Annotated in this window: 55 protein-coding genes, 1 tRNA gene and 1 pseudogene (1 of these 57 running past the window's edge); 37 read left to right on the top strand and 20 right to left on the bottom strand. The window is 30.4% G+C overall.

Translation table 11 applies throughout. The features are described 5' to 3' along the window. Positions 1-71 precede the first annotated feature (71 nt). From V7P59_RS05755 to V7P59_RS05735, 5 genes are all read right to left on the bottom strand, one after another. Positions 72-479, bottom strand: coding sequence for a hypothetical protein (locus V7P59_RS05755; protein WP_333809200.1), 408 nt, complete (start codon positions 477-479; stop codon positions 72-74). 5 nt (positions 480-484) lie between these two features. Next, positions 485-943 (bottom strand): Panacea domain-containing protein, encoded by a 459-nt coding sequence (locus V7P59_RS05750; protein WP_333809199.1) that lies wholly within the window; start codon positions 941-943, stop codon positions 485-487. A 276-nt stretch (positions 944-1,219) separates the two neighbouring features. Next, positions 1,220-2,137: a site-specific tyrosine recombinase/integron integrase gene (xerA, locus tag V7P59_RS05745; protein WP_333809198.1), complete on the bottom strand. Its 918-nt coding sequence runs from the start codon at positions 2,135-2,137 to the stop codon at positions 1,220-1,222. 410 nt (positions 2,138-2,547) lie between these two features. Beyond that, a tRNA-Tyr gene (locus V7P59_RS05740) sits at positions 2,548-2,629 on the bottom strand. Between the two features lie 164 nt (positions 2,630-2,793). Then, on the bottom strand, positions 2,794-3,918 hold the full coding sequence (locus V7P59_RS05735; protein WP_333809197.1) for a TlpA disulfide reductase family protein: 1,125 nt from the start codon (positions 3,916-3,918) through the stop codon (positions 2,794-2,796). Positions 3,919-4,163: 245 nt separating this feature from the next. Here V7P59_RS05735 and rpsA point away from each other — a divergent pair, with 245 nt between their 5' ends. From rpsA to arsB, 6 genes are all read left to right on the top strand, one after another. Then, positions 4,164-5,927 carry a 30S ribosomal protein S1 gene (gene rpsA, locus V7P59_RS05730; protein ID WP_333809196.1) on the top strand — a complete coding sequence of 588 codons (1,764 nt, stop codon included), beginning with the start codon at positions 4,164-4,166 and terminating at the stop codon, positions 5,925-5,927. A 239-nt stretch (positions 5,928-6,166) separates the two neighbouring features. Beyond that, positions 6,167-6,490, top strand: a complete 324-nt coding sequence (locus V7P59_RS05725) for an ArsR/SmtB family transcription factor (protein WP_333809195.1) — start codon at positions 6,167-6,169, stop codon at positions 6,488-6,490. Between the two features lie 78 nt (positions 6,491-6,568). Next, positions 6,569-7,045, top strand: coding sequence for a DUF6428 family protein (locus V7P59_RS05720; protein ID WP_333809194.1), 477 nt, complete (start codon positions 6,569-6,571; stop codon positions 7,043-7,045). Between the two features lie 54 nt (positions 7,046-7,099). Then, positions 7,100-7,714: a class I SAM-dependent methyltransferase gene (locus tag V7P59_RS05715; RefSeq protein ID WP_333809193.1), complete on the top strand. Its 615-nt coding sequence runs from the start codon at positions 7,100-7,102 to the stop codon at positions 7,712-7,714. 3 nt (positions 7,715-7,717) lie between these two features. Next, the gene (locus tag V7P59_RS05710) at positions 7,718-8,326 is read left to right on the top strand and encodes an arsenate-mycothiol transferase ArsC (protein WP_333809192.1); all 609 of its coding nucleotides are present in this window, start codon (positions 7,718-7,720) and stop codon (positions 8,324-8,326) included. A 57-nt stretch (positions 8,327-8,383) separates the two neighbouring features. Then, positions 8,384-9,415 carry an ACR3 family arsenite efflux transporter gene (gene arsB, locus V7P59_RS05705; protein WP_333809191.1) on the top strand — a complete coding sequence of 344 codons (1,032 nt, stop codon included), beginning with the start codon at positions 8,384-8,386 and terminating at the stop codon, positions 9,413-9,415. Positions 9,416-9,447: 32 nt separating this feature from the next. Here the strand turns inward: arsB and V7P59_RS05700 are convergent, their stop codons facing one another. The 6 genes from V7P59_RS05700 to V7P59_RS05675 form a co-directional block, all read right to left on the bottom strand. Further along, positions 9,448-11,193 (bottom strand): alpha/beta fold hydrolase, encoded by a 1,746-nt coding sequence (locus tag V7P59_RS05700; protein WP_333809190.1) that lies wholly within the window; start codon positions 11,191-11,193, stop codon positions 9,448-9,450. A 149-nt stretch (positions 11,194-11,342) separates the two neighbouring features. Continuing rightward, the gene (locus tag V7P59_RS05695) at positions 11,343-11,600 is read right to left on the bottom strand and encodes a DUF6952 family protein (protein WP_333809189.1); all 258 of its coding nucleotides are present in this window, start codon (positions 11,598-11,600) and stop codon (positions 11,343-11,345) included. A 142-nt stretch (positions 11,601-11,742) separates the two neighbouring features. Further along, the gene (locus tag V7P59_RS05690; RefSeq protein WP_291106965.1) at positions 11,743-12,051 is read right to left on the bottom strand and encodes a thioredoxin family protein; all 309 of its coding nucleotides are present in this window, start codon (positions 12,049-12,051) and stop codon (positions 11,743-11,745) included. 89 nt (positions 12,052-12,140) lie between these two features. Further along, positions 12,141-12,776 carry a peroxiredoxin gene (locus V7P59_RS05685; protein WP_333809188.1) on the bottom strand — a complete coding sequence of 212 codons (636 nt, stop codon included), beginning with the start codon at positions 12,774-12,776 and terminating at the stop codon, positions 12,141-12,143. Positions 12,777-12,893: 117 nt separating this feature from the next. Next, on the bottom strand, positions 12,894-14,351 hold the full coding sequence (gene nhaC, locus V7P59_RS05680) for a Na+/H+ antiporter NhaC (protein WP_333809187.1): 1,458 nt from the start codon (positions 14,349-14,351) through the stop codon (positions 12,894-12,896). 114 nt (positions 14,352-14,465) lie between these two features. Beyond that, entirely contained in the window at positions 14,466-15,668 is a 1,203-nt protein-coding gene (locus tag V7P59_RS05675) for an aminotransferase class I/II-fold pyridoxal phosphate-dependent enzyme (protein ID WP_333809186.1), read from the bottom strand. A 175-nt stretch (positions 15,669-15,843) separates the two neighbouring features. Between V7P59_RS05675 and V7P59_RS05670 the strand changes: the two genes are divergently transcribed. Together V7P59_RS05670 and lpdA are read left to right on the top strand one after the other, a co-directional pair. After that, the gene (locus V7P59_RS05670) at positions 15,844-16,305 is read left to right on the top strand and encodes an Lrp/AsnC family transcriptional regulator (protein ID WP_333809202.1); all 462 of its coding nucleotides are present in this window, start codon (positions 15,844-15,846) and stop codon (positions 16,303-16,305) included. Between the two features lie 97 nt (positions 16,306-16,402). Next, a complete protein-coding gene (lpdA, locus tag V7P59_RS05665) occupies positions 16,403-17,806 on the top strand; it encodes a dihydrolipoyl dehydrogenase (RefSeq protein ID WP_333809185.1) in 1,404 nt (467 codons plus the stop codon). Positions 17,807-17,881: 75 nt separating this feature from the next. On the opposite strand, the gene V7P59_RS05660 is transcribed toward lpdA, so the two are convergent. From V7P59_RS05660 to V7P59_RS05650, 3 genes are read right to left on the bottom strand one after another with little or no spacing between them, the layout of a single operon-like run. Then, complete coding sequence (locus tag V7P59_RS05660) at positions 17,882-18,259, bottom strand: DoxX family membrane protein (protein ID WP_333809184.1); 378 nt, start codon at positions 18,257-18,259, stop codon at positions 17,882-17,884. A 46-nt stretch (positions 18,260-18,305) separates the two neighbouring features. Then, positions 18,306-19,172, bottom strand: a complete 867-nt coding sequence (locus V7P59_RS05655) for a tetratricopeptide repeat protein (RefSeq protein WP_333809183.1) — start codon at positions 19,170-19,172, stop codon at positions 18,306-18,308. Between the two features lie 59 nt (positions 19,173-19,231). Continuing rightward, positions 19,232-20,125 carry a DUF4349 domain-containing protein gene (locus V7P59_RS05650; RefSeq protein ID WP_333809182.1) on the bottom strand — a complete coding sequence of 298 codons (894 nt, stop codon included), beginning with the start codon at positions 20,123-20,125 and terminating at the stop codon, positions 19,232-19,234. A gap of 185 nt (positions 20,126-20,310) precedes the next feature. Between V7P59_RS05650 and V7P59_RS05645 the strand changes: the two genes are divergently transcribed. Genes V7P59_RS05645 through V7P59_RS05635 form a run of 3 tightly spaced genes read left to right on the top strand, consistent with a single transcriptional unit; the run spans position 20,311 to position 24,927 of the window. Next, complete coding sequence (locus tag V7P59_RS05645; RefSeq protein WP_333809181.1) at positions 20,311-21,600, top strand: anthranilate synthase component I family protein; 1,290 nt, start codon at positions 20,311-20,313, stop codon at positions 21,598-21,600. A gap of 16 nt (positions 21,601-21,616) precedes the next feature. After that, a complete protein-coding gene (gene tilS / locus V7P59_RS05640; RefSeq protein ID WP_333809180.1) occupies positions 21,617-22,924 on the top strand; it encodes a tRNA lysidine(34) synthetase TilS in 1,308 nt (435 codons plus the stop codon). Then, positions 22,921-24,927, top strand: a complete 2,007-nt coding sequence (locus V7P59_RS05635) for a protein-disulfide reductase DsbD family protein (RefSeq protein ID WP_333809179.1) — start codon at positions 22,921-22,923, stop codon at positions 24,925-24,927. The genes tilS and V7P59_RS05635 overlap by 4 nt, the downstream gene beginning before the upstream one ends. Before the next feature lie 70 nt (positions 24,928-24,997). Here the strand turns inward: V7P59_RS05635 and V7P59_RS05630 are convergent, their stop codons facing one another. Beyond that, on the bottom strand, positions 24,998-25,198 hold the full coding sequence (locus tag V7P59_RS05630; protein ID WP_333809178.1) for a helix-turn-helix transcriptional regulator: 201 nt from the start codon (positions 25,196-25,198) through the stop codon (positions 24,998-25,000). Continuing rightward, the gene (locus V7P59_RS05625; RefSeq protein ID WP_333809177.1) at positions 25,188-25,673 is read right to left on the bottom strand and encodes a hypothetical protein; all 486 of its coding nucleotides are present in this window, start codon (positions 25,671-25,673) and stop codon (positions 25,188-25,190) included. Before V7P59_RS05625 ends, V7P59_RS05630 begins: the two co-directional genes overlap by 11 nt. 155 nt (positions 25,674-25,828) lie before the next feature. Between V7P59_RS05625 and V7P59_RS05620 the strand changes: the two are divergent. The 7 genes and pseudogenes from V7P59_RS05620 to V7P59_RS05590 all read left to right on the top strand — a co-directional run. After that, positions 25,829-26,434, top strand: a pseudogene (locus tag V7P59_RS05620) (magnesium chelatase domain-containing protein); the annotation flags it as partial. 97 nt (positions 26,435-26,531) lie between these two features. Then, positions 26,532-26,840, top strand: coding sequence for a hypothetical protein (locus V7P59_RS05615; protein WP_333809176.1), 309 nt, complete (start codon positions 26,532-26,534; stop codon positions 26,838-26,840). A gap of 450 nt (positions 26,841-27,290) precedes the next feature. Continuing rightward, positions 27,291-27,788, top strand: a complete 498-nt coding sequence (locus V7P59_RS05610) for a hypothetical protein (protein WP_333809175.1) — start codon at positions 27,291-27,293, stop codon at positions 27,786-27,788. A 1-nt stretch (position 27,789) separates the two neighbouring features. Next, on the top strand, positions 27,790-28,137 hold the full coding sequence (locus V7P59_RS05605; protein WP_333809174.1) for a hypothetical protein: 348 nt from the start codon (positions 27,790-27,792) through the stop codon (positions 28,135-28,137). 225 nt (positions 28,138-28,362) lie between these two features. Next, complete coding sequence (locus V7P59_RS05600; protein ID WP_333809173.1) at positions 28,363-28,566, top strand: hypothetical protein; 204 nt, start codon at positions 28,363-28,365, stop codon at positions 28,564-28,566. Between the two features lie 492 nt (positions 28,567-29,058). After that, complete coding sequence (locus tag V7P59_RS05595) at positions 29,059-29,391, top strand: hypothetical protein (RefSeq protein ID WP_333809172.1); 333 nt, start codon at positions 29,059-29,061, stop codon at positions 29,389-29,391. Positions 29,392-29,409: 18 nt separating this feature from the next. Continuing rightward, the gene (locus V7P59_RS05590; RefSeq protein WP_333809171.1) at positions 29,410-30,615 is read left to right on the top strand and encodes a PBSX family phage terminase large subunit; all 1,206 of its coding nucleotides are present in this window, start codon (positions 29,410-29,412) and stop codon (positions 30,613-30,615) included. An 81-nt stretch (positions 30,616-30,696) separates the two neighbouring features. Here the strand turns inward: V7P59_RS05590 and V7P59_RS05585 are convergent, their stop codons facing one another. Both V7P59_RS05585 and V7P59_RS05580 read right to left on the bottom strand, forming a co-directional pair. Beyond that, positions 30,697-30,864 carry a hypothetical protein gene (locus V7P59_RS05585; protein ID WP_333809170.1) on the bottom strand — a complete coding sequence of 56 codons (168 nt, stop codon included), beginning with the start codon at positions 30,862-30,864 and terminating at the stop codon, positions 30,697-30,699. Position 30,865: 1 nt separating this feature from the next. Next, positions 30,866-31,498, bottom strand: a complete 633-nt coding sequence (locus V7P59_RS05580; RefSeq protein WP_333809169.1) for a hypothetical protein — start codon at positions 31,496-31,498, stop codon at positions 30,866-30,868. A gap of 715 nt (positions 31,499-32,213) precedes the next feature. Between V7P59_RS05580 and V7P59_RS05575 the strand changes: the two genes are divergently transcribed. The 11 genes from V7P59_RS05575 (at position 32,214) to V7P59_RS05525 (ending at position 38,764) form a co-directional block, all read left to right on the top strand. Further along, positions 32,214-32,537, top strand: coding sequence for a hypothetical protein (locus V7P59_RS05575; RefSeq protein WP_333809168.1), 324 nt, complete (start codon positions 32,214-32,216; stop codon positions 32,535-32,537). A gap of 48 nt (positions 32,538-32,585) precedes the next feature. Continuing rightward, positions 32,586-32,984, top strand: a complete 399-nt coding sequence (locus V7P59_RS05570; protein WP_333809167.1) for a hypothetical protein — start codon at positions 32,586-32,588, stop codon at positions 32,982-32,984. Positions 32,985-33,026: 42 nt separating this feature from the next. Further along, on the top strand, positions 33,027-33,209 hold the full coding sequence (locus V7P59_RS05565) for a hypothetical protein (RefSeq protein ID WP_333809166.1): 183 nt from the start codon (positions 33,027-33,029) through the stop codon (positions 33,207-33,209). Positions 33,210-33,222: 13 nt separating this feature from the next. After that, positions 33,223-33,447 (top strand): type II toxin-antitoxin system HicA family toxin, encoded by a 225-nt coding sequence (locus V7P59_RS05560; protein ID WP_333809165.1) that lies wholly within the window; start codon positions 33,223-33,225, stop codon positions 33,445-33,447. A gap of 41 nt (positions 33,448-33,488) precedes the next feature. After that, entirely contained in the window at positions 33,489-33,878 is a 390-nt protein-coding gene (locus tag V7P59_RS05555) for a type II toxin-antitoxin system HicB family antitoxin (RefSeq protein WP_333809164.1), read from the top strand. 139 nt (positions 33,879-34,017) lie between these two features. Next, entirely contained in the window at positions 34,018-34,701 is a 684-nt protein-coding gene (locus V7P59_RS05550) for a recombinase family protein (RefSeq protein WP_333809163.1), read from the top strand. A gap of 41 nt (positions 34,702-34,742) precedes the next feature. Beyond that, on the top strand, positions 34,743-35,474 hold the full coding sequence (locus tag V7P59_RS05545; protein ID WP_333809162.1) for a hypothetical protein: 732 nt from the start codon (positions 34,743-34,745) through the stop codon (positions 35,472-35,474). Positions 35,475-35,494: 20 nt separating this feature from the next. Next, complete coding sequence (locus V7P59_RS05540) at positions 35,495-36,007, top strand: hypothetical protein (RefSeq protein ID WP_333809161.1); 513 nt, start codon at positions 35,495-35,497, stop codon at positions 36,005-36,007. Between the two features lie 48 nt (positions 36,008-36,055). Then, positions 36,056-36,328 carry a hypothetical protein gene (locus tag V7P59_RS05535; RefSeq protein ID WP_333809160.1) on the top strand — a complete coding sequence of 91 codons (273 nt, stop codon included), beginning with the start codon at positions 36,056-36,058 and terminating at the stop codon, positions 36,326-36,328. Between the two features lie 760 nt (positions 36,329-37,088). Continuing rightward, positions 37,089-38,006, top strand: coding sequence for a hypothetical protein (locus V7P59_RS05530; RefSeq protein ID WP_333809159.1), 918 nt, complete (start codon positions 37,089-37,091; stop codon positions 38,004-38,006). Further along, positions 38,006-38,764 carry a hypothetical protein gene (locus V7P59_RS05525; protein WP_333809158.1) on the top strand — a complete coding sequence of 253 codons (759 nt, stop codon included), beginning with the start codon at positions 38,006-38,008 and terminating at the stop codon, positions 38,762-38,764. Before V7P59_RS05530 ends, V7P59_RS05525 begins: the two co-directional genes overlap by 1 nt. Here V7P59_RS05525 and dcm read toward each other — a convergent pair. Further along, positions 38,750-39,712 carry a DNA (cytosine-5-)-methyltransferase gene (dcm, locus tag V7P59_RS05520; RefSeq protein ID WP_333809157.1) on the bottom strand — a complete coding sequence of 321 codons (963 nt, stop codon included), beginning with the start codon at positions 39,710-39,712 and terminating at the stop codon, positions 38,750-38,752. The genes V7P59_RS05525 and dcm overlap by 15 nt on opposite strands. A gap of 127 nt (positions 39,713-39,839) precedes the next feature. Next, on the bottom strand, positions 39,840-40,868 hold the full coding sequence (locus V7P59_RS05515) for a hypothetical protein (protein WP_333809156.1): 1,029 nt from the start codon (positions 40,866-40,868) through the stop codon (positions 39,840-39,842). A 494-nt stretch (positions 40,869-41,362) separates the two neighbouring features. On the opposite strand from V7P59_RS05515, the gene V7P59_RS05510 reads away from it, so the two are divergent. From V7P59_RS05510 to V7P59_RS05475, 8 genes are all read left to right on the top strand, one after another. Next, a complete protein-coding gene (locus V7P59_RS05510; protein ID WP_333809155.1) occupies positions 41,363-42,019 on the top strand; it encodes a hypothetical protein in 657 nt (218 codons plus the stop codon). A 151-nt stretch (positions 42,020-42,170) separates the two neighbouring features. Then, complete coding sequence (locus V7P59_RS05505) at positions 42,171-43,490, top strand: collagen-like protein (RefSeq protein WP_333809154.1); 1,320 nt, start codon at positions 42,171-42,173, stop codon at positions 43,488-43,490. Between the two features lie 15 nt (positions 43,491-43,505). Beyond that, the gene (locus V7P59_RS05500; protein ID WP_333809153.1) at positions 43,506-43,634 is read left to right on the top strand and encodes a hypothetical protein; all 129 of its coding nucleotides are present in this window, start codon (positions 43,506-43,508) and stop codon (positions 43,632-43,634) included. A 21-nt stretch (positions 43,635-43,655) separates the two neighbouring features. After that, the gene (locus V7P59_RS05495; protein ID WP_333809152.1) at positions 43,656-44,171 is read left to right on the top strand and encodes a hypothetical protein; all 516 of its coding nucleotides are present in this window, start codon (positions 43,656-43,658) and stop codon (positions 44,169-44,171) included. Positions 44,172-44,187: 16 nt separating this feature from the next. Next, on the top strand, positions 44,188-46,074 hold the full coding sequence (locus tag V7P59_RS05490) for a hypothetical protein (protein ID WP_333809150.1): 1,887 nt from the start codon (positions 44,188-44,190) through the stop codon (positions 46,072-46,074). Continuing rightward, the gene (locus V7P59_RS05485; protein ID WP_333809148.1) at positions 46,074-48,701 is read left to right on the top strand and encodes a hypothetical protein; all 2,628 of its coding nucleotides are present in this window, start codon (positions 46,074-46,076) and stop codon (positions 48,699-48,701) included. Before V7P59_RS05490 ends, V7P59_RS05485 begins: the two co-directional genes overlap by 1 nt. Positions 48,702-48,755: 54 nt before the next feature. Beyond that, positions 48,756-48,905, top strand: coding sequence for a hypothetical protein (locus V7P59_RS05480; RefSeq protein WP_333809147.1), 150 nt, complete (start codon positions 48,756-48,758; stop codon positions 48,903-48,905). Then, positions 48,880-48,918, top strand: partial view of a hypothetical protein gene (locus tag V7P59_RS05475; protein ID WP_333809146.1) — the beginning only. The gene runs 2,139 nt beyond the window's last position; only the first 39 of its 2,178 coding nucleotides appear in the window; it begins with the start codon at positions 48,880-48,882; its stop codon lies beyond the right edge, outside the window. The genes V7P59_RS05480 and V7P59_RS05475 overlap by 26 nt, the downstream gene beginning before the upstream one ends.

The following is a 48,918-nucleotide window of genomic DNA, read 5'->3' as shown; positions in this document are numbered from 1 at the left end:
TTTTTATGTTTTTGTAAATTGTTTTGAGAAAATGGTAGTTGTGCAACAGTTACCGCTGTTGTAGGTAGTTGTTATTTGTCGGTAGTGTTTTTCTTTCCTTTTTCGGGAAATAAGTTTTTAAGAACAATTACAACCATTCCAATAACATTAGCTGTAGAAGTAACAAGTAAAGCAATTAAAACATTGTCAGAAAGTTTATAGCCACAAAGATTGTTATGTGTTAGTATGTGAATGACTTTATTAAGCCAAATAAATAATAACCAAGTATATACAATTGAAAATAAAATTCTCAATATAGTATTTGTTCTATACCTCTTATTCTTTAAAGTTAATTTTTCAACCTCTGTTCTTAGTAAGTCAACTTCTGTTTGAGTTCTTAAATCACTTTTATTTTCATAACTCTTTTCCTCTTCAAATGCTTTTGAATCTACATTTAAAGGTTTACCATTATCTTCAATATTATCAAGTATATTTTCCAATTGAATTATTTTTTTTGGATTTTCAATTGGTAATGCTCTTTAATAAGTTCATTTGGTATTGATAGAGAAAAGGTATTAAAATATTGTTTAGCTTTTTCCCATATTATTGACCAAGGAGTATTAGGCTCATGTGTTTTCGCACTTAATTGAATGCCTGTATATTTTGAGTATACATCCCAAATTTTATTCAAAAATTTTTCAGTATTTTCATCTAACTCTGGTTTTACAACTTCTTTTTCAATCTTTTGATTACCAAAAGATTTGAAATCGTCGTACAAAGAAGGAATAACAGGACCATATTTCCATGCTTGAGGAGATTCATTAATTAAAGGCTTATTAAATAAACCTAAATTCCAACCATGAGCTATATATACCAACTTTATAAGTTTCATTGGTGTCATAGTTGTGTCATCTTTTCCGATGTAAAGGAAGTAATCTGCGATTTGTCTTGGCGTGTAAGTCATAATTAGTTCTGTTTTAGTTATTTCAATTTTACTTTCTTTTCGCAAAGTTACTAAATATAAACTAATTACAAAAAATATTATGAGAATTATAACGTAAATCATTCTTCCTGTTATGTTTACGCTTCGGTTTCTTTTACAATTACCTACAACTCGTTTATATGCGAAACTTTCAGACTAGTATAATGCCTTATTGGCAAGATATGCGAAAGTTTTGCCTGTTTTTATTTCGCTTATTTTTTGATAAGCTAATCAAAATTAGCATAAAATACTTACACATCAAAAGGGTTTTTTATTTTTTTTTAAACTATCATTTGTTACATGGGTGTAAATCATCGTGGTTTTTGGACTACTATGACCTAATAAATCTTGAATGTAACGCAAATCAGTACCGCTCTCAAGTAAATGTGTAGCAAAACTGTGGCGTAGTGTATGAAGTGTTATCGGTTTTCTTATCCCAGCTTTTTCTGCTGCTTGTTTTAAAATAACTTGAGCACTTCTGCTACTGTACATACCACCAAATTGCCCTTCAAATAGATATTCTTTAGGCTTATAAACTAAATAATATTCACGAAGTAACAACAATACCTTTTCTGACAAAAGTGTGTATCTGTCTTTTTTTCCTTTAGCATTTTTTACATGAATTAACATACGAATGCTATCAATATCTTTTAATTTCATGTTTATTGCTTCACTTATACGTAATCCAGCTGAGTAAATTAATGCTAACAAGGTTTTGTGTTTTAAATTTTCAGTGGCATCAATTATTTTTTGCACTTCTTTTTTACTCAAAACATTCGGTAATGTTTTTTCTCGTTTCGGGCGATGTATTTTGTCAATTTCTATTTTACTGTCCTTAACAATTTTAAAAAACAACTTAATTGCATTAACAATTTGATTCTGATAGGAAGATGAAAATTTATTCTTTAAAATGTAATCGTTGTTATAAGCAATAAAATCATCATTGCTGATATCTTTTACTGCTTTTGTGTTACAAAAAGTTAAAAACGATTTTAAAGCTTCGCTATACGCGTTAATCGTATTTGGGCTGTAGCGTTTAGATAAAAGATATCTTTTGAATGTTTCAATGCTTGCAATTCCTTCAGCATTTGGAATTAAAGTGTGGGCTAATGGTAATTTAAAATGCAAGCGGTTGGCTTCGGTATCAGGCAGATGCCAATACACTCCATCGAGCATCTTCAAAAGTTTTAATGCGAGTAATTAAAGCAGTATTTTTTTCAAAATAAACAGCAATCCGAGGTGTTCCTTTATGTAGTAAAGTTTTGGCTTTCCAATTCATAATTAATGGCTTATATGAAACAAATATAAAAAATAAATAAAAATATCCAATGCAAACAGAGAGTAGAAAAAATAGATACTAGGAAGATACTGGGAGGATAATAGGTACATAAAGAGTAGATATAGCACTGATAAAGTATAAATAGTGTATGGATAGTGTATGGATAGTGTATGAATAGTGTATGAATAGTGTATGGATAGTGTATGCCAGAAGTATAGATACTTTATAGATGAAGTATGCTAGAAGTATATTTTAAACATATAAAACCAAAAGAAACAAAAAAAGCACCTCGTTAGAAGTGCTTTTGTGGGGAGAGCAGGATTCGAACCTGCGAAGGTGTAACCAGCGGATTTACAGTCCGCCCTCGTTGGCCGCTTGAGTATCTCCCCAAACCAACGTGCTTATTTGACTAAGCGGTTGCAAATATAGAATTGTTTTTTATTCCTACAAAGGATTTTGCCACTATTTTACGGACTATTTTATAACATTCTGTAAATGAAAAACATAAAAAAATCTCCCTAAGGAGATTTTTTAAATTTATATCGGGCAAGATTTATTTTACCCCTAAAAGTTCTTTTACTTTAGCGCGTAATGCATCGCCTCTAAGGTCTTTTGCAACAATGTTTCCTTTAGCATCTAAAATAAAAGTAGCAGGAATGGATTCTATATTATATAATTTAGCAATTGGTTCATCCCAATATTTTAAATTTGAAATTTGAGGCCAAGTTAAACCGTCTTTTGCTATTGCTTCTTTCCATTTAGTGGCATCTTTATCCATAGAAACCCCAATAATGTTTAATCCTTTAGAATGGAATTCTTTGTAAAGTGCTACTACGTTAGGATTTTCCCCTCTGCAAGGTCCGCACCATGAAGCCCAAAAATCAATAATGGTTACTTTTCCTAGTGATTCTTTTAAAGAAATAGTTTTTCCATCTGGCGAAGGTCCAGAAAAAATAGGAGCTGGTTTTCCTATACTCAATGCTGACATACTGTCTAGGGTTGCTTTAATTTTTTTTCCGCTTTTAGTTTCAGTTAACTCTTTATTCAATCCTTCATAGTAATTTTTAACCTCATCTACAGTCAGATACTGTCTCATTAAGAAATTTTCTAATAACAATACAGATAAATAAGCATCGGGATTATTTTTAATGAATTTTTTCGAAATAATATTCATTTCATCTTGAAAACTATTGTATTCTTTAACAATCATGTTCATGGTTGCAGTATCATTCTTTTTCTTTGCTTCTTGCATCCTTGCAATGTTGTTTATTTCAAACTTGTTCTTCTTTTTTGCAATTACAACTGATTGATTATTAAATTCTTGAAATTTATCATTATTTTTTGTTCCACTGATAATAGAATTTTGAATTGTGTCTGATTTGTAGATAATATTTATCTTTCCTTCTTCTAAGATAATTGGTACAGAAAAATTTTCATTTTCGATTCTTACATAAGCCAAATCCATTTCTGATACTTTACCTTTTAATTCAAATTTTCCATTTTCAACTACTCCTGTGTCTTTTATAACAGTGCCAGTTTCATTTAAAACTTCAACATAAATTTTCTTTCCATTTTCAATACCTTCTGCAGTCCCAGTAAGTAAATATTCATTGTCTTTTAAGTTATTACAAGAAATGAATGATAATGTAAGTAATGCTAATAATGTTAATTTTTTCATCGTTTTAAATTAAATTTTCGCAAATGTATTCAAAATAACTCAGTTATAAAAACATAAAAAATGTTAGAATAGCAATAAAAACTAGTGTTCAAAGTTTTGTAAATCAAAAATATAGTTGTAATTTTGCACACCTTTTGGCGAAAAAGCGTTTCCATTAGGTATCAATTATTTATGTAAAACACTGTTGATGTTTTCTATTCGCTCAAAGAAACGCAAGAAACGCAACATACAAATTTTTAATCAGCATGTCTGAAATTAACAAAACACAAGAAGAGTTTTTAGCGAATTTTAACTGGCATAACTATGCAGAAGGTATTGATGCGGTTGACGAAAAAAACTTACAAGAATTTGAAGCTTTAGTAGAGAAAACTTTCGTATCAACAGGAGACGAAGAAGTTGTTGAAGGAGTTGTTGTAAGAATTACGGATAGAGATGCTATCGTTGATATCAACGCTAAATCTGAAGGTGTTATCTCTTTAAACGAATTCCGTTACAATCCTAACTTAAAAGTTGGTGATAAAGTAGAAGTATTAATCGACGTTCGTGAAGACAAAACAGGTCAGTTAGTATTATCTCACAGAAAAGCTAGAACTATCAAAGCTTGGGATAGAGTTATCGCTGCTAACGAAACAGGTGAAATCGTTAATGGTTTCGTAAAATGTAGAACTAAAGGTGGTATGATCGTTGACGTATTCGGAATCGAAGCATTCTTACCAGGTTCTCAAATTGATGTAAAACCAATCCGTGATTACGATCAATATGTGAATAAAACTATGGAATTCAAAGTAGTTAAAATTAACCACGAATTCAAAAATGTAGTAGTTTCTCACAAAGCACTTATCGAAGCTGATATCGAGGTTCAGAAAAAAGAAATTATCGGTCAGTTAGAAAAAGGTCAAGTATTAGAAGGTGTTGTTAAAAATATTACTTCTTACGGTGTATTCATCGACTTAGGAGGTGTAGACGGATTAATCCACATCACTGACTTATCTTGGTCAAGAATTAACCACCCATCTGAAGTATTAGAATTAGACCAAAAATTAAACGTTGTAATCCTTGATTTCGATGATGAGAAAACAAGAATTCAATTAGGTTTAAAACAATTACACGCTCATCCATGGGATGCTTTAGGAGCTGAATTAAAAGTAGGTGATAAAGTAAAAGGTAAAGTAGTTGTTTTAGCGGATTATGGTGCTTTCATTGAAGTAGCAGAAGGTGTTGAAGGTTTAATCCACGTTTCTGAAATGTCTTGGTCTACTCACTTAAGATCAGCTCAAGATTTCATGAAAATTGGTGATGAGGTAGAGGCAGTTATCTTAACTCTTGATAGAGAAGAAAGAAAAATGTCTTTAGGTATCAAACAAATGACGCAAGATCCATGGACGGATATCACTGCTAAATATCCAGTAGGTTCTAAACATACTGGAATCGTTAGAAACTTTACTAACTTCGGAATTTTCGTAGAGTTAGAAGAAGGTATCGACGGTTTAGTATATATCTCTGATTTATCTTGGACTAAGAAAATCAAACATCCATCTGAATTCGTAAACGTAGGTGATAAATTAGACGTAGTTGTTTTAGAATTAGACGTTGAAGGTCGTAAATTATCTTTAGGTCACAAACAAACTACAGCTAACCCATGGGATAAGTATGAAGATGCTTTCGCTGTTGGAACTATCCACAACGGAACAATTTCAGAAATCGTTGACAAAGGAGCTACTGTAGAATTTGGTGACGATATCGTTGCTTTCATTCCTACACGTCACTTAGAAAAAGAAGACGGTAAAAAATTGAAAAAAGGAGATACTGCTGACTTCAAAGTAATTGAGTTCAACAAAGAATTCAAAAGAGTAGTAGCTTCTCATACAGCTATCTTCAGAGAAGAAGAAGAGAAAAACGTTAAAGCTGCAACTGAAACCGCTTCAGCTCCAGCACAAACATCTACTTTAGGAGATAATAACGATATTCTTGCTGAATTAAAAGCTAAAATGGAAAAAGGAGGTAAATAATCTCACTTTTTTGTCATGCTGAACTCGTTTCAGTATCTATAAAATTAATCCCGAAAGAAATTTCGGGATTTTTTATTGTGTATTATATTTGTTTATCGTAATATTGCAATATAATAATTATTGATGATTGTGAAAACGTCTTTTTGAGTGATTTTATACAGAAAAAATGCTAATTTTTGCTGTATAAAATTGTATCGAGAATAGTTTGCAATCATGAGAAATAAGTAATTCAAAGCATTATGGGAGCATCAAAATCAGATTCTTTTTCAATAGAACAAAACGAAATGGCAAGTTTATTCAAAGCCTTGTCGCATCCAGCACGAATCGCTATAGTTGACTATTTATTAACGGTTGATTCTTGTATTTGTGGCGATATTGTAAACGAATTGCCGTTAGCGCAACCCACAATTTCGCAACATTTAAAAGAATTAAAAAACGCTAATATCATCAAAGGAACCATCGAAGGAACGGCAATTTGTTATTGTATTAATCCAGATACAATTGATAAAATAGAGAATCACTTTGGTATGATTCGTCATAAGTTAAAAAACAAATGTTGCTAATTTTAGGTTGTCACCCTGAGCGAAGTCGAAGGGAATTTATTCTTAATACTTAATTCTACAATCTTAATACTTAAAAATATGAAACTATCCGAAATCAAAACCCAATTAAAAAAGCTTTCTCAAATAGCTTTTCAATTACCAAATGGTAATTTAGTTCCTAGTCATTTTCATGTTACAGAAGTGGGAAAAGTAACAAAACATTTCATCGATTGTGGCGGAACAGTTCGTACTGAAGAAGTAATCAATTTCCAACTTTGGGAAGCGAATGATTACGATCACAGATTGCATCCAGAGAAATTAGTTCACATCATAGAACTTTCAGAAAAAACCTTAGGCTTACCTGATTTAGAAATTGAAGTGGAATATCAAATGAAGGAAACCATCGGAAAATTTAATTTAGATTTTGATGGAACTAATTTCTTACTAACAACAAAACTTACCGATTGTTTGGCAAAAGACAATTGTGGTATTCCACCAGAAAAATTAAAAGTTAAAATAGGTGAGTGGAAACCAAAGCAAACTTCTTGTTGCACTCCTGATTCAGGTTGTTGTTAATTTTAATTCAAAAAGCTAATCACTAATTACTTTTCACTAATCACTCAATTCAATATGTCAGAAAAAAAACAACATTGGGAAACCGTTTTTACAACAAAAGCAGAAAATGAAGTAAGTTGGTATCAACAACAACCACAGACTTCTATTCAATTAATTCAAGCTTGTAAAGTGGCTAAAGATGCCAAAATAATAGATATTGGTGGTGGCGATAGTTATTTGATTGATAGTTTATTAGAATTAGGTTATACAAATTTATTTTTGCTCGATATTTCAGCAGCAGCAATTGAACGCGCTAAAAAAAGATTAGGAGAGAAAGTTCAGAATGTTACTTTTATAGTTTCCGATAGTTTACATTTTCAATCGGATGTAAAATTTGATGTTTGGCATGATAGAGCTTCTTTTCATTTTTTTACGGAGCCAACTGATATTGAACAATATAAAAAGAACGTTATTGAGAATACCACTCAAAAAGCACATTTAATTTTGGCAACATTCTCAGAAGATGGACCTTTAAAATGTAGTGGTTTGCCTATAACACAATATTCAGTTGAAAAAATGGAGACCGTTTTTGGGGAGGATTTCGAATTAGAAAATTGTTTTACCGAAGACCACGAAACACCTTTTGATACGGTTCAAAATTTCATTTTTTGTCACTACCAAAAAAAATAAAATATGCTTGAGAATTTATCAAAAACCATCGAATCCATTGTTAAAATTACAGTTTCCAAGGAACGAAAAGAAGTTTTGCAACCTTTAGTCGAATTCATTCAAAACAAAGTCAATTCGAACGAAGAAATTCGATTGAATTTTATTTGTACACATAATTCACGAAGAAGTCATTTGTCACAAATTTGGGCACAAACTATGGCGTTTCAATTCGGAATCAAGAATGTATTTTGTTATTCCGGAGGAACGGAAGCTACAGCTATGTTTCCAAAAGTAGGAGAAACTCTCGTTAAACAAGGTTTTCAAATTCAGCAATTAAGTCAAGAACAAAATCCAGTTTATGCGGTGAAATTCGATGATAATCAGTATCCAATAATTTGTTTTTCAAAAACGTATTTCGATGATTTTAATCCAAAGACAAACTTTGGAGCCATCATGACTTGTAATAACGCTGACGAAGGTTGTCCAATGGTTTTTGGAGCAGAAGCCAGATTTTCAATTAAATACGACGATCCAAAAGCGTTTGATGGAACAGATGTAATGAACGAAAAATACGCAGAACGCAGTTTACAAATTGCAAGTGAAATGTATTTTGTGTTTTCTCAAATAAAATAAATTATCAATCGTGTACATTGTGCCTTCTTAGTGCACTTTGTGGTTAAATACTATATTATGAAAAAAAGATTAGGATTTTTAGACCGCTTTTTAACTCTTTGGATTTTCATAGCTATGTTAATTGGAGTAGGAATAGGGTATTTTATTCCCAATTCAGCTGATTTTATCAATTCTTTTTCATCAGGAACTACCAATGTTCCGTTGGCATTTGGTTTGATTTTGATGATGTACCCGCCATTAACCAAAATAGATTTTTCTAAAGTGCCTCAAATGTTTGAAAAGCCGAAGTTATTATCCGCTTCGTTTTTCATTACTTGGATTGTAGGTCCGTTTTTAATGTTTTTATTAGCTACTTTCTTCTTAAAAGATTACCCAGAATACATGACGGGATTAATCATAATAGGTATTGCTCCATGTATTGCCATGGTAATCGTTTGGAACGAGTTAGCTGAAGGAAATCGTGAATTAACAGCAGGTTTAATCGGAATTAATAGCTTGTTACAAGTATTTTTCTTTAGTTTATATGCTTATTTTTATTTAACGGTAATGTTGCCATTTTTTGGAATTAAAGGTTTAGAATTAAATATTACTATTGCTGAAATTGCTAAAACGGTTGGAATTTATTTAGGTATTCCGTTTGCTTTGGCTGTAATAAGTCGTTTTGCAATCAAAAAGTATTTGGGTGATAAGTTTTTTAATCAAAAATTCATTCCGTTTGTTTCCCCAATAACACTGATTGCGCTATTATTCACCATTGTTGTAATGTTCAGCCTAAAAGGTGAAATGATAGTCGATTTACCAATGGATGTAGTTCGTATTGCCATTCCACTAGTCATTTTCTTTGCAATTATGTTTTTCTTAATGTTTTTTGTAGCTAAGAAAATTGGTGCAAATTACAAAGATTCGGTTGCGTTATCGTTTACCGCTGCAGGAAATAATTTTGAGTTGGCAATAGCTGTTTCTATTGGTGTTTTTGGAATTAATAGCGGACAAGCATTTGCAGGTGTTATTGGACCTTTAGTTGAAGTTCCTGCTTTGATTATATTGGTTAATGTGGCTTTTTGGTTAAGAAAAAAATATTTTAAATAAAAAAAGCGCTCTTAAATAGAGCGTTTTTTGCTTTATTCTTTAATCACTTTTATCGTTTTTTGCTGAGAATCAGTTTCTAAAACAATTAGGTAAATGCCACTTTCTAAACTGGATAAATCTAATGTGTTAGAAGTTGAATTTTCAAATGATTTTGTGTCGATTAATTGACCTAAAATACTATAAATACTCGCTTTAGTTAATGAAATATTATCCAAATGTAAAATATCTTTAACAGGATTTGGATAAAATACAAATGATTCAAAATTTGCAATATCAGCACTTAAAGTTGTAGTAATGTTGAATTGATAAGGGGTTTGATAATTAGTGTTAGTTGGATTTGTACTAGTAAGTTTTAAGAAATAATCACCTGGTGTCAAAGTTCTTGTAAAGCTTAGTGAAGACCCACTATTATTTTGTGCAGCTCCCACAGCAGTTCCGGCGGAATTTAAAATTGTCCCATTCATTGAAGTAGTCACTATACTACTTACAGAAACTGCAGCATTAACATTATCAGTAACCGTAAATTTATAAAAATCGTTATCCGATGCAACAGGATTTTGAACCGTTGTATACCCTATATAAGTTTTATTTGTTTCAATTCCGTATGCCAATTCTTTGAAATTTGGTTCATCTAAGCCTTGCATCATTTGGTAAGGATAGCCAGGAAGTTCTGTATGATTTTCAATTAAATCATAACCCGAATTAAAATAAAATATTTTGGCAGGATAGGTTAAAGAAGGATAATATTGATTAAGATTTGAAGATGGTTCAGCCACAACACCATCAGTAGTTATATTGCTTCCAAATGCATTTGTAATTCTTCCAATAACACATGAGAAATCAATCAAATTATCAATCGATTTTTGATTTAATCCTTGAATATTCTCACCAATAATTCCATTACAATTAATATCAACATTATAAAAATCAGGAGTATAAGAATTGTCATTCATATTGGAGCTATTTTGAATTTCTATGCCACCAAATAAAAAACGACCAGCTTCACCACTATAATAATAAGTAGTCTTTAAATCTCTAATAGCTTCAGATTGAGGACTAACACTAGTAAAAAATGCAATTGGATTATCACTCGCATTACTTCCACCATGCGGAGTACCAAGGGTTAATAATTTAGCAACATGATGTTGGTTATCAGCTTGCCAATTATAAGAATTTTGAATGTATTCTCTTGAGGCTAATCCGCCCATACTATGACCAACTAAAATAACTTTGTTTTTTCCAGTAATTTGCATAACTCTTTGAATTGCTACTTTTACAGCAGCTCCTTGTTTTGCAATTGCTGATTGATTACTTAAAACCGTAGTCCCCACTGCTCCATTTGGATTTACATTAAAATTAACATAGTAGTAATCTCCATCTTGTACTAATGATTCAAAAGCAGCTATGTCAGCTCCTGCAGTAGGATAAAAATTTTTATTTGTAGTAGTGTTATTATTGTCGGCATTCAAACAAAAATCAAATCGACCTCCAAAAGTAAACCCGTATTGAGTATCGTAATAATCGGTTGAAGCATTCCAAGTTTCTGAACTCGAATTTAACCCATGAATAAAAATTATGGGATAAGGCAATTTACTTACAAAAACTCTATTAGTTGTGTTTTGAATAGGTGTTTTAAGAGGAAAAATACTGTCATTACGGTATTCAAAATATTCAAATTCTGCAGGTCTCGGTTTAAACTCGATTCTTTCTGTTTGAGAAAAAACAATTGATGAAATAAATAAAAAGGCACAAGCTGCAATAAGAGTAATTTTATTCATACACACTTTTTTTGGACTAATTATGTGCAATATATAAATAAATTGTTAAATTACTATGAGTGCATATAATTTTTATGCAGTTTATTTGTTTAAATAAAAAAGCTTTACGCTGTAAGCATAAAGCTAGATAAATTGATTATTTCTGAAGTTTATTTATCGATAGAGCCCAAAACACGCTTCATAAAATCATTTAGAGCTGTTTTTTTATCAGTACCATTCTTAATAGCTTGATGCACTTCTAAAGCTCCATACATATTAGAAATTAACTCAGCAATAACATCCAATTCCTCATCTTTTAATGATGGAACTTCGCAAAGATTTTCTAATACTTCAATGGTTTCTACTATATAATCCTGATCGTTATCTTCAATAAATTGAGTTAACTGTTTTATTACGGGTAATTTCATTTGTTGAGTTTAAAAAGTTTATAAGGTTAAGAGTTTAAAAGTGTTTAGCTTTTAGTTTACAAGGATATATGATTAAGAATTTGAGAATGTTAAATACATTTCCTTTTAACCATATAAACTCTTAAACTTCTAAACAATAATCTTAAACTACTTCATTTACTAATTCTGCTAAAACTTCAGCTTTATTAGTTTGTGTTTGATTAACTAAAACACCATTTTTAAAAGTAGCAAACGTAGGTAAGTTATCTACTTTAGCTAATTTTCTCGATTCTGGAAATTTTTCTGCATCTACCATTACAAAAGGAACTGCTTCATTTTGTGAAGCCATCATTTTGAATTTTGGTTTCATAATGCGACAATTTCCACACCATGAAGCTGAATATTGTACTACCACTGTTTCATTTGATGCAACAATTTCAGCTAAATTATCTTGTTCTATTTCTGTAAACATTTTTTCTTAGTTTAAAGTTTAAAGTTTCAAGTTCCAAGTTCCAAGTTCCAAGTTAAATAACCTAAAACCTGAAACTTGAAACAAAATTATTAATGAGAAGCTAAATAAGCAGCTGTTGATTTTCTGTCAGCGTTCATTGCATCTTTTCCTTCTTCCCAGTTAGCAGGACAAACTTCACCTTTAGTTTGAACGTGAGTGTAAGCATCAATTAATCTTAAGTACTCATTTACGTTTCTTCCTAATGGCATATCATTAACGCTCTCGTGGAATACTTTTCCTTCTTCGTCAATTAAATAAGTAGCTCTAAAAGTTACATTAGAACCTTCTAAAATTTCATCGTTTAGGTTTTCATCATAAACCCATTCTGCATCTAAAATATCTAAAGCAGCTGATAAATTTCTTGTAGTGTCTGCTAAAAGAGGATAAGTTATTCCTTCAATACCACCGTTATCTTTTGGAGTGTTTAACCAAGCAAAGTGAACTTCATTTGTATCACAAGAAGCACCAATAACCATAGTGTTTCTTTTTTCAAATTCTCCTAATGCTGCTTGGAAAGCATGTAATTCTGTTGGGCAAACAAATGTGAAATCTTTTGGATACCAAAATAATACTACTTTTTTCTTGTTTTTTGTAGCTTCTTCTAATACATTAATTCTTAAATTATCTCCCATGAAAGAGATTGCATCTACTGTAATGTTTGGGAATTTTTTTCCTACTAAAGCCATAATTTTATTATTTTAATTGTTATTAATTTTCTGATGCAAATTTACTAATAAAAAAACCATAACTATAGTTAAGTCATGGTTAATTTTTATTTTAATATAAGTTTTGTTTATAGTTTTTTAATTCTTTATTTCTGAAATCAATTGTTTGATTTTTATATTAAAAGCAGCAAATAGTAAAGTCATAATAGGGCTTAAGATATTAAAAAACGCATAGGGTAGATAATCAAAAGTGCTAACTCCTAATGTTCCTGCTTGATAAGCTCCGCAAGTATTCCACGGAATTAAAACCGATGTAACAGTTCCTGAATCTTCTAAAGTTCTACTTAAGTTTTCAGGAGCTAAACCTTTATTTTTATAAGCTTTTGCAAACATTTTACCTGGTACAACAATAGCTAAGTATTGGTCAGAAGCTGTGATGTTTAAAGCTAAGCAGCTTCCCACAGTAGATGCAAATAACCCAAAAGTGCTGTGCGCTAATTTTAACAAAGTTTCGCTAATTTTTGACAATGCTCCAATGGCATCCATAATTCCTCCAAACACCATTGCACATAGTATTAACCAAATGGTAGGTAACATTTTTGCCATTCCTCCCGAAGTAAATAAATCAATTAATGTTTTATTTTCTGTTGGAACTGCTACTTTAGTGGTGATAGCTTCCATAACTCCTTTGTAGGCAGATTTGAATGTTAAACTATCTGCCCCTGCAATTTGAGTGATTATTTCTGGTTGGAAAATAATAGCAAAAATTCCTGCTAATAAAGTTCCCACCAATAGTGCCACCAAAGGTTCTGTCTTTTTTACGATAAGACCAATAACAATTATAGGGACTAAAAATAATACGGGAGTAACATTAAAACTGGCGGTTATTGAGTTTAACAATTCATCCGTATTAGCATCTCCGCTAACCTCAACAGAAAGTCCTAAAATGATAAATAAAATTAAAGAGAAAATATACGTTGGGATGGTTGTATAGGTCATATAACGAATATGGGTAAACAAATCTGTTCCTGCCATAACAGGGGCAAGGTTTGTAGTATCTGACATAGGTGATAATTTATCTCCAAAATAAGCACCAGAAATAACTGCTCCAGCTACCATTCCTAAATCAAAACCTAAAGCACCACCAATTCCTATTAGTGCAATACCAACTGTTGCAGAAGTAGTCCACGAACTACCAGTTGCAATAGAAATTACAGAACAAATAATTAAGGTAGCTGGTAAAAAGATAGCCGGACTTAATATTTGTAAACCATAATAAATCATCGATGGAATAATGCCACTTACCATCCAAGTTCCTGCTAATGCACCAACCATTAATAAAATTAAGATAGCGCCAGCAGTAGATTTGATGTTTTCAGCTACTTCATCAATCATTGTTTTGTAAGAAACTTTGTTTAAAAATCCCATAATTGCAGCTACAGCACCACCTAAAAGTAATACAAATTGATTACTCCCGCCCAAAGCACTATCGCCAAAGACATAAACATTGAAAGCCAACATTCCAATTAAAGCAAATACAGGAATTAGGGCTTCCCATATATTTAACTCTTTATTTTTTTTGATTTTTATATCCATTTAGTTTTGTTTGAGCTTGCAATATAAAAAAAGGAAAGTATATCGCAAAGTTTCGTTAAAATAAAAATCCGATTCATTGCTAAATCGGATTTATTAGAATTTATAAATAAGGAATTATAAAACTCCTAACTCTATCATACATTGTTTCATCATTTGATACGTTCTTTCAATATCGTTATCTAAACCTATTGAAAAACGAATTAATCCATCGGTTAAGCCCATTTCAGCTTGTTCTTCTAATGGAATTTCTGATGAAGTTGAAGTTCCGGGAGCACTGAATAACGTTTTGTAAAAACCTAAACTTACTGCTAAATACCCTAAGTTTCTTTCTTGCATTAATTCCATTAAAGCATTGGCTTTATCTAAACTTCCTACGTCAATTGTCATCATTCCACCAAAACCGTACTCTTGATTAATCATAGTTTTGTAAATTTCATGACTTTGGTGACTTTTTAATCCTGGGTAAACCGTTTTAATTCCGTCTGCTTCAAATTTTGTTGCCAAATACATTGCATTGTGGCTGTGTTGTTTCATTCTGATGTGTAACGTTCTTAAGTTTTTCATTACTGAAGCCGAACGCAAACTGTCCATTGTTGGACCTAAAAGCATACTTGCTCCATCGTTTACATTTTTCAAACTGTTAATGAATTCTTGAGAAGCACAAACCACGCCACCAACTGTATCGCTACTTCCGTTGATGTATTTCGTTAACGAGTGAATCACGATATCAGCACCTAATTTCGCAGGAGCAACAGATAAAGGTGAGAATGTATTGTCAACTACTAATTTGATATTATGTTTTTTGGCAATTTTAGCTAATGAAGCTATATCAGCCACTTCTAATAGAGGATTACTTACGGTTTCGCAGTATAAAACTTTTGTGTTAGGAGTAATAGCTGCTTCAACTACGTCTAATTTTGTGATATCCACAAAGGTAGTTTTAATACCCATTCTTGGAACAAAATTTTTCAAGAAAGCATAAGTTCCACCGTAAATGGTTCTACTTGAAACGATGTGATCGCCGTTACCACATAATTGTAAAAGAGTAGGAGTAATAGCGCCCATTCCAGAAGCAGCCACATTAGCCGATTCTGTTCCTTCCATTGCTGCAAGCGCTTTATCTAAATATAAATTACTTGGAGAAGAATGACGTGAATATAAGTAACAACCTTCAGCATTTCCTTCGAAAGTATCGAACATAGTTTTAGCTGAAAGGAAAGTATAAGTTGAACTATCTGAAATCGATGGGTTTACACCACCAAATTCTCCGAAATATTGTAAATCTTGTATACGATCTGCCGGATTGAATTTTTCCATAATTTTAAAGTTTAGTTGTTTATTTTAAACCAAATTTATTTATATACAATTTATTTTTCAATACATGATATTTAAAATAGTTTTTTATTCTAAATTAAGTTAAAGTTGTAGTTTTTATTTCTGTTATTTATTCGTTTTAGTTACATTTGCTGACAACTAAAAACTAACAACACAACTGACAATGGACACAATCGACAAAAAACTTTTAGGTTTTCTACAGGAAGACACTAAAAAGACAACTAAGGAGCTTTCCTTATTATTAAATCTATCCGTAACAGCGGTTTACGAACGTATTAAAAAATTAGAGAGAGAAGGAGTAATCACCAAATACGTAGCGCTTTTAGACCGAATTAAATTAGATAAATCCTTCGTAGTTTTTTGCCACATCAAGCTAAATCAACACACCAAAGATTACATTACAACATTTGAAAATGAAGTAGTGAAGTTAACCGAAGTTTCAGAATGTTATCACGTAAGTGGTGATTACGACTATATTTTAAAAGTGAACGTTAAAGACATGGAAGAATACCGTGAGTTCATGGTTACGAAGCTTACAGGTTTACAACATATAGGAAGTACGCACAGTTCTTTTATGATTGGAGAAGTAAAATATACGACAGCTTTTACTTTAAATTAAGCTATAATAATTTACCAAAAAACTAACGAAGAATTAATTCAAAAAGCGTTACTTTTGTATCCGAATTTAAGTCAAACAACAAACTTTATATACAATCATGAGTCAATTTGATGTAACCGTTATTGGTTCTGGCCCTGGAGGATATGTTGCGGCTATCCGTTGTGCCCAATTAGGTTTTAAAACAGCTATTATTGAAAAATATTCAACTCTTGGAGGAACGTGTTTAAATGTAGGATGTATTCCATCAAAAGCATTATTAGCATCTTCTCATCATTATGAAGAGTTACAACACTTTGCTGATCACGGAATTGAAGTTTCAGGTGATGTAAAAGTGAATTTAGAAAAAATGATTGCTCGCAAACAAGCAGTTGTAGATCAAACTTCGGGTGGTGTAAAATTCTTAATGGATAAAAACAACATCACGGTTTTCAATGGAGTAGGTTCGTTTGAAAGCGCTACTTCTGTAAAAGTAACTAAAGCTGATGGTTCATCTGAAATCATTGAAACTAAAAATACAATCATTGCAACAGGTTCTAAACCATCTAGCTTACCATTTATCAAATTAGATAAGGAAAGAATCATTACTTCTACTGAAGCTTTAAAACTAAAAGAAGTTCCAAAGCACTTAGTAATTATTGGTGGTGGTGTTATCGGAATCGAATTAGGTCAAGTATATTTACGTTTAGGAGCGCAAGTTTCTGTAGTAGAATTCATGGACAGAATTATTCCAGGAATGGACGCAGCATTGTCAAAAGAATTGACTAAAGTATTGAAAAAACAAGGAATGAAATTCTACACGTCTCACAAAGTGCAATCAGTTGAAAGAACTGGAGATGTTGTAACGGTAAAAGCAGAAAATGCTAAAGGAGAAATCATCACGTTAGAAGGTGATTATTCATTAGTTTCTGTAGGTCGTCGTCCTTATACAGATGGATTAAACGCAGAAAAAGCAGGAGTAAAAGTTACCGATAGAGGTCAGATTGAAGTAAACGATCATTTACAAACTTCAGCTTCTAATATTTATGCAATTGGTGATGTAGTTCGTGGAGCAATGTTAGCGCACAAAGCGGAAGAAGAAGGAGTAATGGTTGCTGAAATTTTAGCTGGACAAAAGCCACATATCGATTATAATTTAATTCCAGGCGTAGTGTACACTTGGCCAGAAGTTGCGGCTGTTGGTAAAACAGAAGAGCAATTAAAAGCAGAAGGTGTAGCGTACAAAGCAGGAAGTTTCCCATTCAAAGCTTTAGGAAGAGCAAGAGCAGGAGGAGATACAGACGGATTTGTAAAAATCTTAGCAGATGCTAAAACAGATGAAGTTTTAGGAGTTCACATGATTGGAGCAAGATGTGCTGATTTAATCGCAGAAGCTGTTACAGCAATGGAATTCAGAGCAAGTGCAGAAGATATTTCAAGAATGTCTCACGCACACCCAACATTTGCAGAAGCTATCAAAGAAGCAGCACTAGCAGCAACAGATAACAGAGCATTACACGTGTAATTGATTAATTCATAATAAATGAAAATCCCAAATTCTATAAGAGTTTGGGATTTTTTATTTGATTTTTATTTTAAATTATGGTTTTACAATTTCTTTGTAGCTATCCCAATTTGCATAAATTAAAAATACATTGGCAAATAAAATTGCTGCCGCCATTGGAATATCTGTTCCAGTTACAACAGTATGAATTAGGAAAATATTAATACTTATCGGAAGCAAAATTATAGTTCCTAATCTAACAAATTTACCACTAACTAACATTAATCCAGCTAATAATTCAATAGCTTTTGCTACAGGAAAAATGTATTTTGAAGCCATAAATCCAGCCATTAAAGTAGCCAAATCTCCAGTTGGTTCAGGTTGTTCTCCCATAAGGTTGAAAAAATAAGAAATAGAAGCAAAAAGCATCATAGCTCCTAACAGTACACGAACAATAATAGTTGCAATTTTCATAATTTGAATAGTTTTTGGTTAGTTATTTCAAATTTAGTAAAAAAAATCACCTTTTACTATCCCATTCTTTTTCAAATAAATCGATATATTTAGCATATTGAGATCCTTTTTCTGCATAAGATCTAGTTATTTTTGCCCATTCATCAAATTTAACTTTATTTTTTGCTAAAAAATATCCTTGAGCCATGTTTAATGCCATTTCCGATTTTTCAAAATTATTATCCGATAGACTAATTCCTTTTTGATAAGTTTTCTCTGCCATGTCTAATTTGTTTTGTTTAGAATATGCAAAACCTAATTCTCTATAAAAATAATAGTTTTTAGCATCGTTTTTTAGAGCTTTTTCTAGTATAGGAATAGCCTTATCATACTGCCCTAGATGATTATAAGCATAAGCAAGTTCAAATTCCAAACCTTTATGATGTGGTTCTTTGTTATAAGCTTTATTTAAATAAATTAATGCTTTCTCACAAGCCCCAACATGATTAAAATGATATCCTAATTTTTTTAAGTTTTCAACAGAATCTTCTGAAAATTTATAATGACTTAACCACTCAGGTTCTTTTGTTAAATTTAGCTCTGCCATTTTTTTATCGTTCAATACCGCCATTTTAACAATGTTGGGATTGTCTAATCTCTTTTTTGTCATTTGATGCGCTGGCTGTGCATCACCGATATACTTTTTATTTTTATCAATATAAAAACTTCCTCCTAGATGAAATGTAATACCAGCAGTAATATCCATATAAATAAAACCATAAGTGTAAATTGTATCTGTTGATTTTTTGGGTAACACAACCCATTTATTTACGGCATCATAAAAATTGGTTTCAAATTTAAGTTCGCTGTTTTCTTGAGCATTAGCATTAGTTAAAAATATTATACTCAGGCAAATGATAAATAGTTTTTTCATAAATAAAATATTAGTATTTCAAATATATGAAAAACCATCAGTTTACTGATGGTTTTTTCTTACTTTTTCAAAAACTTTTTATATCCCAACAATCCTAAAAACACAATTAAGGCAAATGGCCAAAGCACTACAACAAACGAAACAATATGTTCCAACATAAACCAACCCGTTTTTACACTGTCCCAAATTTGTAACCCAATATTTGGTCGATAAGCATTGATGCTTTTTTCATTAGCCACCATTTCTTGTTTGATGCTTTCATCTTGGTAAATGTTTAGCGTTAAAGTACTAAAATTCACTTGGTCTTGTAACGATAAATTCTGCAATTTTGAAGCGTCATTTTGTTCTTTTTTAGCGTCTAAGGTTTCTTCTGCTTTTACAACTTGATTTAACTTTTTTCCTTTTGAATCTATAGCGTTTTCTAAACGTTTTTCAGAAGAATTGCTTCTTTTTTGCGCTAATTCATTAGATAACATTTGTAAGGAAACGTCATCAGCTTTGATAATGCGATAATCTAAAAAATGAATTTGCTTCGCAATGGTTTTAATCACCGTATCCATTTTGGTATTCGGAACACGAATCGTGATGTTGTTATCTACTTTATATTTGGTTGTTACTAAAGTACTATCCTGACTCACTTTGGTTCGGTCTTCGCTGTGAATGTTACTTTGAAGATTGGTATAGGTTACAAATCCACCAAATTTCGTAGTTGCATCTTCAATCGCATAAGTCGATTTGGCGACATTCTTGACTTTAAATTTCACATCGGCGGTTCGAACAAATTTTCGATTGCTGTTTTTGTTTTCAACGGCTGCGGAAGAAGAAATAACGCTTGTGCTATCGGTTGCAACATTTTCTGAATAATCTGCTGATTCTTCTGCAACTCTTTCTTTACAAGACAAGACTAAGCCAAGAGCTAGCAAAGTCAATACGATTTTGGTGTTTTTGTTCATAAAAATTCATTTTTAAAGTTATTGATTAATTGTTTTTAATACGTGTAGTTTTAGAATCAATACAAATGAATTTTTAATTGGGTTAGTGGTTGAGGCAAGAATAAAAACCGTGCCAAATTTTAACATTTGAACCATTTTCCAACAACTATTTTTTTGTTGTACTTTTACGAAGTAAATTTTCTAATTTGAGAACAGTAATTACAAAAGATATTTCCCAGTTTCCCGATTTTAAAAACCAACTTTTGCATTGGGCTAACCGACACAGAGAAGTTGTTTTTTTAGATTCGAATCAGTATCATCAAAAGTATTCGAGTTATGATACGGTTTTGGCGGTGGAAGCTTTTACTTCGATTAAAACCGATTACGAAAATGCGTTTCAAGATTTGTATCAGTACCAAAGTCAAACGAAAGATTGGTTGTTTGGTTACTTATCCTACGATTTAAAAAATGATACCGAAGATTTACATTCCAACAATTTTGACGGATTAGAATTCCCAGATTTATTCTTCTTTCAACCTAAAAAGTTGTTTTTAATCAAAGAAAATCAAGTCGAAATTAAATATTTACGAATGTGTGATGACGAAATAGAAACTGATTTCGAAGAAATCATTTCAACAACATCCCTCACCCATAATCCCTCATCCATCAATATAAAACAAAGAATCTCAAAAGAAAACTACCTTTCCAAAGTTTCCAAAATGCTCGAACACATTCACCGTGGCGACATTTACGAAGCTAATTTTTGCATGGAATTTTATGCCGAAAAGGCTCAAATCGAACCCTTGGAAATTTATCAAAAACTAAATGCTATTTCCGAACCGCCATTTGCGGTGTATTTCAAGAATAATTTTCACTATTTACTTTCCGCTTCACCTGAACGATATTTGCGAAAAGAAGGTTTAAAAGTCATTTCTCAACCTATAAAAGGCACTGCCAAAAGGAGTTTCGATTTAGAGCAAGACGAACAATTAAAATCCGATTTAGCTCAAAACGAAAAAGAGCGTTCAGAAAACATCATGATTGTCGATTTAGTCCGAAACGATTTATCGCACACCGCTACAAAAGGAAGCGTTCAAGTAGAAGAATTGTGCCAAATTTATACGTTTAAGCAAGTGCACCAAATGATTTCGACCATAGTTTCGGAAGTAGAAAATACAACTTCGCCAATCGAGATTCTTAGAACTACTTTTCCAATGGGAAGCATGACAGGAGCACCAAAGATTTCGGCCATGCAAATCATTGAAGCATTAGAAGAAACCAAACGCGGATTATACAGTGGAGCAGTAGGCTATTTTACTCCAACTGGAGATTTCGATTTTAATGTGGTTATTCGAAGTATTTTATACAATTCCCAAAATCAGTATTTATCTTTTTCCGTAGGAAGTGCTGTAACTTCTCAAGCAATTCCTGAAAATGAATACGAGGAGTGTCTGTTGAAAGCAAAAGCGATGTTTGAGGTGCTGCAATCCAAATAATTCCTTATTTTTGGTCATGCTTACAAAATTCCAACATCATATTACAACAAATTTCCCGCAACTAAAAGACAAGAAATTACTTTTGGCTGTTAGTGGTGGTATAGATAGTATGGTTTTGTTGGATTTGTTTTATAAGTTGAGGTTTGACATTTGCGTGGTACATTGCAATTTTCAATTGCGTGGAAAAGAGAGTAATGGAGATGAAATGTTAGTAAAGGAAATTTGTCAAGATAGGTATATTCCATATTTTATTGAGTCGTTTGATACGCTCGAATTTGCTAAAGAAAATAAACTTTCCATTCAACTAGCTGCTCGAAAGTTACGTTACGATTGGTTTCAAGAAATTATTTCACTTGGATTTGATTATGTTTTAACCGCGCATCATTTGGATGACAATGTCGAAACGTTTTTAATCAATTTCATTAGAGGAACAGGTTTAGAGGGGTTAACGGGAATTCCAGCTCAAAATGGAAACATTATTCGTCCTTTGTTGCCGTTTTCAAGAGAAGAAATTGAGAATTATGCCAATGAAAATAGAATTCAATGGAGAGAAGATTCAAGTAATGCTTCGGATAAATATTTTAGAAATAAATTACGTCACGACATTGTTCCTCTTTTAAAAGAATTAAATACAGGATTTTTAGATTCCTTTCAAAATACTTTATATCATTTGCATCAAGCGGAATCTCTGGTTGACGATGCTTCTAATTTGGTATATGAAAAAGTTGTTGCAGTAAAAGAAAATCATTTAGAAATTCATTTGAAACCATTGCTTGAATTTCAAAATTATAAAGCTTATTTGTACCAATGGCTTAAGAATTATGGTTTTTCGGCTTGGAATGATATTTATGATTTGGTCGAAGCGCAATCAGGAAAACAAGTATTTTCTGAATCGCATATTTTATTGAAAGACCGAGAGAAATTAATCCTTTCGGAAAGAAAATCAAAAGATAAAGAAGAAGTTTTCCTCATTGAATCAACAGAAAGTAAAGTTAATTTTCCCTTAAAACTTATATTTTCAAGGTTTTCAGGGGGTATAGATGCAAATTCAAGTTGTATATTTGTGGACGAAGATAAAGTCAAATTTCCGTTAACAATTAGAAAATGGCAAGAAGGCGATTATTTTTATCCGTCAGGAATGAATGGAAAAAAGAAATTGAGTAAATATTTCAAAGATGAGAAATATTCACTTTTAGATAAAGAAAATCAATGGTTGTTATGTTCAGAAGACCAAATTGTTTGGGTAATTGGAAAAAGAGCAGACAATCGTTTTATGGCAACAGAAACAACCCAACAAATTATAAAAATAGACTTAGCCCAATGAAAAAAATAGTATTAGTATTTGCCTTATTGTTTTCCTTCATAGGATATTCACAAATCTTTAATCCAGTAAAATGGTCTTCTAAAATTGAACAAAAGTCAGAAAATGAATTTGTATTAGTTATGGAAGCTGCCATTGAAAATGAATGGCATTTATATTCACAATTTACCCCTGAAGGTGGTTCGCAACCTACAGTTTTTACTTTTAAAGATTCCAATGGTAATTATCAATTGATTGGAAAAACATCTGAAAGTCCATATAAAAAAGTATTTAATGATATTTTTGAAGTAGATGAATACTATTTTGCAAAAAAGGCTACTTTCAAGCAAACAATAAAAGTTACTAATGCCAAATTAAAAACAATAAAAGTATATGTAGAGTATCAAGTGTGCAAAGAGCAATGTATTCAAGGGGATTATACTTTTACGTTTAATTTGCCGGAGATTAAAACTGCAGCAATTGAAACAAGTGCTAATGAAGAAATAGTTTCACCAACTACTAATTTAGATTCAACAGCTGTAGTAAGTGAAGTTTCAACAAAAACGATAAAAGAAGCTAAAACATCATCAGCACCTAAAGAAGAGAAAAAAGGATTATGGACAATTTTCTTTTTGGCTTTCTTTGGAGGATTTGCAGCATTGTTAACACCATGTGTTTTCCCAATGATTCCTATGACGGTGAGTTTCTTTGCCAAACAAAGTAAAACAAAAGCAGAAGGAAAGAAAAATGCCATTTTATACGGAGTTTCAATAATTTTAATTTATGTGATTCTTGGTTCATTAGTAACAGGAATTTTCGGTGCAGATTCATTAAATGCATTATCAACAAACGTTTGGTTTAACTTAATTTTCTTTGGATTATTAGTGATTTTTGCAGCATCTTTCTTAGGAGCCTTCGAAATTGTTTTACCTAATTCGTGGGCAAATAAAGTTGACCAACAAGCCGATAGAGGTGGTTTTGTAGGAATCTTATTTATGGCATTGGCTTTAGCTATTGTTTCATTTTCTTGTACAGGACCAATTGTTGGAACATTATTAGTAGAGGCAGCGTCTAAAGGAGGTTTAGCACCAATCATTGGAATGTTAGGATTCTCATCAGCTCTAGCATTACCATTTATGTTATTCGCGATGTTCCCAGGCTGGATGAACTCTTTACCCAAATCAGGAGGTTGGTTAAATACAGTTAAAGTTTCATTAGGGTTTTTAGAATTAGCATTAGCATTTAAATTTTTATCGAATGCTGATTTAGTAGTTCAAGCACATTTATTGGAAAGAGAAGTATTTTTAGCTATTTGGATTGCTATTTTTGGAGCTTGGGCTTTATATTTATTTGGAAAATTAACTTTACCTCATGACAGTCCAATGACACATTTGTCTGTGGGAAGACTATTCATGGCAATTTTAGTTACCATTTTCACTATTTATTTAATTCCAGGATTATGGGGTGCTCCATTGAAAATTATTTCAGGCTTTCCACCACCAATGACGTATAGCGAAAGTCCAAGTGGTATTAGCACATCGGGAGGAAATTCAAAATCAGCAATAGATTTACCAGAACACGCACATTTTGGTCCACACGGAATTATTGCTTTTCACGATTATGAAGACGGTTTAGCGTATGCTAAAAAAGTTGGTAAACCTATTTTATTAGATTTCACGGGGCATGCTTGTGTGAATTGTAGAAAAATGGAAGATTTTGTTTGGTCGAAGCCAGAAATTTTATCTATTTTAAAAGATCAAGTAGTTTTAGTTTCTCTTTTTGTTGATGACAAACGTGAATTACCAAAAGAGGAACAATACATATCCAAAGAAACTGGTAAAGAAATTATAACCATTGGAAACAAATGGAGCGATTATCAAATTACTCGATATAAAAATAATGCACAACCTTATTACATTGTTCTAGATAGTGATGGAAATGATATTTCTCAGCAAATTGGCTACACTCCTGATGTTGATGAATACAAAAAATGGTTAGAAGAAGGAATAAAGAATTTTAAAAAGTAATTTTTTAATAGAATAAAAATTCCACTAATTGATACTCAAAGTATTGTTATTAGTGGAATTTTTCATTTGTTTAATCTTCAGTTTCTAATTCAAAGATTTCCTCTACTGTTTTTCTGAAGTATTGAGCTAATTTTAAAGCTAAAACAGTTGAAGGAACATATTTTCCCTTTTCCATGGCATTTATGGTTTGTCGACTCACGGAAATTTGTTTTGCTAATTCTTCTTGAGAAATATTTTTTATAGCTCGTAAGACTTTTAAGTTATTCTTCATCGCTATTTAGTTTATTAAATTTGTAAATCATATAATGAAAACGAATAATAAAAAATAGAAGTGAAGAAATCATAAAGAAAATCATCACATTAAAATATACCATTCCAAATACAAAAAGTGTAGTCAAAATCATTAAAACAATATTGAAATAGGTAGCCCAAACCAAACTTGCATAACGAATATGAGTAATCATTTCATCTTCATTTTTCGTTTTTGAAAATCCAACAAGTAAACCTCCAAGTAAGCAAATTACTAATAAAAGTTCATCTAGCATTCCATTCTTAGTCATTTTAAAAAAGCCATTTCCTGATTGCAAAATAAATCCATCATCATATATGGCAAAGGTATTTATCTCTAAGAAATTATCCATAGTGGCTCCCGTTGTCCATAAATAAGTAGTTATGACAATGGGAAGAAGAAAAAGAACCCAGCCTATTGTTTTCCAAGAATTAGGAAATAAGAAATTTGTTTTCATTTTTTTAGTATTTAATAAAATTAGTTTTCAAATGTAAAATATATTTTACATAATGACAAGTAAAATTTACAAAAAGTTTATTTTGTTTTACATTTTGTACTAATTATTTTTTTTCTATATTTGCATCATTATAAGCCATTAAAATAGTATAAGCCATGTTAGTAAAAGTATTCGGAAGCGCCGTTTTTGGCGTTGAAGCCACAACCATTACAGTAGAAGTAAACACAGAAAAAGGAATCGGTTATCATTTAGTTGGTCTTCCAGATTCCGCGATCAAAGAAAGCAGTTTTCGCATAGCTGCAGCACTCAAAAATAATTCCTATCAATTTCCCGGTAAAAAAATCATTGTAAATATGGCGCCTGCCGATTTACGAAAAGAAGGTTCTGCTTATGATTTAACCATTGCGGTTGGAATTTTAGCTGCTTCTTCCCAAATTACCTCTAAAGAAATTGAAAATTACATCATAATGGGCGAATTATCGCTCGATGGAACTTTACAACCTATAAAAGGAGCTTTGTCAATTGCTATTAAAGCAAAAGAAGAAGGATTTAAAGGGGTAATTATACCTATTCAGAACGTTAAAGAAGCGGCTATTGTTGAAGATTTAGATGTTTACGGAGTTTCTAACGTTACCGAAGTAATTGAATTTTTTGAAGGAAAGGGAAATCTTGAGCCCACAAGAATTGATACCACAGAAGAATTTTCAAAAACGCTTAACTTCCCTGAATACGATTTTGCTGATGTCAAAGGTCATAAAAATCAAAATATAATCTACTGATATATAATGTTTTAATGGATGATTAAATTAAAAGTGTCTTATTAGTGTCTTATTTATTAACAATTTGTATTATTAAAGTATGGCTTTTACAAATGAAGAAGTAGTAAAAATGCAGTCTATATTTAAGCATCTAGAACCTAGAACAATTGAAAGTATTCAAGAGTTCAGAGCTGATGTAAAATTTAGATTAGCTGCCACCATTGGGTTAAAGAATCCAAAGAACCAATATGTTTATATCTATCAATACTTTCAAAACTTATCACCTGCAAGAAAGAAGATATTAGATAAAAGAAAAAAAGAAATTCCATATCCATTATACTATGTTGAACTTGAAAACAACTTCATTTGTATTGGTTGGAAATGGGAAAAAATTGAAAAGACCAAGTAATTAAACCTGGTCTTTTCGTACAATAATAACGTCAAATTTCTTTGATGTGATTAATACAAAATTACTATATAAAATCCACTCTACCAAAAACTCACATTTCATAGAAAATATATACTATAAGTCTTCAGCTCAACAGTTGAAGCTCTAAGAAAAAAAAATATTTACTATGAGATTATTCATCACACAAACTGCACTTAAAAATTATGTTATAAAGGAAACAATAAAGCTTACAGATTGTTTCATTAGCATTAATAGATATTTGATTTTTAATTATCCAATATTTATTGTTAGAAAGAAAAAACTTCTAAAGGGAACCAGTATATAATAATATATACTGAGTGATATAATATTTTTTGTTTTTAGGAAAGAGGCTATCTGTTTTAAGATAGTCTCTTTTTTTATAGGGACTTCACTGCAATTAATATATACAATAAACAACTTGTTTAAGTAATGTATAAAAGTATTGATGATTTAGTAGTAGATAATTCTTTGTGGTTAAAGTACTCATTAAATATCAGCAGAAATAAAAATTTAGCAGATGAAATGTTATCTGATATGTATGTAAACATAATCAGTATAAAACAAAAAAATCCAAATAAAACCTTTTCTAAATCATACATATACAAAACATTAGAAAACTGCCACTTGAAATTACTATACCAAATAAATCAGATAGATTTTGAAAGTGGTAAATCAATAGAATATGTAGTTGATGAACAAGATAATGAAGATGAAATTGATGCTTATGACTTCTACAATTATACACTTCAATACCTGAGTGAAACTTATGATAGAAATGACTGGTTTCATAAAACAATATTCAAGTATGTAATGATAGATGGTATGAGTATAAGAGAACTATCTAGACAAAGTAAAATACACTTTAACATTCTACAAAGTTCTATCCAATCAACTAAAAAAAAGTTGATAGAAAATTATAAGAAATGAAATGAAAAACAAGATTGAAGGAATAGGGGATGTTGTTAAAACAATAACTAATGCACTGGGAATTGAAACTTGTGATGCTTGTGAAGAAAGAAGAAAGAAATGGAATGAGATGTTTCCGTTCACTAAACAAGCAGGAGAACTAAGTGAAAATGATATTGCTTTTCTAAAACGTATCAGATTCCTAAATACAATTGGTTCAGAAGATATTAACTACATATTCGATTTACATAATCGAGTGTTTAATAGAAGAGCTAAACCCTGTCATTGTTCCGGTATTATTATCGAGATGAGGGATAAACTATGGAATGTTTATATAGCAAACCACTCAAAAAATATAGATGAAAACTGATGCAAGAACTACAACACTTAAACATACAAAAAGATGACCCTTGTTTACATCTTACGCTTTTGAAGTACTACTACAACTTTATCCAGTTCTATAAGCAAGAAGAAAATAAACCTACTGATGTACTTCACTTTGATTTTGGTAAAGAAACATACTCAATACAATATTCAACACTTCAAGATAAAGCTTATCAGGAATCAATTGAGCTAAAAAATAAATGGGGTATAGATGATAGTGAATCAAACGACTATAAAATATAATGTTGAAAATGACTATGCTAACCATCAATGGATTCTTTCCTATGGTGAAGTAACAAGAGTAATAGACTTCTTAAAATCAGAAGATGATATTCTAAAAGTTATGCAAGAAATGATAGCTGAACATAGAGATAATCAGCTCAAAAAATTAATCAATGATGATGAAAATAATTAAAAATCTATGGAGCAATAGAAAGCTATTAGGGTTCACAATTCTTAATGCTATACTATTCACAATAATCAACCTAATCAAGTTTGGTTTACAATCTTCATTTATGTGGGTGTTAGGTTATTTTTTAGTAGAAAGCTTCTTAAATCAACCCTATGTAAGTTATATAAACTTCTTTGCTTATTTCTTTCTATTGAAAATCTCAATCACAATACTAGATAGCAAAAAATCAAAATAATAAAACAAGATTATATAATATGAACATTCTTGAATACAAACTTATTTATCACAAAGGTGGATTTATTCTGTATAGAAAATTCATCAGTAAAAATAGAATAAAGGTCAACATAAAACTCTTTTATATGGTCAACCTTATAACATTCTACAAAGATGAAGCAATCTATTCATTAAATGATAAAGTAACCTTAAATGCTCTCATTTCAAGTTACAAGGCTGTAATTGATAATTACAACTATAAAACAAAATTAAGTAAACACAATGCTAGATGAAAATGGTAAAAAAATAGATGGTAGAAAATTCAATAAGGGTCATGTAGGTAAAGCAGGTAGAAAACCAAGTACTTATAAATCACCGCTAATGGAGGAACTTGAGAAAGGTGATAAAGATATTATTCCAATAATAATTGAAGAAGCAAAGAAAGGTAATAAAGACTTCATAAAACTTTGGGCTTCATACCGATTTGGTAACCCAACTGTAATAGAAAAAGACACTTCAATTAGTGCAGGTTCAATCTCCCACAAAGAACTATTTGATAAATTAAAATACGACTTTGAAGATGGTGATGATGATAACTTCTTTGATGAAGATTAAAAATTAGTCCAATGATAATTGAAACTTCATAAAAAGTATGAACCATTTATTAAACACAATGGTAGATTCAGTATAATCACTGGTGGTAGGGGTAGTGGTAAATCCTTTGCAGTATCTCAATTCATAATTAAACTAACATTTGAAGAGGGTCATAAGATTCAAATGCTTAGAAGAAATAGAAATGCTTCAGATGATTCTACAATTGCTCTTGTACACAAAATGATTAGTGATTTAGAGTTAGATGATTTCTTTGTTATCTACAAAAACTCAATCACAAATAAACTCTCAGGTTCACAAATAATATTTGATGGTGTAACCGCAAACAATAAAGAAGCAACCGCAAGAAATAAAGGTAAAGCAGGTTTTACCACTATTGTTTTTGAAGAAGCAGAAGAGTTTACAGATGCTTCTGAATTTAATAAAATAAACCTTGGTCTTAGAGAGGATGATAAAGACCTTAGAATAATTCTACTTCTAAATCCAACAACAAAAGAACACTGGATATATAAAAGATTCTTTGCAAAAGCAGGTGTTAATGCAGGTTTCAATGGTGTAAAAGATGGAGTTTGTTATGTTCATACAACTTATCTCGATATAAAAAAACACCTAAATAAATCAACCATTAAAGAAATAGAATGGTTCAAAGTAAATGACCCTGATTATTACCAACACGCTATACTTGGTGGGTGGTTAGAAAAGTCAGAAGGTGCAATTTTTAAGAACTGGGAATACGGCCAGTTTCCTGATGAACAAGATACTTATTTCGGTGCTGACTGGGGATATTCAAATGACCCGGCAACTCTAATAGAAGTTTTTGTAAACAAAACTGATAGAGTAATTTATCTTAAAGAACATCTTTATAAGAAAGGATTAAGTTCATACATACTTGCAAATATTTTTAAGTCAAGAGCAGGTGATAAATTAATATTTGCTGATTCTGCTGATGGTAGATTAATAGATGAAATAAAATCCTATGGAGTAAATATCAAAAGATGTACAAAAGGTAGAGATTCTATAAAAAATGATATTGCTTTAATACAAGATTATAAACTTATAGTTGATAACGCTTCAAAGAATTTAGCAATAGAATTAGATAACTATGAGTGGAACACAAGAACAGAAAAACCAGTTGATAAATACAACCACTTAATGGATGCTATGAGATATGTATTGAAAGAATTAATTAACCCAAATAAACATTCCGGAGTGTATCACTTTTATTAAAAGAATATCCGGATCTGTCCGAACTTGTTTGAATGTTTTATAAAGCAAAAAGGTCTCACTATTAAAATGAGACCTCTTTTTTTACCTTTTTAGATAACCATCTACAATTACCTCACAATACATATTATCATCTAAAATTTTATCATAAACTTCACTATAAGTTCTACCAGTCTTTGATGCAATTTCTTCTATATAATCACAAAAAGAAGCATCATTCATTAAATCCATTAAATCATATACTTTACTCATACTAATTTTTTATACCAATTTTATCTGAAAACTCTTTTTGAACCTCAATAGCTCTATCAATATCAAGAACCATCTTAATATAGTTTCTATCATAATCAACAACCTTAAATCCAAATTTTGAATAGAATTTTACAGCCTTAACCATATCCACATTTTTTTTATTCGCACCCAAACCAACATTAGGTAAAACCTCTAAATTAATGTAAGGAACTTGTGAAGTAGATTTAATAGTTTCTACTAATACATTCAAGAAACTAATCATTGTTAATGTTCCAATTCCTGAACCAGTATTACTAACATTAAATCTATTAATGTAAATTCCTCCCTCTTCATTAGGTATTAATGTGATGTTTGAAACATTCATTACTCTAATCATAAATGATGATGTATCAATTACTCTGTAATGATTATCCATCTCAACCATAGACATAAAATTTTCATTATATTCACCAGTTATAACACCCAAACCATAATACTTTTTGAACTCTTCTATAAATGATTTATAAAAATCATTATCAACCACTTTTGTAAATCTAAAGGGCTTTTTGTCAAAACCTCTTTTAATCATCTCTTTAATAGTTTTTTTATACAAACTATTCTCTCTTACTTTTCTTTTTTGCTTATAGCTAATCATTTTGAATTATTATTAATAAATTAATGTATTAATTGAGAAATGCGCATCTATTTGTTTAATACATTGCAAAAATACTATCAAATGATACCTAAAGTCAAGTAAAATAAATTTGTTTTTTAAGAATTTTTGATTCTGTAGCAAATTCAAGGGGTATATGTAAAAGATTGATTGTTAGTCAAATAACGTTTTGTTTTTTTAAGATGTTTATATACACTCAGCCTAATCTGCTCATAAAGATTCAGGACATTCTGCTTGTGGTGGGTATTGAAAATTAATAGGTGAAATATTATAAATATTATATAATATATATCATCTTTCTCTTTCTTAGAACTCAATCAAAACATAACAAATACAGGAAAAATCAAAGCATTTTTTTATTAAAAAAAGTGGTAAAAAAAGTGCAAAAATTCGGTCATTTTTTTATCGTTTTATTCCGCCATTCGGAATAATCTCCGTAAATTTACGTTGACACTTTCCAGTCAAATCCCACCTGTTCCATAGCGAAAGCTCTGGAGTGCTTTAGCACTTTCAGTATTGCACCACCTCATTAAATGGTTATAGATAATTTCCATTAAATCAGTTATTTACCATAAGAAATAACCATAAACAAATTACAAACGTTCCTTTGTAATCTGTTTAATCCTCCTTATCTTTACAGTACAATAATAACGAGGTGAGAAAGTCTCACCTGTTCAACTAAAATTTCTTTGACATTATGAAAGAAAAATTTAAGAAACTCCTCCAGAGGGAGTTTAACTATGAAGAGACTTTGAAAGTCTTAAAAAGTCCAATTCAGATTTATTGGACTTGGGGTGTAGAGAGAATAATTCCAGTTGATGAAACTGGTCTTATCTTAAAAGTCAATGGTCACCATCACAAAGATTTTGTTTTGATTACACTAGGTTGGAATGACACCTACACAATCAGTCTTTTAGATGGTGAGTTTAATGTACTGAAATCAATAACTGACATCTACTGGGATGTTCTACAATTCACCTTAGATAGAGAGATTGAGTACATAGATTCATATAACTTTTAATAATAACAAAGGGGTTCATTAGAACCCCTTTTATAAACACTTCAAAATATGGCTACAAGAAGCTTCATAGCAATAAAAGACGGTGATAAATACAGAGATATTTACTGCCACAATGATGGGTACCTAAGTTATAATGGGTACATACTTAAAAATCATTACAACACTTTTGAGAGAGTGAATAGTTTAATAGAACTGGGAGACCTCTCTTACCTTGGTCAATTGCTTTCTAAAAAAGACCCTCACCAATCAGAGGATGGTTCTATAACCTTTGCTTATGGTAGAGACAGAGGTGAGACCGGAACATTAGCAAAAGAGTTTGATAATGAAAGTAAGTTAAGAACAGAAGAGTATAACTATCTTTTCAAAGATGGTCTTTGGTACTGGAGAACTGAAAGAGAAACATCTTTCAAACTTCTTACTGATGAAGATATACAAAACGATTTGTAATTATTAACAAGGGGTGGAAACACCCCTTAAATTTACTAAACTATGGATTCAGATAAAAGATACAAAGAAGTAATTAAAGAGATTGAGAGTAATATTGAATTACTCAAAGAGAAATTAAAACAGCATCAGGTCAAACAATCAAAACAACCTGAGAACTGGGGATTTGTTGGTGATGTTTCATACATCAATACCAAAATAGAAAATATTATTGAAACTATAAGGTAGAAATATTTGGTAAATGATAGTAATATTACTATCTTTGACAAAGATTAAAACAAGTTCTATGAAATGTAGCGAGTTCATCAGGTTAGCTAAACGAAATGGCTGGGTGTTTTTGCGACAGGGTAAAGGAAGTCATGAAATCTATATTAAAGATGGTATAGAAGTAGTTATTCCAAACCATGGGTCAAAAGAACTTGGTAAAGGTTTAGAATTAAAATTAAAAAAGGAAATGGGGCTTTAATCCCATTTTCTTTAACAAGAAACTTATAACAACAAAAAATTATGAAAACTATTAGAATTATTATTGAGAAAAATGATGATGGGTTTTGGGGTCACTCCGAAAATGAAAGAGCTATTGTAGGTGGTGGTGATACTGTTCAAGATTGTAAACAAGATATTTTAGACTGTATCGAAACTCTAAAAGAATTAAATAGCTGTCCTGCTTCATTAAGAGGTGAGTATGAATTAGTTTATAAGTTTGACACTATCAGCTTGTTAAACTACTATAAAGGTGTTTTCACTAATTCAGCTTTAGAAAAAATTACAGGTATTAACCAAAAGCAATTACAACATTATTCAACAGGTCATAGAAAACCAAGGTTAGAACAAAGAGTAAAAATTGAAAATGCTCTACACTCATTAGGTAAAGAGCTTTTAGCGGTTGAGTTGTAAAAATAAACCCCTTTATCAAAGGGGTTTTTAATTATTTTCTTTATATAAAATGTAGGTGTAAACCTACTTTCTAGTTCCAAAGCACCAACACAAATATACGGAGAACTCCCCGTACCACCTAATATTAATGAAGAAATTTATGAAAAAATATGTAGCATATATAAGGGTATCAACCACTAAACAAGAGCTCGGTTTAGAATCTCAACTTAGTATTATCAATTCATACATTGGTAAGAATGATGAGGTTATAAAACTATTCACTGAGAAAGAAAGCGGTAGAAACAATAACAGAATTGAGTTGAATAAAGCTATTGAATTTACCAAAGCTAATGATGCTATTCTGCTGATTGCAAAGTTAGATAGGTTATCAAGAAACGTTGCTTTTATTTCTACCTTACTTGATACAAAGGTTAGATTCAAAGCTTGTGATATTCCAACAGCAGATAATTTTACTATTCATATCTTTGCTGCACTTGCTGAAAGAGAGGTAGGTATGATTAGAGAGAGAACCAAAGCAGCTTTATCAGTTATTAAGTCTAACATTGAAACAAACGGACATCATATCTCAAAGAATGGTAATGTAGTTACTAAGTTAGGTAGAACTGAACTTAAAAAAGAACACTGGGAACTTGGTCAGATTGCTATCAAGATGAAGAGAGCAAATAACGAGAATATAAAAAGAGCTAAAGCATTTGCAAGTTCATTAAAAGAGAATGGTATGAACTTTACTCAGATAACTGAATTACTTAATAAGAATGGTTTTAAGACATCAACAGGTAAAGAGTATCATAATACGTCCACAAGACGACTATTCGTTGAATAGTACATCAACTAGAAGATTATTTGCTTAAAAATTAGTTTATTATGACAAAGGAGCAACTACATAAATTCTGTAGAACCCACAATTTTATAAAAAATAAAATTAAAACAATATATATAAAAGATGTTAGTCCACGTAAAAAATTATATGAGATTAAGTTTGATAATAAAGTTGTTGGAAACATAGAAAGCACATATTTTTCAGAACCTAACTTTATAATTTACGATTTAGTTATTGATTATATTCTTGATAATGATAAAATACTAAAAAGGATAAAAAAGATTATTGATAGAATTGAAGCTATTCCAAGACTAACAGCAGAATTAGAAGTAAGAGAGAAAGAAGCATTAGAAACTATAAATGAAAAGTTACAAGAATGTTTTGAGGGTTTTGATTATGATAATAATTTAGAAACAACTTTTGAAGTTGAGTTTTCACAATTTAGGAGTTGGAAATCGCATAATGAGAATCATTATGCAGAAGCAAATCCTATTAATATAGATACAATGTTTGAAGCTTTTAAGTTAAAAATTAGAAGTGAAGTTATAGGTGCTAATATATTCTATAGAAATGTATTTTCATCAATAGATGAAATAAAAACCTTATTCAAAACTAATAATATACTGTATGAAAAATTTATAGATAATGTTGCTTTTACTATTGATTATATGAAAGTTACTATAGATAATAATAATTTTGTTTACTTTCATGGTGAAGAGGTTGATGAACCTATACGTTATATGGAAGCTAGTTTATTTTGCACTAGTATAAATTAGATTATTCTAAAAAGAATGGAATGAATATAAACAAAGATAAAGCTTTAGATGATGCAGAGTTTGCTGCATTAGAGTATATTGATGAATATAAATGTACATTTGAAATAGATGATGCTTGGATGTGGGTTGTTGTTAGACAAAATAAGACTCATAAAAAAGACATCTTTCTCAAGAAATCATATTCAAATATATTACCAAAAAGAGTTAGAAGGTATTATGAGGCTTATATTGTTTCTATTAAAATAGAATTTCCTATTATTAAATATGGTAAGGATTCAAATCTATATGGTCATACAAATAGACAAGCTGTTTCTTCTTTAGTCGATAGTATATATGAGAATTTCTATCATCGATTAGGTGTTTTAATAGATTATGAAATTTATAAATGGTATACATTTGAAAAATATGATTATGAAAATGATAAAGTTATTTATACTATTTCATATTTACCAATAGATATGAGCAAACTTTATGACTGTAAAGGTGAGCTTAAAATTAATGTAATTTTTGAGGACATGAGGATATTAAAATAATATTATCCTTTTTAATTACTTTAGTGAACTAAACTTAAATCATTTTTTATGGAAACTTATCACGTAAACTTATCAGGAGTTAATTGGAATGGTACAACAATTTTTTCAGGTACTGTTACTAAATTAAATAAACCAGTAGAGGGTAGAAGAAATACTGTTTCTTCATCTGAATCAATTGGTAGAGAAAATAGAATTCAAGCAGTTAATGATATTATAGAAAAGGTTAGAGATATTAACTTTGAAGAGAATGAAGTTTATTTTCTACCAACCTATGAAAGAATGGAATCATTAGAACAGCTTAGAGAGTTATTAAATCAATAGCAATTACAAAAAAGTCCAGTAGATTTTACTGGACTTTTTTTAATTCTTTTAGTTTCTCCCACATATAAACTAAGCTATCATTTTGAATTGTAAAGAATGGTATTGAGTTTCCGTATATTTCATTATAGCAGCTTACTAAATTCATCATATCTCTTTCAGTTGCTAGACCATTATTAATTTCAAGTCTAAGTAAAGTCAAATACAATTTTCTTTTATCATAACTGATACATCTCATAACAGGTTTGAATTTACTTTTGTCTCTTGTATTAAACCCCATACAGACCTTACATCTTTTTGTGTTGAAGTAAACCTTACCATTATTTTTTCCTTGGTAGAAATACTCTTCACCTCTTTCATTATTACAAGTTTTACATCTTAATAGCATTTAATCTTTCTATTTCTTTTTTTAGTTCATTTACCTCTTCTAAAAGCTCATTATTTTTCTTTCTAAGAGACTTTATTACATCTTCCGGCTTGATGTTTATTCTAGTTGTTAAATCGTTCTTATAAGCACCCATTTTAATTATTAATTTATGGGTATATATTAATAGTGGTTATCTCTCTATTGAGCATTTATTGTTCTTAATTCTAGAATTAAGTGTATGTAGTTCGGGAATTGAATACATAATAATTTTATTCATTTATCTTTTTTTCTTATATGAAAATAGCAATAGTTAGTTTTAAGGTTAGAAAAATTTTATAGTTGTAGGAGAGTGTTTTTTAACTATTTTTGTAGGTGGTAACCTAAAAAATAGTTTATATGCCTGATGAAAAAATTGAATACTTAAAAGTAAATATTGAGGCTATTAATGATGTTAAGTTTGATATAGCTAATACTGAAGGTGGAGTTGATTTATTTGGTTCTATAACAAATCTCAAATCTTATATGAAAGGTTATTTCATATACAGATTGAATGATGTTGCTTTTCAACAAGAACTTATAAGAGATTTCAGGAGTGAAAAGTTCAAGAAGGTAAAAATTAAAGATATTGCTAATAAATATTTAATTGCAAAATCTGATTTAGAATCATTTTATGATGATTTTTTACAACAAAATCTATCTCAAGAAGTAAATAAAGAAGACTTTATAAATAACTCACTTAATTTTATTCAAGCAAGTGTTACTGATGCTAATCATTTTGCTTATGCCAAGACTGCACTTAGAAAGATTTTAGAGAAACAATATGATTTTATTTTCTCTAATGGATTCCCAACAAATATATTAAACATTAATTCGGGTGTTATGACTGCAAATGCAGGAGATAGCGCTCAGTTTTTGTTTTTAGCAAGAGCAATTTTAGCAGGATATAACTGTTCTAATGTTGATGTAAGGTCAAGTAGATATGATGCTGTTGTGGATTTTAATAATGTTTTATTAAGATTACAGATTAAAGGTGTATCAAGTGGTAATTCAATTAGTTTTAAGGATAGAGATAGAGGAGGACAAGGTATTGACCACAAACACGAAAGAAATAAAGGACAGAGAATCACATCAGCTGATTGTGATATTTATGTAGCTGTTGACAAAGAAGTAGGAATTTGTTATTTGATACCAATGTACTTTGTTGATGGATTACCTGATGACCAAATTACAAGTATTAATTTATCTACACTTCAACATTATAAAGAGAATTGGGGTATTATCTCAGAAGTAGCAGATAGTAAAACTGCTAGGTAATGAGATTAGAGAAAAAAGGTTCAAACAATTACTATGTAAGTAATCCAAGAGGATTTATTGGTATTGAGATTTCTAAAGAAGATGTTCAGAAAGTTATAGACTTTGCTTACGCTATGTGTTTTGGTCAAGGTCATCACAGAGACCATAGAACTGGTGGACAATATGGTAGAAAAGGAGGTGAAAAGTTTTGTAACACATTTCAAGGTAAGTTAGCTGAAGTAGCACTTTATAACTATTTTAAGTCCCAAGGGTTGGAATCTCAAGAGCCTGATTTTGGTGTTTATGCTGAAGGTATTTGGGATGATTCAGATTTAGAAATTAAGGGTAAAAAGATTAATGTAAAGTCAGCAGCTTCTCAATCAAATCTTCTTTTATTAGAAACTAAAGATTGGAATCCTCAAGGTCAATATATACCTAATCTTTTGAGAAATGATGGCTCTACAACAACTTATGATTTCTTTATTCTAGTGAGGATTGACCCTGATATTAAAAAGTTGTTTAAGGCTGAGAGATTGATGTATAGTAATGAAATTGAAAAGTCAGTAATAGAAGCTATTATTTTCAAACATACCTGGTGTTTTGATATTGCAGGTTATACTACAAATGAATATCTTATTGCAACGATAAGAAATAGTTATATCTTACCTCAAAACTCAATATTAAATCATTATACCAAAATGGATGCAAGTAACTATTACATACAAAGCGGTAATCTAGGTTTGATTGAAAATTTAGTGAATAATCTAAAAGCTCTCTAGAACTTCTAATATCTTTTTTGATACGGCTTTTATCACCGGAACACTAACAGAGTTTCCTGCTTGTTTATAAACTGCTGAGTTTGCAATTTCATTAGGTATTTTGAATGTGTCAGGGAAACCTTGAAATCTTAAACATTCTCTTGGAGTTAGTTTTCTAAATCCATATTCAGTTTTAATCAGTGGTACATTATGTCCACCAGTTCCCATATTAGCAGTAAGGGTAGGACAAACATTAGATTTATTTTCTCTTACATATTGTCTTCTGAACTGATAAACAGTGTCTTCTGATTTCATAGCTTGTTCAAGCATATTGTACATATACTTATCTTCACCATAGTAGAAATTATCATCTACTTTCTCTTTGACAATTAAATCTTTTATCGATTTAGATAACTTTTCTTCTTTTGGAAATTGAAATAAAGATTCAGCATTTGGGAAAATTTCAGTATCAAAAGCAACCATAAATATTCTCTCTCTATTATGAGGAATATTACCGTAGTCTTTCGTATTTAAGACTTTTGCTTGAAATGAATATTTTCTATCTCTTAAAGATTTCTCTATTACTTTCATTGTTTTACCATTGTCATGAGTAGTAAGATTTTTAACATTCTCAAGGAATACTACTTTTGGTCTCATTGTATCAACAAAATCAAGTATTCTAAAGAAGTGATTACCTCTATTATCATCAAATCCTTTTCTATATCCAGCTACTGAAAATGGTTGACAAGGAAAACCTGCAGTAAGTACATCTACTGGTTCTATTTTATCTAAATCTAATTGAAGAACATCACCTTCAATTAACTTATGTTTGAAGTTTTTTCTGTATGTGATACAAGCAGCTTTATCATATTCATTCGCCCAAAGTAAATCAAATCCTGATTTCTTAAACCCCATACATATCCCACCAATCCCTGCATATAGACTACCTACTGTATATTTTTTACTCATTTTTATATTACCACTTAATTTTGAAGTGCGAATTTAAGGACTTATATTAAATATACCTAATATCTAAAAAATCCTCAATTGCATTAATTACTTAATATTTGTTTATCCCAAATTGACTGACATTTCATTATTTAATTTGTTTAGACTTAACTTCTTCAATTGTAAATAAAATTTCAGGTCTTCTTTCTTTACACCATTGAAGCATTAAATCTTTATCTTCTTTCTTTACTATTAGAGCATCGTGAACTGATAAGCAAAATTCAACAGGACAATTGTTTAGTAAATCATCAATGAAAATACTTGCTTCTTTGTATTGAAGTAATCTGCAAATATTTTTATAGTCTGCTGTTTTGTATTGAGCTGAGAATAGGTTAGCGGTCTTGAAAATTTCTCTAATAGCAGTCTTTTCAGAATCGATATATCCAGTTCCATTTATCCAAGTTGTGAATAGTTCTTTTGCTTCATTTCTATCATTATTTAGTGCAGGGATTCTATCTAAAAGATATTGATAGAAGTCTAATCCATTTTCAAAGATGTAGTTTAGATTTTCATCTTGCAGCCCAATTTCTTTTAGGTGTAACCAAAGTAATCTAGGTTGTGTTGTTTTACCATCGATTACATAGTAATCACCACCTGCTAAAAGATTTTTATATGAACCATAACCCTCAATGTAGTTAGTTATGTTAGTATGTAGTCTTCTAGAGAAATTATCTCTTTTTATTTTAAGGTCTTCTAGTGCGAAACCAAGTTCTAATAAACTTTGTTTTGTTTTAGAATACCAAATTTCTTTATCATAGATAGTAGAGTAGTCAAGTTCTAAATCATATTCATAACCTTGTTCAACATCGATTAAAAATTTGTATTTCATACATATACCTTTCTCGGTATCGTAATACTTTTTTCTTCTATGGTTAAATAAGTCACTCTCATCAGTATTGACTGATTTGAAGTCTATTATTTTATGTTCTAGTAGAAGTTTAGTTACTTTATTATATTGACCATTTACTTTTTTTAGGTAAGCAGAGGGACAGTTAAAATAACTTTTCCCTTTTCCTTTTTTGAATACAAGTGCATTATATACTTTTAGTATTCTTCTAATTACTCTCTTATCCTTTTGTAGTGATAATAGATAATCTAATTCTTTTCCGATTTTCACTTTTCATATACTTATTTTTTAGAATTCTTACTTTGTATTAAGATTCTTATATTGTATATATAAAGTTCTTATATCTCCCTTTTGTGTTTTTAGGTATTTTTTTTAATTTTTTTTTTTAGAGTTCTAAGAATCAGTTAATGATATATATATATTATATTATTATATTATTTACACTTCTTAACTTCTTAATTTTTTTAGAGTTCTAAGAATCAGTTAATGATATATATATTATATTATTATTAATTATTGTTACCCACCACAGTCTTAATCAGTACTTGATTAACCTAAAATTATCCTAATTCAAAAAAGAAATTTTATACACAAGTTGAAGTGTGAGACCACACGGAAACGAAACTTGTGAGACACGGATTTATGAGCAACATACCAAAGTATAAAACCATCTGACTGATCTGAAATTCTTTTTACAAATAAATCAAATGATGAAAAACTGATTATATAATAAAAGGTACTGGCTATCTTTTAATATATAACTTATGGAAACAGTTAAAATAGAATATCAAATACCTGAATCAAAAGCTGATATTACACTACAGCAGTGGTTAGATTGGGAGAAAGTAATTGAAGCTAACAAAGATGATTTAGATAGTTTATTTGTTCTTCAAAAACAGATTGAAATATTTTGTGGTGTACCATTCGAGTATGTAACTAAGTTAAAACAGGTTGAAATTGATGAAATGATTGGTTACATACATATTGTATTTAATCAGAAGTCAGAATTCATTAAACAATTCGAGTTCGAAGGTGTTGAATATGGCTTTATTCCTGATTATGATAAAGATATTACACCTGCTGAACACTGGGACTTGACTACATACAGTCAATCAAAAGACTGGGCGAGAGTTTTATCAATTCTATATAGACCTATTACCAAAAAAATAGGTAATTCATATCAAATTGAATCATATTCAGGTTCACATTTAAGATTTATGAATTTAAGATATGATGTATTTGATGGTATGATAGGTTTTTTTTTGCGTGTATTTCAAGAATTGCAAAAGCATACCCTGTTATTTACACAGAAGGAGTTGATGAAGATGAAGAAGATGAATATGGAATTGCATTGTCAGGACTTAGCAGAGAAAATCAATTCATTAACAAGTATGGAGTTCTCGCAGAGTTGGTTTACCTAATCACATCTAGTTCTATTGTTACAGGTGGTGCAAAAGAAGCTTTAACAATGAACATTCATGATTTTCTATTTTGGTGTTCATATTTAATCGATAAGAAGAAAATAGAAGCGGATAATATGAGAAATTCATATTCAAAAAATAATTAAAATGAGTGGTATATAGTAGTTTGAATCCTAATGCAGTTGTTGTTGAATATTTAAGACAATTATTTTCAAATGACCCATTAGTAAATGATGTACAATTGATTGATTTCAAATCTGAAATGGATTTACAAAACGCATCATTATTTCCAAAAGTTTACATCTTACCAAATGGTTTTAGATATGCTGATAATAGTATTGAATTTCTTTTTGAAATAGCAGTTGTATCAGAAAGAAATATAGAACCAAGTAATACAGATAATTTCTATAAAAATAATTTTATTGATAATCTAAATGATTCTTGTGCTATCTTAATGAAAGCACTAAACAATCTAATGTACCAAGAAAATCAATTTGGTATTCACATATTAGAGGGTTGGACTGCAAATGTAATTGCTGATTCAAGATTTACTTTACTTGATGGTTATGAAGCTTCAATAGTTCTTTCAATGCAGAATGAAGTTCCAAGCTGTCCTTCAATTTATTTAGACTTTCAAAATAGCCCTTATGTTCATCCTTCAATTATTGGTGTAACAGGTGCAACAGGAGCTACTGGAAGTCAAGGTGTTCAAGGTGTTCAAGGTATTCAGGGAGCCACAGGAGCTACTGGAAGTCAAGGTATTCAGGGAGCCACTGGTGCTACTGGAATTGGTTTAACTGACTTACAGATTAGAAGAACAGGTATAACTATCTTTGATGATATGACATTTTCTGGTAACGGTGTTTCACCTTTTGTAAAAAGTACGTTTAACTCTGGAGCTTGGGGTTCATCTATTGAATTTGATATTAATAATATGGGTCTTATTCAATTAACATCATCAGCAGCATCAGCTAACAGTGGAGGTTCTATATTATTGAATAACGTTGCTTTAGCAAGAGCAATGACTATTGCACCAGGAATACAATTTGATATAATTTTTATACAAAGAAATATATCAACTGTGAAAACAAGAACAGGTTTCATATACGGTACAACTAACATAGCTAACGTAACAGATGGTATATATTTTGAATTTGATGGATTAACAGTATCAGCTTATTCAGCAAATACGAGTGTTAGAAGCTCATCAGCAACATATTCAATACCAAATGATACAGATTTACATTATAGAATAAAATTAGTATCATCTTCTTTGGCTACATATGAGATATATACTATGAATGGTACTTTATTATGGAGCACTAGCTTAACAACTAACATACCGACCATTGGTTTCGGAACACAGCCTGGGTTTATATGTGCTAATACTGCTGCATCTGCTGCTACAATAACACATGTGGATTATATAGCAGCAACTTACCCAGCAATGAATAGAGGAGCTTTAACATAAAATAATATATAAATTATGATACTAATAAAATATAGAAAATTATATAATGATGGGTCTTGGGTAGAGACCCTATCATTAGAAGAAGCAGAACAACACGGAAACTATATTATAGTTGAAGAAGAAGTTGTAGAAAATATTGGATAATCAAAATAATTTTAGTTAGTAATGAGTATTACAAGTTCAGATAAACAGGAAGCATTAAAACTTCTTATTGCAACTTTCAGAAGTAAAGCAAAAGATAAATTAAGCCAATCAAAACGTGGTATTTTCAGTGGAAAATTGATTGATAGTATCACTGGTGATGTTGAATATAAAGGAGGTGAGTATGTATTTAGTGTTTCTATGGAGGAATATGGTACTTTCATAGATGAAGGTGTAAATGGTGTTGGATTTCAAAAAACAAAATCAGGTAAACTAGATAATCGATATAAATCAAATAAAACTGTTGTTAAAGATTCACCATACTCATTTAAGAATAAAATGCCACCAATAAATGAAATAAAACCTTGGGCGACAGCAAAAGGTTTGAATCCTTGGGCTGTTCAAAGGTCAATATTTCAAAAAGGTATAAAAGGAATACATTTCTTCAAAGATGTAATTGATTATGAAGCTGAAAAATTAGTTGATTACATTACTGAAGCAGAAGCAAACAACCTACTAAATTATTTTGGTGAGGATTAAAAAATGAATATTATGAATGGCTATTTACAGTATTATTACAATACAATTTACAGCAGAGCTTACTATTGGTCAAGAAGTAGGATTTGATGTTGTCAGTATACCTATGTTTGGTGTTCCAATAACATATCCAATAGTTGAAAATGTAGTAACAACAAGAAGTGTAGGATATCAGATGACTGCTGCAACTGCATCAACTTCAATTGTTGGTGAAGCAACAGCGATTAATTATTTTACAGCAATTTCAGCAGATTTAAGTGGTTACACTATTACAAGAAGTGGTAATACAGTTAATATTAGAATAAATACTTCTTTATATGGTAGTACTGATTTTTATGTTAATGGTTTATTCGCTTCATACACAAATCCATCAAGTGTAATATTCACAATAAACAACCAAGTTTCAGATTTTGCTATTAGTGGAGTTACATATAGCATAAACTCACTATCACCTTGCGATTCAGTAAATGTTAGTGTTACAACAGCAGGTTCTAGTGCATCAGATATAGCAACTAATATAATTCAACCATTTTCAGCAACAAATAGTTCTAATCCAATAACTTTTACTTGGAATAGAAATGAAAATATATCAATCACAGTAGTAAATTCACTAGGTATAACAGCATCAACAACTATTATAACACCACCATATTTATTACCTGATGATTTCACTTTTAATGTTGTTTATGATGTACTTACAATAAATCATACTGGTGCTACCGGATTATCATTACAATATTCATTAGATGGTTCAACTTGGCAAACTGGAAATACATTTTCAGGTGTTACTGGTTCATATACTGCTTATGTTAAAGACCAATATGGATGTTCATTTTCAAATACTGAAGTCTCAATAGTTGATAGAAATGATTTTATTCTTTCTAGAAGTCCATACTATATAACTTATAATGCACCTGCTTCTGATTTTGATTATTGCACAATTGAAATGTATTTATGGACTGGAGATAACACTTTACCATCTTTACCAAACTATGTTTTAACATCATATAAAGCAAAATCTACTGATGATTTCCTTTGGGTTGAAGTTTCTGATTACATCAGAAGTTTTTTAGACCCAAGATTAGATACAACTTGGTATAATAACTATGCTTTAACAGTTGATTCAACTAATTACTCAGTTGATGATTCTGATTTATCAGTAGATACAAATTACTTAACTATTACAGGTGGTAATTCATATAAAGAGGTTTGTTGGGTAAGATTCATTCTTAGAAGTTATAAAATTTCTTTTAGTGTAGGTCTCTTGGTAGATACAATTCAATCACCTATTAAAGTTGGAACATTAGGTTATGGTTTTCATACTGAGGGGAACAATCCAAAACCACCAACAAATGTTTTAGTTAACCCTTATGATAAATATTCTACTTATCACTCAGCTAATTACTTAACTACAATTAGAGCAACAGCCTCTAATACAAATTATGTGATTGAGAGACAACCAATGGATACTGATATCCAAATATGTAATTGGGGTAATAAAGAATATCAAATTATTTATCTAAATAAATATGGTGTTTGGGATTCAATGTTATTCAATAGAGTTAGTAAAAGAAGTATTGAAATAAAATCAGATACAATAGATTTTTACCAATCAAGACCAGATATGTATTCAAGATTCACACCAACCACTAGAACATCAAATATTGATGTTAATGAAGAGTGGACTCTTAACACTGATATACTAAACGAAAGACAGAATTATTACATGCAAGAGTTGACTTTAAGTGATAGATGGTATTTGTTAAATCAACAAGAAAATTTACTAATACCAGTGGTGTTAGATGAAAAGAAATTTGATGAAAAATTAGGCTTCAATGAAAAGGCAAAAATTCAATGGACTTTGAAGTTTAAGTCAGCAAATTCAAAAATCAATGATATTAGATAATGAATGGTGTTAGAATATATGTTTCAAATGATATTTACAATACAGATACAATACTAAATGGTGAAGCAATAGATTTATTTAAGGATGAAAACATTCAAATAACTCTAAAGCAAACTGATATTAGAGATATTGCAACTAACTACACAGATTTCACTCAAGATTTCACTGTTCCTGCAAGTCCAAAGAATAATAGAATATTCAGATATTGGTATGATTACAATAATGATAATCAATTTGAATCAGTTTCAGGGATTCCTTGTAGAATTGATATAGATGGTGTTTTCTTTAAGAAAGGAGTACTAAAAATAAATAGTGCGCAGATAGATGATATTGGTCAAATTAAACACTATTCAGTTCAATTTACTGCAAACTTAAAAGCACTTAAAGATAAGTTTGATGATACTAAAATAAGTGGGTTAAATTTTTCTAATATAGTTCCTGTTGAAATCCCATCAACTGATGATTATGTTATTTCTTCTATTATGGGTACTACTTCTAGTACTTCATTTATGTTTCCAATTGTTTCAACAACGAGGTTATTAAATGATTTTAATACTATTAAATACATTAATTCAAGTACACTAAATGGTATCACAAAAAATGAGCTAAGACCTGCAATAAAAGTCAAACATATATTTGAAGCAATAGAGGATAACTATGATGTGAAGTTTACAGGTGGTTTTTATGATACAAATTCACCATTAGAAAAAATGTATTTGTGGTTGAATAAAAATGAAACTCAATTTAGTAATGTGCTTAAGCTAATTGACCTTAATGGTAGTACTTATTCAAATGCAATTCCTTCATTCCCTGTTACACCGCCACCATCATCATACATTCAATTCAATACTACTTTTGATTACTTCAGTATCATTAAAAGAAATAATGTTTACTACTGGGGAGTTAATGTATTTCTTAATGTTAGTAATAATACGGCTCCATATAGAATTTATATTCAACAAATTGTTACTAATTCAGACGGATCTGTTGATGAAGTTTCAACTCTTGCTCAAGATAATGATGGATTCTTATTTACCTCAGATTTTTATACTGGTAACAGAAGTATTCATTTTGGTTTCAATGCTAACTCCATACCTCTTAATGAGAAAAGAAGTTATAGAGTTTATATGGAAGCATCAGGTAATATTACATTAAACTACTCTTCAATTAGACCACAATATAGAAGTTATCCATTTCCTTCTGAACAAACTGCAAGTATAATGACTAATTCAGGAGCAACTGTTTTTGCTCCAATGATTAATGTAAATAATTCATTACCTGAAATTAGTATTTATGATTTCTTCTCATCAATAATTAAGATGTTTAATCTTGTAACTATACCTGTTTCTGACCCTGTAATTCTTAATCAACTTCAATCAGCTAATGTTTTTCAAATAGAATATTTTAATAAATATTACGGTAAACTTGCTGAAATTGATATTACTGATTACACTAAGAAAGCAATAAAAATTAATAAGATTAAAACCTATAAAAAGTTTGAATTAAAACACGCTGATTCTAGTTATGGAACAAGTATTTTGTTTAAGAATTCACAAACACCCGTGCGTGAATATGGTTCAATTAAAACAACTTTTAATAAAGGTGATGATGGTGAGTTTAAGATAGAAACTAAGTTAGGTTTACTAATTTGGAGAAAATTACCAAATACATACGGTGATGATGATGACTACCAATTAAATGAGACTTGGATTATAGCAGATGGATTAGATGAACAATTTGATAAAGGTGTTTTTGATAAACCAACTATATTTTTTTCAAATGGTACTGCTTCACTACCATCAACTAAAACAGTTGCATTTACAAAGGAAAATTCAACATCTATACCACTAACAACTTATAATATTTTTTCTAATGTAGATAAGTTAGATATATTCAATTATAATACAACTTTAACTTTCTCAAGAGAATATGAGTTTCAAACTGATTTAAGAGAAAAAACACTTTTCTCAAATAACTATGAGGATTTATTAAGTGGAATTTATTCACCTTACACAAGAGAGTATGAAGTTAGTGCTATTTTACCTAAACACATCTATACTAATCTAAACTTAGGTAGTCAATTAATAATAAGAAATCAAAGATTTAATATCACTGATATTAACTTGAACTTGATTAATGGTGAAACAAAACTGAAGTTAAATAATGTTATTGAGGAGAGTAATATTATTGAAACTGAGTTATCAGGTTCATCTACATTTAGTATTGACACAATCTCAAATACTTATTATCCTGCTAGTGATTTAACTGAGAAAGTGATACAGATTAATTATCCTGTAAATACTGCAAGTTTGAAATGGAGAGCAAATTATACTATTGTTTCTACTGCATCAGGAAATAAAGTCTCATTCTCAACAACTGCTGCAACTGGTTTTGGTGGATTATTATGGTTTGATTTCTATCAACCAAGTGGTTCTTCAATTGGTAATCATACAACATCATTAAATCAATTTGTTCCGGTTGGAACTTATATCTATGACACTGCAACTTCTTACACATCACCTATAACAGGTTACATTAGAGCAAAAACAGGAAATAGTCTAACTATTAATGTTGTTGCTTATGATATTGATGGAAATACACTTGCTCAAGGTTCAGTAACTGTATAAAAATCAAATCAAACAAATAAGATTATATAATATATGTTCAAACTAATACATCAGATGCTACAACTTCAAGATTACTATGGAGTGAGTGAAGAAATAGATGTACTCAAAGGTGTAAACAAATACCCTGATACATTTAAGCAAGCTATGGAGATAGCTAAAAGAAAAATAATGTCTAACCGTGATAAAAAAGACAGCGGAAATTAATATTAAATCCGAT

The sequence above is a fragment of the Flavobacterium sp. genome, from assembly GCF_036782315.1.
Taxonomy (GTDB): domain Bacteria; phylum Bacteroidota; class Bacteroidia; order Flavobacteriales; family Flavobacteriaceae; genus Flavobacterium.
The sequence above is the reverse complement of the archived record's forward strand: the minus strand, read 5'-3'. Positions and strand labels throughout refer to the sequence as shown.

Bases quoted from the DNA above. Each gene is read 5' to 3' on its own strand.
- V7P59_RS05750 (WP_333809199.1), bottom strand. From the start codon at position 943: ATGACTTACACGCCAAGACAAATCGCAGATTACTTCCTTTACATCGGA.
- xerA (WP_333809198.1), bottom strand. From the start codon at position 2,137: ATGCTCGATGGAGTGTATTGGCATCTGCCTGATACCGAAGCCAACCGC.
- V7P59_RS05735 (WP_333809197.1), bottom strand. From the start codon at position 3,918: ATGAAAAAATTAACATTATTAGCATTACTTACATTATCATTCATTTCT.
- rpsA (WP_333809196.1), top strand. From the start codon at position 4,164: ATGTCTGAAATTAACAAAACACAAGAAGAGTTTTTAGCGAATTTTAAC.
- V7P59_RS05725 (WP_333809195.1), top strand. From the start codon at position 6,167: ATGGGAGCATCAAAATCAGATTCTTTTTCAATAGAACAAAACGAAATG.
- V7P59_RS05720 (WP_333809194.1), top strand. From the start codon at position 6,569: ATGAAACTATCCGAAATCAAAACCCAATTAAAAAAGCTTTCTCAAATA.
- V7P59_RS05715 (WP_333809193.1), top strand. From the start codon at position 7,100: ATGTCAGAAAAAAAACAACATTGGGAAACCGTTTTTACAACAAAAGCA.
- V7P59_RS05710 (WP_333809192.1), top strand. From the start codon at position 7,718: ATGCTTGAGAATTTATCAAAAACCATCGAATCCATTGTTAAAATTACA.
- arsB (WP_333809191.1), top strand. From the start codon at position 8,384: ATGAAAAAAAGATTAGGATTTTTAGACCGCTTTTTAACTCTTTGGATT.
- V7P59_RS05700 (WP_333809190.1), bottom strand. From the start codon at position 11,193: ATGAATAAAATTACTCTTATTGCAGCTTGTGCCTTTTTATTTATTTCA.
- V7P59_RS05695 (WP_333809189.1), bottom strand. From the start codon at position 11,600: ATGAAATTACCCGTAATAAAACAGTTAACTCAATTTATTGAAGATAAC.
- V7P59_RS05690 (WP_291106965.1), bottom strand. From the start codon at position 12,051: ATGTTTACAGAAATAGAACAAGATAATTTAGCTGAAATTGTTGCATCA.
- V7P59_RS05685 (WP_333809188.1), bottom strand. From the start codon at position 12,776: ATGGCTTTAGTAGGAAAAAAATTCCCAAACATTACAGTAGATGCAATC.
- nhaC (WP_333809187.1), bottom strand. From the start codon at position 14,351: ATGGATATAAAAATCAAAAAAAATAAAGAGTTAAATATATGGGAAGCC.
- V7P59_RS05675 (WP_333809186.1), bottom strand. From the start codon at position 15,668: ATGGAAAAATTCAATCCGGCAGATCGTATACAAGATTTACAATATTTC.
- lpdA (WP_333809185.1), top strand. From the start codon at position 16,403: ATGAGTCAATTTGATGTAACCGTTATTGGTTCTGGCCCTGGAGGATAT.
- V7P59_RS05660 (WP_333809184.1), bottom strand. From the start codon at position 18,259: ATGAAAATTGCAACTATTATTGTTCGTGTACTGTTAGGAGCTATGATG.
- V7P59_RS05655 (WP_333809183.1), bottom strand. From the start codon at position 19,172: ATGAAAAAACTATTTATCATTTGCCTGAGTATAATATTTTTAACTAAT.
- V7P59_RS05650 (WP_333809182.1), bottom strand. From the start codon at position 20,125: ATGAACAAAAACACCAAAATCGTATTGACTTTGCTAGCTCTTGGCTTA.
- tilS (WP_333809180.1), top strand. From the start codon at position 21,617: ATGCTTACAAAATTCCAACATCATATTACAACAAATTTCCCGCAACTA.
- V7P59_RS05635 (WP_333809179.1), top strand. From the start codon at position 22,921: ATGAAAAAAATAGTATTAGTATTTGCCTTATTGTTTTCCTTCATAGGA.
- V7P59_RS05630 (WP_333809178.1), bottom strand. From the start codon at position 25,198: ATGAAGAATAACTTAAAAGTCTTACGAGCTATAAAAAATATTTCTCAA.
- V7P59_RS05625 (WP_333809177.1), bottom strand. From the start codon at position 25,673: ATGAAAACAAATTTCTTATTTCCTAATTCTTGGAAAACAATAGGCTGG.
- V7P59_RS05615 (WP_333809176.1), top strand. From the start codon at position 26,532: ATGGCTTTTACAAATGAAGAAGTAGTAAAAATGCAGTCTATATTTAAG.
- V7P59_RS05610 (WP_333809175.1), top strand. From the start codon at position 27,291: ATGTATAAAAGTATTGATGATTTAGTAGTAGATAATTCTTTGTGGTTA.
- V7P59_RS05605 (WP_333809174.1), top strand. From the start codon at position 27,790: ATGAAAAACAAGATTGAAGGAATAGGGGATGTTGTTAAAACAATAACT.
- V7P59_RS05600 (WP_333809173.1), top strand. From the start codon at position 28,363: ATGATAGTGAATCAAACGACTATAAAATATAATGTTGAAAATGACTAT.
- V7P59_RS05595 (WP_333809172.1), top strand. From the start codon at position 29,059: ATGCTAGATGAAAATGGTAAAAAAATAGATGGTAGAAAATTCAATAAG.
- V7P59_RS05585 (WP_333809170.1), bottom strand. From the start codon at position 30,864: ATGAGTAAAGTATATGATTTAATGGATTTAATGAATGATGCTTCTTTT.
- V7P59_RS05580 (WP_333809169.1), bottom strand. From the start codon at position 31,498: ATGATTAGCTATAAGCAAAAAAGAAAAGTAAGAGAGAATAGTTTGTAT.
- V7P59_RS05575 (WP_333809168.1), top strand. From the start codon at position 32,214: ATGAAAGAAAAATTTAAGAAACTCCTCCAGAGGGAGTTTAACTATGAA.
- V7P59_RS05570 (WP_333809167.1), top strand. From the start codon at position 32,586: ATGGCTACAAGAAGCTTCATAGCAATAAAAGACGGTGATAAATACAGA.
- V7P59_RS05565 (WP_333809166.1), top strand. From the start codon at position 33,027: ATGGATTCAGATAAAAGATACAAAGAAGTAATTAAAGAGATTGAGAGT.
- V7P59_RS05560 (WP_333809165.1), top strand. From the start codon at position 33,223: ATGATAGTAATATTACTATCTTTGACAAAGATTAAAACAAGTTCTATG.
- V7P59_RS05555 (WP_333809164.1), top strand. From the start codon at position 33,489: ATGAAAACTATTAGAATTATTATTGAGAAAAATGATGATGGGTTTTGG.
- V7P59_RS05550 (WP_333809163.1), top strand. From the start codon at position 34,018: ATGAAAAAATATGTAGCATATATAAGGGTATCAACCACTAAACAAGAG.
- V7P59_RS05545 (WP_333809162.1), top strand. From the start codon at position 34,743: ATGACAAAGGAGCAACTACATAAATTCTGTAGAACCCACAATTTTATA.
- V7P59_RS05540 (WP_333809161.1), top strand. From the start codon at position 35,495: ATGAATATAAACAAAGATAAAGCTTTAGATGATGCAGAGTTTGCTGCA.
- V7P59_RS05535 (WP_333809160.1), top strand. From the start codon at position 36,056: ATGGAAACTTATCACGTAAACTTATCAGGAGTTAATTGGAATGGTACA.
- V7P59_RS05530 (WP_333809159.1), top strand. From the start codon at position 37,089: ATGCCTGATGAAAAAATTGAATACTTAAAAGTAAATATTGAGGCTATT.
- V7P59_RS05525 (WP_333809158.1), top strand. From the start codon at position 38,006: ATGAGATTAGAGAAAAAAGGTTCAAACAATTACTATGTAAGTAATCCA.
- dcm (WP_333809157.1), bottom strand. From the start codon at position 39,712: ATGAGTAAAAAATATACAGTAGGTAGTCTATATGCAGGGATTGGTGGG.
- V7P59_RS05510 (WP_333809155.1), top strand. From the start codon at position 41,363: ATGGAAACAGTTAAAATAGAATATCAAATACCTGAATCAAAAGCTGAT.
- V7P59_RS05500 (WP_333809153.1), top strand. From the start codon at position 43,506: ATGATACTAATAAAATATAGAAAATTATATAATGATGGGTCTTGGGTA.
- V7P59_RS05495 (WP_333809152.1), top strand. From the start codon at position 43,656: ATGAGTATTACAAGTTCAGATAAACAGGAAGCATTAAAACTTCTTATT.
- V7P59_RS05490 (WP_333809150.1), top strand. From the start codon at position 44,188: ATGGCTATTTACAGTATTATTACAATACAATTTACAGCAGAGCTTACT.
- V7P59_RS05485 (WP_333809148.1), top strand. From the start codon at position 46,074: ATGAATGGTGTTAGAATATATGTTTCAAATGATATTTACAATACAGAT.
- V7P59_RS05480 (WP_333809147.1), top strand. From the start codon at position 48,756: ATGCTACAACTTCAAGATTACTATGGAGTGAGTGAAGAAATAGATGTA.